This is a genomic window from Escherichia sp. R1, assembly GCF_003000935.1.
GTDB classification, from domain to species: Bacteria; Pseudomonadota; Gammaproteobacteria; order Enterobacterales; family Enterobacteriaceae; genus Escherichia; species Escherichia coli.
The window spans coordinates 57,672-113,637 of sequence record NZ_PSRU01000019.1; the positions used below are offsets into that span (position 1 = coordinate 57,672).

Here is a 55,966-nt window from a genome sequence, read left to right on the forward strand (position 1 = left end):
TCGCCTTTCGGCATATGCAAAAAGCCGGTGATGGGCGCACCGCCGGGTACGGTAAACTCCATCTGTCGCATCGTGCCCGGCAGACGCTGAGCGGCCTCTTCATAGGCGCGGTTTGACAAAGCCTGCGCTTGCTCGGCCAGGTCATCTCCTTTCAGATGAGGATAGGCAGCAATGTTGTACAACGTAGCCGCATGCAGCCAGTGTCGACCGCTGAGTTGCGGATCTTCTTCCGCACAGGCTTTTTGTTGCCACACCATCGCCTGGGTAGCCCACTCATAAATCCAGTTGCCGCCGCGGTAGCCAATCACCGTATCGTATAAATCATCGTCGGTACGTTCGGCATCGCTCATCACAATACGCGCCTGGACATCGAGGATTTCACGGGGGTCAATGCCGCGCCAGATCCACATCAGACGGTTAATCATGCGATACCAGTGAGGGATGGTTTTACCATCAAGGGCCGACTGCACAGGCGGTTGTGCGCCGTGACTAAAGCGGCGGACTAGCGTCGAGGTTTCAGGATGTTTAAAGCGGGGTTTGAACAGGGTTTCGCTCAGGTTTGCCTGTGTCATGGATGCAGCCTCCAGAATACTTACTGGAAACTATTGTAACCCGCCTGAAGTTAAAAAGAACAACGCCCGGCAGTGCCAGGCGTTGAAAAGATTAGCGACCGGAGATTGGCGGGACGAATACGACGCCCATATCCCACGGCTGTTCGATCCAGGTATTTTGCGGGATATCAACAACATAATCATCAACCAGCGGACGACCGGCCGGTTTTGCGAAGATGGTGACAAAGTGCGCTTTTGGATACATTTCACGAATCGCAACCGCAGTACCACCGGTATCTACCAGGTCATCAATAACGATGAAGCCTTCGCCATCGCCTTCTGCGCGTTTCAGCACTTTAAGCTCGCGCTGGTTGTCGTGATCGTAGCTGGAAATACAAACGGTATCGACATGACGAATACCCAGTTCACGCGCCAGTAACGCACCCGGTACCAGACCGCCACGGCTTACGGCAATAATGCCTTTCCATTGTTCAGAAGGCATCAGTCGGCTTGCGAGTTTACGTGCATGGATCTGCAACATGTCCCAGGTGACGATGTATTTTTCGCTCATGTGAAGTGTCCCAGCCTGTTTATCTACGGCTTAAAAAGTGTTCGAGGGGAAAATAGGTTGCGCGAGATTATAGAGATCTGGCGCACTAAAAACCAGTATTTCACATGAGTCCGCGTCTTTTTACGCACTGCCTCTCCCTGACGCGGGATAAAGTGGTATTCTCAAACATATCTCGCAAGCCTGTCTTGTGTTGACAACATTTTCTGCTAACCCTGTGACCTGCAATACTGTTTTGCGGGTGATCGACAAGGAGACTTAACGTGTCTGAACTGTCTCAATTATCTCCACAGCCGCTGTGGGATATTTTTGCCAAAATCTGTTCTATTCCTCACCCGTCCTATCATGAAGAGCAACTCGCTGAATACATTGTTGGTTGGGCAAAAGAGAAAGGTTTCCATGTCGAACGCGATCAGGTAGGTAATATCCTGATTCGTAAACCTGCTACCGCAGGTATGGAAAATCGTAAACCGGTCGTCTTGCAGGCCCACCTCGATATGGTGCCGCAAAAAAACAACGACACCGTGCATGACTTCACTAAAGATCCTATCCAGCCTTATATTGATGGCGAATGGGTTAAAGCACGCGGCACCACGCTGGGTGCGGATAACGGCATTGGTATGGCCTCTGCACTGGCGGTTCTGGCTGACGAAAACGTGGTTCACGGCCCGCTGGAAGTGCTGCTGACCATGACCGAAGAAGCCGGTATGGACGGTGCTTTTGGCTTACAGAGCAACTGGTTGCAGGCTGATATTCTGATTAACACCGACTCCGAAGAAGAAGGTGAAATCTACATGGGTTGTGCGGGAGGTATCGACTTCACCTCCAACCTGCATTTAGATCGTGAAGCGGTTCCAGCTGGTTTTGAAACCTTCAAGTTAACCTTAAAAGGTCTGAAAGGCGGTCACTCCGGCGGTGAAATCCACGTTGGCCTGGGTAATGCCAACAAACTGTTGGTGCGCTTCCTGGCGGGTCATGCAGAAGAACTGGACCTGCGTCTTATTGATTTCAACGGCGGCACACTGCGTAACGCCATCCCGCGTGAAGCCTTTGCGACCATTGCTGTCGCAGCTGATAAAGTCGACGCCCTGAAATCTCTGGTGGATACCTATCAGGAGATCCTGAAAAACGAACTGGCAGAGAAAGAGAAAAATCTGGCATTGCTGCTGGACTCTGTTGCGAACGATAAAGCTGCCCTGATTGCGAAATCTCGCGATACCTTTATTCGTCTGCTGAACGCCACCCCGAACGGTGTGATCCGCAACTCCGACGTGGCAAAAGGTGTGGTCGAAACCTCCCTGAACGTCGGTGTGGTGACCATGACCGACAATAACGTAGAAATTCACTGCCTGATCCGTTCTCTGATCGACAGCGGTAAAGACTACGTAGTGAGCATGCTGGATTCACTGGGTAAACTGGCAGGTGCGAAAACAGAAGCAAAAGGCGCATATCCTGGCTGGCAGCCGGACGCTAACTCTCCGGTAATGCATCTGGTACGTGAAACCTATCAGCGTCTGTTCAACAAAACGCCGAACATCCAGATTATCCACGCGGGCCTGGAATGTGGTCTGTTCAAAAAACCGTATCCGGAAATGGACATGGTGTCTATCGGGCCAACCATCACCGGTCCACACTCTCCGGATGAGCAAGTTCATATCGAAAGCGTTGGCCATTACTGGACACTGCTGACTGAACTGCTGAAAGAAATTCCGGCGAAGTAATTATTTGATTTGCTGCCGGATGGCGTTTAATCGCCTTCCGGCAGTTTCATCCTTCATTATCCTTCGATAAAAGCCATCCCTGTGAACGTTCGTCGCGGGTTGCCACGTTCAATCTGGTGATGGAACATTCGCCGCTGCGATTTCAGCGCCGCGCTATTTTCCTGTTGCTGTTGTTCCAGCTTCCAGGCAATCAGTAATCGCGCCAGCCGTTTGTTAGCATGCTGACTGCGCTCTGACTGAACCTTCACGCTAATACCGGATGACAGATGCGTGGCGCGTACCGCCGAGTCGGTTTTATTGACATGTTGACCGCCCGGCCCTGACGAACGCAGCGTCTCATAACGGATTGCATCCGATTGTTCCTGCTCATCAGCGGTAAAACGCCCAATGCCCAGAAACCAGTTTTTGCGCCCATGATGAGGCCGATACGGACTCGGACAAATCCACTGAATAGTGCCGCACCAGCTTTCGCTTAAAGCCCATGCGTTATCGCCATCCAGAGAAATCAGCGCCGAACGCAGTGTGTCAGAGTAGCGACCCGTTTCTGTTTCCAGCACCGTTACCGCGACGTCCTGTCGGGTAGCTTCTTTAATCAGCCTGTCCAGTGCTTTTTTCACTGCGAGACAACATTCTTCCGGCCCCTGAGCAGAGGAGAGTTGTAGCAAGATCATCCTTTTTTCCCTCCACTGTTTTTGAGCGTCAGCACCGGGCGCAGTCGCGCGACAGGAATAATTAACCCAGCCAGCACCAGACATTGCACCACGCTTTCAGCCGATTTATAGGCTTGTGGCGCTTCTTCAAAGATGAGTTGTTTATCGCGACAAATTACCCGACTGCCAAGTTCAGTCCGCGAGAGTTGCGTCGCCGTGTATTTCGCTGCCAGACGCCCTTTACACTCGGTGCGCCCCCATTTACGCCCCGCCCCATGCGCCAGCGAGTGGAGCGTTTTTTCGTTCGCAACAGGTTTAACCAGCCAGGAGTAATCGCCGCGTGAACCGGGAATAATCACCAGACCGTTGTCATCCGGCGTGGCGCCTTTACGATGCAACCAGCCCTGTTGATCGCCGATTTGGCACGCGCTAACAAAGTTATGCGCCACATCCAGAACCGGACTTCCGGTGGCCTTAACTTGTTGCATTATGCGCAAAGCGATCAGCTGGCGATTAATACGCGCAAACGCCAGCGCATCGTCATGTTCCGCAATATACCGTAGCGCGTCGTCACTGCCTTCAGGCAAACCATGATGCGAAAACGAGGCAATATGCCGCTGTAAAATAGACTGCCCCAATCCCCTCGAGCCGCTATGAACCAGCAGTTGCAGATGCTGCGCATCCAGACCAGCCAGTGCAAACAGTTCCGCGTCGATAATTTGATCAATCTGTTGCAGTTCTGCGAAGTGGTTACCGCCACCGATGGAGCCAAGCGAGTTGCGCCACGGATGCTGTGCAAATGCTGACGGCAGGTTTTCCTCCAGCCAGCTTTCTTCAGCAACGTCATCCAGATCTGATAATCGCTTTTCAAACTTATCGGCGTTGTATTTGCGAGCGAGAATATCTGTTTGCCATAGCGCCATGCCGCAGCCGATATCATTGCCGACCAGTGCCGGGTAAAAACGACCAACAGAGAAGAACGCTGCGCCAATCGGGTAGCCGCGTCCGGGATGTAAATCTGGCATCCCCACAACGCGCTGCATGTTGGGTAAATTTGCCGTGGTGTGTAATTGTTGGATCGCTAAACTCTCGATCCACAGGTCATCAGATGCGATGGTAAATACCGCATCGGATAAGGGACGAATATATTTGCCCATGTACCATTCCATTTATGAATAAAAATCAGGAAATGGCAGACGAATCCAGGGCAAGAAAAAAGAATTAATCCTGGAAAGGTCTGCAAAGAGTCATTGATAAAGGATTTGTCATGATTTACCTCCTTGCAGTTTGTGGAATAAGAAAACGCGCACATACTAGACGGGCGTTATTTTCATTGCAAGCTGGATTTAATGTTGCGGTTTATATCGCATATAAAAATTAGTAAACCACGTTCCCCGGCATTCAACGCGCTGCTGCTTAACTGTCTGAAAACCATAACGTTCAAAAAAGGGTTTTGCGGTTATGCTGGCGTCCACCGTAAGTTCGGATTCAGACTTAATCAATGGTTTTAACAAAGCGCTGGCAACCCCGCGTCGGGTGTATTCCGGTTCAACAAATAACATATCGATATAATGTCCAATGCAGGTAATAAAACCAACCGGTTGTGCATTAATAACTGCAACCCGCACTTGTGATTTCGCGAGTTTCTCCTTCCAGCGAGATTCGTCAATCTGCGCCCAGGCGGCAATTTGCTGTGGAGAATAGTGCTGACTCGCCGTCATCGTAACAGCTCGAAGGAAAATAGCGCATAGTTGCTGAAAATCACCAGGCTGATAGTTTCTTATTTGTATGTTATTCATAATATAAATTCAAAAACGCATGCGAAACGCTTCTGCCATTTTCCCAATTTTATGCATTTGGTTGTTATCTCGAGCCAGTTTATGAGGTTCAGGTTTCAGAATGGCAATGAGCAACCATGCTTGCTCATCAAACGCGCCCTGACAATATACCAAATGCGCTGCGTCATTCGTTCTGCTGAATTGGCGCAACTGTGGCGGAAATGGATTATTCACATTTGCCAGATGAATATGAGCAACTCGCTCAAATTTGATTAATGGCCAGGTAAACGAGTCGTCGTAGAGTGCATCACGACCAAATATATCTGGCAAAACACCGTCACGCTTATAGGAAATAAAATCCGCCGTTAACGCTTCAAGTTCCTCTGCTGTAAGTTGCAGGCGAATAAGTTTTGTTTTGAATACCCGCATCCTTATTCCTTAAAGTCATTGAAATCATCATCCGTCATATCATTAAGATATTGTTCAGCGCGGCGTGTAATTTCCTCTAATCTTGCAGCACTCGGACGGAAGCGCGCCTTTATGGGCTTTTTCTCCTCTTGTTCTGCAAGCATGTCCATTAATGCTTCAAATGCGCTGGCACTTAAGAGATATCCTGCGGGGCGATTATTAGAAAGAACCGCAACAGGTTGATCAATAAAGTATTTAGCTGGGTTTTTACGTAACTCAGTGATATTGACCGATTTTTCAGCGAGAATTCGATGCATACAGTGATCTCCTCATAATAATGCACACCAGAATATACAAAATAGTATACATCATAATCCCAGCACCAGTTGTCTTTCCATTTGCGGGTCAAGCAACGTCACATGCAGCCCCACCAGTCGCACACCGCGCCCGCCGCGGCGTTCATCCCAGGTTTTACGCGCGGTGGCGATTAGATCAGATTTATTCAGCCGCGGCCAGACGTGTTCCTGGGTGGTTTGCTGAAAATCGTCGAACTTTAATTTCACCCCCTGGCGGGCAATCAGCAAATCAGGTTTTACCTTTGCCAAACGACGCTCCAGTTCAGGGTAAAGCCGCTCGATGATCGCTTCACATTCAGACCAGTGATGAATATCTTCCGCCATCGTACGTTCTACACCGACGGATTTTCGCAACCTTTCGCTGTTAACGTCGCGCTCGTCAATGCCCTGACTACGCTCCCACAAAATGCGGCCAAATTTGCCAAAACGTTTGAGCAGAGTCACCAGATCACACTTTTGCACATCACCGCAGGTTCGTAGCCCCATCGCTTCCAGTTTAGCCGCTGAGACTTTGCCGACGCCGGGAATTTTTGCCAGCGGTAAGGTTTGCAGAAATGCCGGAACCTCAGCCGGAGTAATCACAAACTGACCGTTGGGTTTATTCATGTCGGAGGCGATTTTGGCGAGAAACTTGACCGGCGCAACGCCCGCAGACGCCGTCAGTTGCAGCTCGTTGAAGATCGTCTGGCGGATTTCCTGGGCGATGAGGGTCGCAGAACCGTGGCAATGGACGCTATCGGTGACATCGAGATAGGCTTCATCCAGTGATAACGGTTCAATGCGCGAGGTATAGCGCGAGAAAATTTCGCGGATATGATTTGAGGCTTCTTTGTAGGCGTCAAAGCGCCCTGGAAGCAAGGTGAGATGCGGGCATAATTTGAGCGCCATCCCTGTCGGCATAGCGCTACGTACGCCAAATTTACGCGCGGGATAATTGGCGGTGCTGATTACCCCCCGTCGTTCGCGGCTGCCGCCAATAGCAATAGGGATATCGCGCAGGGCGGGATTGTCGCGCATCTCCACCGCTGCGAAAAAGCAGTCCATATCCACATGAATGATTTTACGCATTGCTCACCTCTCAACACTGGTAAAGTATACAGTGATTTCAGGGTTTGAGAAATGCGTAAAGATTCAGCATTTAACGCGCTCGCTGCGAAAGCACCTGCTGCTTATCCAGCTTTTGCACCAGCGGCTGCACCACTTTATCCCCATGCTGACCAAAGTATTGATACAGCGTATCGGACGCACTTTTGGTCAGCACCATAATCTCAATGCGCCGGTTGCCCGCGCTTTGCGGATTTTTGGCATCCAGCAGCATCTGGTCCGCCATTGCGCTTACCTGCATCACTTTATTTTCCGGCATTCCGGCCTCTTCCAGCACCCGACGAGCCGAAAGCGCGCGATCGCCCGAAAGGTTCCAGTTGTTGTAGATATTGTTTTTGTAGGCCATCGCATCGGTATGCCCGGTAATAATAATTTTGTTATCGAGCGAGTCGAACACTGGCGCAAGCTCCACCAGCAAAGTTTTAAAGAACGGCATAATCTTCGCGCTGCCGCGTTCAAACATATTGCGGTTCTGGTCGTCTTTAATCAGCACGCGTAATCCCTGGGGAACAATCTCCATCTCCAGATTCGCTTCCATATGCGCATCACGGGCGATGGTATTGATACTGGTCGCCAGCTCGCCAAGCTCGGTGGCGGATTTCTTCTTCAACAGCGCCGTTTTCTCGTTGACGTCGCGCGCTTTTTTCTCCGTCTCTTCCGGCACCGCCACGGTGGCAGGTTTTGGCAGATGAGACGGGCTGATTTTATTTAACGGCGACAACCCACCACCGTTAAAAATCGACTGCCCGTGCAGCGCGGCGATAATGCTTTCACGCTCGGATTTACTGACGCTGTTGACAATCCACAGCGTCATAAACAGCGCCATCATTGCCAAAGTAAAGTCGGCGAACGCCACCTTCCACGCCCCGCCGTGGTGCCCGGCATGATTCTTTTTGATCTGCCGCCGGACGATGGTGGTTTTTGCCCCACGCTCGCGGCGGTTGCCCGTCTTTCTCATGCTTATTCTTGCTCCAGCATCGCATTCACCCACGCGTCGAGGTTGGCGAACGTCGGTTTGGACGCCAGATGCAGCAACTTACGCCCGGCGTCCACCGCCAACAGCGTCGGTTTGCCGCCCGCCTGGGCCACCAGCACGGTACGCACACACTCCAGCAGCGAATGTTCCGCCCGCGCCTGCTGTTCCATGGCGTTGGCGAGCGGGTCCATCAGGCAGTAGCAGATAAAGACGCCTAAAAACGTTCCCACCAGCGCTGCCGCCACTTTCAGGCCAATCAGGGCGATAGAGCCGTCAATCGACTGCATGGTGATGATGATGCCGAGCACTGCTGCACAAATACCAAATCCCGGCATCGCTTCGGCAGTACGTTGCAGCGAGCGCGACGGCGTTAACAGGGACTCTTCCGCGGTGTCCAGTTCCTGATCGAGAATGCCTTCCAGCTCATGGGCGTCGATTTTACCCATCGCCATCAGGCGAAAGTTATCAGCAATAAAGGTCACCAGCCGCTTCTGGGTTAACACCAGCGGGTATTTCTGGAAAATGGTGCTCTCTTCCGGCTGCTCAATATGCTGATCCAACATCCGCAGACCGCCGTTTTGCACCATTTCGAGCAACTCATACAGGCACATTAATAGCTGACGCTGAAACTCCGGCCCGAGCTGTTTTTTACTGATCACGCCTTTAATTTGATGGGCAATCTCTTTCAGCACATGTTTCGGATTCCCAATAATCATCGCCCCGAAACCAGCACCCAAAATAATGATCATTTCCGCCGGTTGCCAGATAGCCACTAATTGCCCGCCCGCTTCAAAATAACCGCCAAATACGCAGCCGAGCACCACCAGTAAACCTAATATTTTTTGCATGATTTCTTCACTTTAATTCGGATAGACAAAATCACGAATTTTCTGCGCGATCTGTTTATTCAGTTGACAAATTCGGGCCTCGGTTAGCCCTAATACCAGCGCAATCTCTTTGAGATTCATCTCATGCTGGTAATACATGGAGAGGATCAGTTGCTCTTTTTCGCTTAATTGTGAAAGCGCGTGTTGCAACATTTGCTGGGTGACAAACTGATCTTCCAGTTCCCGGCCAGCAAGCGGAATGCCTGGCCCTTCGCCGTTCAGCAGTTCGTCCAGGCTGGCGAGCGTTTCCGCCCCTTCCAGTTGCTGATATTCGAGATAATCTTCATGCGAGATCCCTTCCTCAGCCAGCTCCTGCCACTCCGGTTCGTGCCCCAGTTTTTTACGCGTTTCGCGAATCAGGTCTTTCATCTGATGATATTTCTGTCGCAGCTGGCGCGGTCGCCAGTCGAGAGCGCGCAGCTCATCCAGGATCGCACCGCGAATACGGTGCACGGCATAGCCCGCAAAACCTTCGTCCGGCAGCCCATAGCGACGAATGGCGTTCAACAGCCCCATTAACGCCGTTTGTTCCATATCCTGACGGTCAATAATGCAATTACACTGCGGGGCAAGTTGCCGCACCACTTTACGCACCAACGGTAAATAGGCCTGCAAGTAGTGGCTCTCCTGCTGCGGAGTTAATACCAGCGTGGCAGCAAATTCTTCTGACTCGAATACATCCTGTAGCATGTTTATATCCGCCTGGTGATTACTGGAAGACCACTTTTTTCACCAGCAAATCCTTATACGGTGCGGTCATTTTGCGACGCTGAAGATCTTTCTTTAATGCGTCAGAAATCAGTTTGCGGATGGCGGATATTTTCATGCCACGCAAATCTTCAAATTTCATTTCCGTCAGGCATTCAACCGCAATACTTTGATACAGCGGTTCCTGATGCTTTATTTTTTCCGCCTCTTTGTCACTGGCAACCACCATCACTAATTCCGCCGACAAATAATGATCCGCGCCGTTGTTGTCATGCAGCGTGACAATGGTTTCCGGCAGCGTCACAAACACGCTTTTGCTTTCATCCAGGGTTTCCACCGCTTCCGTCCGCGCAACGGCAGTCGGTTTTCCTTTTCCGGCATAATGATGCCAGACACCCCATCCAGCTCCGGCCCCCACCACCAACGCCAGAACGGCGCTGACCACGCCCGCCACCACGATTTTCTTCATATTGCCTTTACACTTTGATCAAAACGGATTCGTTCTGTTGAAATTGAGGCGCATCATCAAGCTGTAAGGCGGCACTCACCTCTTCCTGCTGATGGCCCGACTGTTGTTGCTGCTGCGACTGCCCTTCGGAGGAAACCTGTACGTTCACCTCCATAAAATTTTGCGCCGTCAGATGCTGGCGGAGATCGTCGCTAAACTGCTGCAACGCGCGGCAGACTTCACTTTGGTTCGCGCCGATGTGCACCATCAGTTTGCCGTTGTCGAGTTGGACGGCGATCTCAAGCTTGCCAAGCGACGGGGGATCGAGACGAATGGTGGAGATCTGCTGTTGTTTGTTGAGCTGAAAGTGGATCTGATCTTTCAACAGCGTCGTCAGTTTTTCGCCCAGTTCGTCCATCGAAAGCGTGGCTGGTTTGGCGACAATCTCCTGATGATCGCTGACCAACTCTGGCGTCTTAACCTGCAACACCGCACGCGCAATAACCGGTTCGCTGTCCGGCACTTTTTCCGTTTTACGCTCGACCTGCGGGCGCGCGGTCACACGGGTTAGTTCAGGTTTCGGGCGAGCTGGCGGTGTTGAGACGCGCGGCTGCGTCGGCGCAATGGCATGTAAATCTTCACTGGCGTAAGTCGCCAGTCTGGCCTGCTGTTCGGGTTTCGCCTGCGGCAACTGACCGATCAGCTCCTGCAACTGCGGCGGCAACGGCGTGAGTTCCTGCTGCTGCGTCGGGCGTTGCGGCGCGTTTTGCACCACCGCTTTCGTCAATTGCTGGATAACCGGCGATGTTGCGACGTTTCGCGGCTCCGGCGTGTCCTGATGCGGCGCGGCAGGTTGCGGAAGTAACAGCGCCATTAGCGCCTGCATCGCCACCGGATCGTTCTCCTGCGGGCGCGTCGCCTGATGCTGACTGGTTTTAGCGCTATGAACGCGCTCCGCCACCGCCGCCACCGCCATTTTCGGCAGGGTAAACGCGGGCGCGTTTTCACCGCTCACCGGCGGTAAAATATCCGCTTTCAACGACGCGGTTTCCGCAAGTGTTCCGAGCGTGGCAAGCAATGCCGGATTCATGACTTCTCCGAAAGTAAATTAACAATTGAGTAGGCCAGCACGCCTTCCTGATGGCGCTGATGCTGTTCCATACGCGCCTTCAACACTTCTGCACGCTGCTCGCGTCGTTTAATCAGGGCGTTAAACGCGGCACACAGTTGCGCCTTCACCGCACACAACTGCGTCGCATCGGTTTCCGCCGTCGCATAATCGTGAAACTGGCGCATCACCTGCTGATGCAGGGCCGGAAGGCGTCGCCAGCGTTGCTTGTCGAGGGCTTCGTTCATCGCCTCAACCAGCGCGAAAAGTTGTCTGCATTTATCTTCCATTGCGTTAACCCAGCTTGCCCGAAAGCCCTTCCCAGCCTTCGCGCAGATTGCTTAAAATCAGCATCACTTCATCGATTTTCTCTGCCGACAGTTCGCCACTGGCTTCATACAAGCGATACACGCAGTGGTCATAGAGGCGAGAAAGATTCACCACCAGCTCGCCACCGGTTTCAAACTCCAGCGAACTGGTGAGCGCATTGAGAATGTCGATGCATTTATTGATGCTCTGGGCTTTCTTCTCGAAACGCCGCCCTTCAATGTGGCTTCTGGCGCGTTCCAGCTCGTCCATCAGGCCAGAAAACAGCACCAGCACCAGTTCAAGAGGCGATGCCGCAGCGGTACGCGCCGCGAGATCGATCTCTTTGTATTGCGAATAACCGTCCTGTACTTGGTACATCTTTAAGGATATTCCTTCTGAATTACGCGAATGCCGCCATACTGGCTTTCATGGTGTACACCTCAACCAACGTATTGGTGTACTCCTCAAGATAACGGTCGTAGTTAGCGTTATAGGTATCGGTAAGCTGATCGCCTTCGTCCTGAATTTTGCTCATCTGATCATCAATGTTCTGCTGGCGCAGGGTGATGATGCCGTTGCTGGAGTCCGTGTAGGTATTAATCAGGTCGTCCATCTGCGCCACCATGCTGTTGTCGCCAACGAAAATAGATGTCAGACCGTCAGGATTTTTCGCCATTTCGTCGCTGAACTGGTCGGAGTCAATCTGTAAGTGGCCGTGGGAATCGAGGGTGATGCCATAGTCAACAATCGACACGCCGTTGTAGCTGGCATGGGCGATATCATCGAGCTGGTTTGCCAGTGAGCTGAGTCCAGCATCCCCCGCAAAGACCCCGGCGCTACTGCTGTCATCACCGTGAGTGGTTAGCGAATCAACCGTATCAATCAAGGTGTTATAGGCATCGACAAAAGTCTGTACTTTCTCCTGGCTGGCGCTGGAATCTTCGCTGATGTTAAAAGTGGTGAGATCGCTGTCAGAATCGCTGACTTCGGTAAAAGTCATGGTGACGCCGGGGATCACATCATCAAACGTGTTGCTGCTGTTGGTGATAGCCGGTCCGCTGGCGCTACCGAGATGAATAATCGCGTCCTGAGCGGAGGAAACATCCGTGGCAACGGGCGCACTGGTGCTATCGTTGCTGGCATCATGCCCCGTTACGCTCACCGAAAACGCGCCCTGCGCCCCGGTGCTATCGGAGGTGAGCATAATCGTGGTGGTGCCGTCGGTTTTTACCAGTGCCGCCGACACGCCCGGATTGTCATCGGAGTCGTTAATCGCATTCACCAGTTCGCTGGCGTCGATAAAACCGTCGCCGTCACCGTTCTGATCCGCCGCCGACAGATCGATATCCATAGTGCTGTCGCCCATCGTCAGTTCAAAAGTACCGGTAGCGGAAAAGGCGTCGTCGCCCATACTGAACGTGGTTTGCTGCCCCTGCGCCAGTTGCTCAACGAAAAACGAGTAGCTTCCCGCCTGCGCCTGGGAATTGGCGGAAACGGTCGCCGAGTCATTATTGCTGCTGGCGGCAAAAGTCACCGGGCCGTCGGTATCGCTGTTCAGCGCGTCAACGGCGCTCTGGAAATCGCTCAACGCCGAGCTGAGCGAGTCCAGGCCGCTGCTTTCAGCATCCAGCTCCGTTTGCTTTTCCTGCAAGTTTGCCGCCTGGGTGGCAACATCCGCATACGCGATTTCTTGCGCAATGGTTCTTGGGTTGATCATTGATGACTCCGGATAACAATGTCAGGTTATTGGCAAAAGGCGTGCCAATATTTTTTATGTGAATAATCAATAGATTGAAAAACAGGCGGAAATGACGTTTCCGGTCTGGCGGAAAAAAGCCTGCCGCAGAAAGCACAACACCGCCCGCAGGCGGTGTTGTTCGTGGCCGGATAAGGCGTTTACGCCGCATCCGGCTATCGGTGCACAGTGCCTGATGCAACGCTGACGCGTCTTATCAGGCCTACGGGTCCGCGCCTGTTTTTATGCGTGTGCCCATTTGTAGGCCGGATAAGGCGTTCACGCCGCATCCGGCAATCGGTGCACAACGCCTGATGCGACGCTGACGCGTCTTATCAGGCCTACGGGTCCACGCCTGTTTTTATGCGTGTGCCCATTTGTAGGCCGGATAAGGCGTTTACGCCGCATCCGGCTATCGGTGCACAGTGCCTGATGCAACGCTGACGCGTCTTATCAGGCCTACGGGTCCATGCCTGTTTTTATGCGTGTGCCCGTTTGTAGGCCGGATAAGGCGTTCACGCCGCATCCGGCAATCGGTGCACAACGCCTGATGCGACGCTGACGCGTCTTATCAGGCCTACGAGTCCGCACATATTTTTATGCTTGTGCCCGTTTGTCGGCCCGAACTTACTGCAGCAGGCTGGAAACCATGCTGGACATGCTGTTGGACTGTTTCAGCATGGTGATACCGGTCTGCATCAGCACCTGTTGTTTGGTCATATTGGACGCTTCCGTCGCGTAATCGGTATCCATGATGTTGCCGATAGCCACTTCGGTATTGTCCTGCATGCTGGTCAGGTTGTTGGCGGTATCATTCAGACGGTTGATAGACGCACCCAGTTTGGACTGGATCTGCGAAACGTCATCCATCGCGGTAGAAATGCTGGTGATCATCTGGTTAGCCGAGCCAGACGCAGTCAGTTCAGTACCGCCAGAAACGCCTGCGGTGCCAGTGGTGTCTGCCTGATCCGCACTAAAGGAGTTGCTGATAGCAGAAAGGTCAGTCACCAGCGTGTTCAGTTGGCTTGAAATATTCACGGTCATGGTGTCGGAAGATTCCGCGCCCACCTGGAAAGTTACTGCGCTCTGGAACAGACCGTCAGTACCGGTGTTGCTGGTGCCGGAAACACCGAACAGGTTGGTGCCGCCGTAAGTAGTGTTTTGCAGCATGTCAGACATCTGCTGGCCCAGTTCGTCGTATTCGTCCTGCATCGCCTGCAGGTCATCGTCGCTGTAGGTGCCGTTCGCTGCCTGAGTTGACAGGTCTTTCATACGACCCAGCACGTCAGACATTTCGTCAAACATGCTGTCGGCGGTTTGCAGCATCGCGGTGGCATCATTGATGTTGCTCAGCGCCACGCCCATACCGCTGGACTGTGCCGTCAGACGGTTAGCAATTTGTTTGCCTGCGGCGTCATCGGCAGAAGAGTTAATCCGGTTACCTGTCGCCAGGCGTTCCATAGAAGTAGACAGAGAAGAGCTGCTTTTGCTGATTGCATTAACGGCGGCCATTGAGGCGTTATTGGTGTTAATAGATAACATGATACTGCTCCTTGGGATTAATCGTTTTCGTTTCGATACCCTGTAAAAACGACACCTCGGGAGCAAACTTAAAACCGCCGTTAAAAAAATTTCACTGCGGTTTATCTGATGCCACTTTTAGCTAAAAAAAGCAGAGTTTAAATTCAGATAAAAAGATTATTAGCAATATCTGCCACATGGCCAGGTATCAAAATATGTCTTTAACAAATGCTTGATATAGTTAAGATTGTCCTCAATTAACGCGTTTTCTCATCAATGTACTGATGCCAAAATTTACATTGCGTTGCAAATAGTACCCATTTGGCTATTGTACCTGTCCTGTCATTTCGTTACATTTCCACGCCATATAGTGATTAAGAATAATCCTATTACCATAAAATATTAATTATCACGCAGAAAAATCATCTTCTCAGGGACGTATAAGACTGTGCTTTATGCAAAGCACTATCAGGAAACATTTATCCCTTGCTAAGGTAAACTCAACTATGAGTATTATTATCAACAACTGGCGGATGGACCCGTCGCTTAATGCCTTAATACATTGCGAAACGGGTGAAACACGTCGTCTCGGCGAATACCATTTTATTTTGCTGGAAACATTAGCAAAAAATGCCGATGTGGTTTTATCGCGATCTTATTTATGTGCCGAAGTATGGAAGAACCGTATTGTCGGCGGTAACAGCCTGCCGACGGCGATCCATGCGTTGCGCGTTGCTATCGATGATGATGGCAAACAACAGAACATTATTAAAACAATTCCGAAGAAAGGGTACCTGTGCAATAAAGAGTATGTGTCTTTTCCGGAGTCATCGCCTGCAGAAGCGCAGATTATTACCGACCAGATACAGAAAACAACGCCAGAAGAGATATCTTCGACAACACCGCCTGTACCTGTTAGAAAAAAACATAAAGGACTGATGGGGCTGGCGTTGGCCGCGGCTGTTATATTGGTTGGCTCAACCGTGGGGTATTCACACTTGAAAAGTACACCTGACGCCCCGCAACTGGTAAAAGAGTCAATTAACAGTCCAAGAATAAAAATATTTCATCTTAGTTCTGGAAAGGAAAATAATTCCGTACCGTTACTGTCACAAATCCTCGCACCAGGAAAAGACAAACTCGATAATTTATTGTCAGCGCATAATATGACAATGACAACCTATTATAAATATGTTCGTAACCGACTGGAAAGCGATATTGTTCTGCGTAACCAGTGCAACGGCAGCTGGCAATTAACCTTTAATGTGGAAGGTTGGCAGAACAGCGATATTAATAGCGCGATGTATCAGAATTTAGAGAAGTTGTTAAATACTGTGCAGAAATGCTGACAAGTGCCAATATATGCCGGATGCGACGCTAAACGCGTCTTATCCGGCCAACCGATAATTACCCCAATAAATTCCTCACCGTCTGGCTGGAAATTCGCGCCTGACCGTTCACCGCCTGCAATAAAACCTGATAGTTATGATTGGCGCTATCCAGCACGCCGCCGAGATTTTCCGACGCCTGCACGGCGCTTTCCGTTTGCGGGAAGCGGGACATGCCGTCGATCAACTGCCGCGCCTTTTCCTGCTGCACCGCCATTTGCGCGCGCTGCTGATTAATGTTTTCTAGCATTTGAGAAATTCCCGCCCCGCCTTGTTGCAGGCTTTGCGCTAAGCGGTCCGCCTGTGACGGTTCAGCAAAGGTTTTCAGCGGCATAAACGCCGACTTATCGCCATCGGTGCGCACGCTTAAGGTGCGCTCGATGTCTGGCCACTGTTTTTCGGTGGTGGAGAAGCTGATGCCATCCGCTTGCTGATGCAGTTGCACACCCACGCGGCGCAGAGCGTTGGTCAGCCGCGTCTGATACTGCGCGGCGCTGTCATCCTCATACAGCATCACCGCCGAAAGCTGGGTCTGCCGCCCGTCAGTGACACTGAACATGCGCGTTCCCGGCGTGGGATTGTGTACCAGATTCGCCAGATCCAGCGAGTGGAAGGTCACCCGCGCTTCGCCCTGCAACACTGGTTGTAACTGGCGGTCCACCGCGCCGCCGGAAAGCGCGGCGCGTTTGTCCAGCATCTGCATCAGCGCCGTACTCTGTGCCTGCCCGCCCTTACGCTGGCTATGACGATAATCGAGCAACTGCTGTTCCAGTTGCCCGAGATAGTGATCCGCCTGCTGCAACGTGGTGAGCTGGTCGTTAAGCTGTACGCTGTAACGCTGCGGGCGAGTGGTAATCAGCGGCGAGGCCGGATATTCACTCGCCGTCGCCGGGAGTTTTTGCCGCACCGCCTGAGTGGGCGCAACGGTTGACGACGATACCGCAGCGCTAAGTGCGCCGCCGGTGGCGAGTGATGAAGATGTAAGTCCGACCTGCATACTGTTCCTGAAAGAGTTAGAGAACGCTGAACAAATTCAACTCACTCACTTTCGAGTAAGTCTTGAGGGTAGCTTCCATTGCCACTTCCAGTCCGGTAAAGGTGATCGACGCTGGGCCGTAATCGAGATCCTGCAATGAACCAATCAATTCATCATTAGATGTCGAGATATCGGTCTGTGCATCGCTCAACATCGACATGGTGTTTTGTGTCTCGCCGAGCGACGCAATCGAGGCGTTGAGGTCGTCCGAGGCGGTGTCTACCACATCGACGGCGTTCTGAATATCGCTCTGCACCTGCGGATCTGCCGGATCGACGTCCGGGTTTTGCAGTTCCTGCGACAAGGAATTAAGCGTGTTAAGCACGTCTAAATTACTGTCGAAGAAATCGCTCGCCGCCACGTTGGTATCCACTTCCACGCCGTTCGACACCGTAGTCTGGCGATGGTCGCTGTTGCCCTGATAGCTATAGCTGTCGGTGACGCCATCGCCATCATCGTCTACCGCCACAATCGGCGGCTGATCGTTGATGGTGCCGCCAAAGACGTAATGCCCGTCTTCATCCTGATAGTTCAGCGCCGCGACCATTGATTCGGTGAGCGACTCAATATCCTGGCCGAGGCTTGCCAGAGAATCGGCGGTATTGGTGCCATTCGCCGCTTCAAGCAGGTCGTCGCGTACCGCCAGCAGGCTGTTGTTGACGCCATCAAGAATAGACTCCTGCTGGCTTAAGCCCGCCGACGCGGAGTCGATATTGCTCTGATACTGTTCAATCGCCGACTGCTGGCGGTTTAACTGGGTGATGCGCGTGGCGGCGATCGGGTCATCCGACGGCTGCAAAATTTCCTTGCCGGTTGCCATCTGCTCGACCACATGCGCCAGAGAGCCGGAGAGATTATTAAAACTTTGCGTCATCGAGACGTAGGTTTGTTGGGTGGTTACTCGCATTTTCGCGCTCCCGCTTAGCTGCACATTTCCAGCACCGAATCGAAAATCTCGGCCCCGGCGGAAATGACTTTCAGATTAGCTTCATAAATTTGTTGATAGGTGATCAGGTTCACCGCCTCTTCGTCCATGCTGACGCCGCTGACGCTGCTCTGCTGGTTTTGCGCTGCGGAATAGACATTGGACGCGGCATCGACTTCCGTCTGGTTTTGCTGACTGTAAATGCCGATATTGCTGATGATTGACGAGCACGCCTGCCCTACCGTCACGCTGCCGAGGTTGGCTATTTCCAGCGGTTCGGTGGAGATATTGATCAGCGCCTGCAGGTTGTCGCTGTTGCCGCTTTCATCCGGTGAACTGGAAAACGCCAGCTCATCGGCAGTGATATCCGGGTTAACGGTCAGTGGGCCGTCGGCATTGCTGGCGTCATAAATAAACAGTGGCTCGCCGGGGTTACCGTTGAGATCGTAGCCCTGCGCCAGCTGGTTGTTGACCGCATCGGCGAACTGCGACGCCATGCTGTTGATGGTGTCGGTCAGCGGCGTCAGCACATCGTTTTGATAATCAAACAGTGCGCCTAATGAACCGCCAGTGTCGGTGGTCATCGTCGAGATGGTTCCGGCGAAGGTCAGCGTCATACTTGCTGTACCATCGGCGTTGGTTTCCAGCGCGATGGTCGAGCTTTGCTGCCCGCTCACCAGCGGCTGACCGTTTTTCAGGGTGACGTTGTAGTTGCCCTGGTCGTCAATATTGACCTGCACGTCCATCATTCCGCTCAGTTCTTCCACCATCTGATCGCGGGCGTCGTACAGCGCGGAGGCGTTATCGCCGTTGGCTTCGGCCTGAGCGATTTGCTGGTTATAGCTGGCGATGCCGCTGGTCAGCGTATTGATTTGCGATACCATCGCCTGCTGCTGACTGATGATTTCCGTGCTTTGCGAGTCGATGTAATCCAGCGTGTTGTCGATGCGCAAGGACAGCGCCCCGGCTTCGCTGATCACCTGCTCGCGCAGGGCGGAATCATCGGGGCTGGTGGTCGCTTCGTTAAGGGCAGCGAAAAAGTTATCGAAGCCGCCGCTCAGACTGCTGTTATCGTCGCTCAGTACCGCTTCCAGTTGTGTGAGATACCCTTGTTGAGTGCTGTAATAGCCGTAATCGCTGGCGGCATACCATACCTGATTAACCTGATACTGGTTGGAGACGCGGCGAATACTGTCGACCTGCACGCCGTTACCGGCGCTGTTCGGCGAACCACCGCTGGCACCGATGGTGCTGATCTCCGCCACCTGGCGGGTGTAGCCCGTGGTCATGGCGTTAGCGGTGTTTTGCGCCGTGACGTTCAGCTCCACCTGCGCCGTTGATGCGCCGCTGTAGCCGATGTTAATCATGTCCATGTTGGGTCCTTACCGGTAAATCGTGCCGGTTAAAAGCGGCGTGAAGTTGGGGGTTCTTAAGTTCCGTAAACCGGGTGCCAAATGCCGGATGCGGCGTAAACGCCTTATCCGGCCTACATACGGGCGACTCGTAGGCCTGATAAGACGCGACAGCGTCGCATCAGGCATCGTGCACCGAACGCCGAAGCCTCATTTATGCCTGGGCGACAACTGCTTCACAATCATCGCCGCGATCCCAATCCCGTGCTGCTGCGCCAGGGTGTTACACAACTCATCGTCATAAAACCCCTGCATCATGCGCACCGAATCGCTGTTAAACGGGTTATCTTTCGAATCAAACAACTCGTTGGTTTTACGCATCTCTTTCAGCATGTTGCGTAAAAAAATCGCCTCAAACTGCTCCGCGGCCTGCTTAATATCATTGGCCTGAACCTTCGGCCCCATTAACGCATCGCTGCCGTCAATCCCGCCGCTGCCGTTGATTTTCATCAGATCACCTCCAGGTCGGCATCCAGCGCGCCCGCCTCATGCAGCGCCTGTAAAATCGACATAATGTCGTCCGGCGTTGCGCCTAAACTGTTCAGCGCATTGACCAGCGTTTTCAGGCTGCTCGACTCCGGCAAACTCACCACGCCAGGGCGCGCATGATTCACCGCGATATTGCTCTGCGGCGTTACCGCCGTGCGTCCGCCTGCAAAGGCATTTGGCTGGCTGACGTTGCTGGTTTCGTTAATCGAGACGGTCAAACTGCCGTGCGATACCGCCGCCGCGTGCAGCGTAACGCCATCACCCATCACCACCGTGCCGGTGCGCGAGTTGAACACCACGCGGGCGCGGATTTTCTCCGCCTGCACCTGCACATCATCCAGTTGCGACATAAACGCCACCCGCGCGCCGGGACTGGTAGGCGCACGCACGGTAACGTTGGTGGAACTCTGCGCGGTGGCAATGCCGCCAAACGAGGCGTTGATCGCCGCCGCAATGTTGTTGGCGTCTTTAAACGATGGGCGCTTCAGGTTGAGGGTGATGGTGTCGCCCATCTGAAAATCGCTGGGGATCTCGCGCTCTACCGTTGCGCCGTTAGGAATTAACCCGGCGGTTGGCGTATTAACCGTTACGCTCGAACCGCTGGCCCCGGTGGCATTCATCCCGCCCACCACCACGCTGCCCTGCGCCAGCGCATAAACTTCGCCATCCGCGCCGTGCAACTGGGTCAGCAACAAAGTGCCGCCACGAATACTTTTGGCATCGCCAATCGACGAAACAGTGACATCAATGGTCTGCCCGCGCGAGTACATCGGCGGCAATGTGGCGCTCACCGCCACCGCGGCGACGTTTTTCACCTTCGGGTCGATTTTATTCGGCAACTGCACGCCAAACTGGCGCAGCATATTGGTGATGGTCTGGTTGGTGAATTTGACCTGGTTTTTATCACCGGTACCGTCGAGGCCGACCACCAGGCTGTAGCCGACCAGTTGGTTTTCACGCACACCCTGTACGTTGACCAGCGACTCCAGCGATTGCGCCAGCGCCACGCCAGGCAGCGCCAAGCTCACGGCGATAACTGCGGCCTTTATCCAGTTTTGCATTGCACTCTCCGGCATTAAATCGGGAACAGAGGATGGTTAAACAACCGCGTCAGCCAGCCTGCGGCGTTGGCGTCGCTTAACGCGCCGCGTCCGGCATAGGAGATGCGGGCATCGGCGATCCGCTGGGAGGAAACCGAGTTGTCGTTCTGGATGTCGTCGGCGCGCACAAGGCCGCTTAAACGGATGTACTCATCGCCCTGGTTGAGGGTCAGCCATTTTTCGCCGCGAATTTCCAGGATGCCGTTGGGCTGCACCGCATGGACGGAAACGGTGATCTCCCCGCGCAGGCTGTTCTGCTGCTGGGAAGTGGCGCTGCCGTCAAAGTCGCGGTTGGCGTCGATAGAGCCGGAAAGCTTATCTTTGGTGTGTCCAAAAATCGTTGGCGCGCCGATATCGACGGTGTTGCTTTTGCCGAAGTTGGTTTTCGCCTGTTTGCTCGACTGGGTGGATTCTTCGAGGATCACCGTCAGGATATCGCCCACGCGGTAAGCCCGCCGGTCGGCGGTTAGCGACCAGTTGTAGCCGGTTTCAAACACGCCCCCGGCACGCCCGTCTGCCGGAGGCGGCGCTTCGGTGGTTGGTGGCGCAAAGTATGCGTCGTCTTTTTTGACCAGAATGGCCTGCGATTCACACCCGCTAAGGAGTGGAAGCAGCGCCACCAGCCAGATATAATTTTTCACGTTCTGCCTGTTTAAATACAGTGAGTTATGTGCTCTTGTAGGTCGGATAGTCGCATCCGACATTTCGGCCTTACAGCGTCTGGCTGATGTACTGCAACATATCGTCCGCTGCTGACACCATTTTGGCGTTCATCTCGTACGCGCGTTGCACCGTAATCATCGCCACCATTTCGTTGACGATATCCACGTTCGAGCCTTCCAGCGCGTTATCCTGCAAGGTGCCAAGCCCATCTTCGCCCGGTACGCCTTCGGTCGGCTGTCCGCTGGCGGCGGTTTCCAGATAGAGGTTGTCGCCCTCGGCAGAAAGCCCGGCCGGGTTGGCGAAGTTCACCAGCGTCAGTTGCCCTAACTCAGTCACGTCGCTGTCGCCGGGTAAGATCGCCGTCACCGTGCCATCCTCACCAAACGCGACGTTGGTCGCCCCTGCCGGAACGTCGATTTCCGGCTGCAACGGCAAGCCCTGCGAGTTGGTCAGTACGCCGTCAGCGTTCACCTGCAAGTTGCCGTCGCGGGTATAAGCGATATCGCCGTTGGCCTTTTGCACCTGCAAAAATCCCTGCCCCATAATGGCGACATTCATCGCGTTGTCGGTGGTTTCGACGTTGCCTTCGGTGAAGGTTTTCTGAGTGCCGACAATGCGTACGCCGCTACCGAATTGCAGCCCGGTCGGCATAATGTTGTTCTGATCGAGCATCGCGCCCGGCGCTTCCTGGGTCTGGTAAAACAGATCCTGAAACATCACCCGGTCGCGCTTAAAGCCTGTGGTGTTAACGTTGGCGATGTTGTTGGCAATCGCGCTCATTTCAGCATCCTGCGCTGAGAGGCCGGTTTTGCTGATCCATAGTGCTGCGTTCATGGTGGTAAATTCCGTGTTATTTTTTGGCCGCGGTTGCCGGATGCGGCGTGAACGCCTTATCCGACCTACGATGTGCGGTTACGAGCCGCGCAATAAGCGGTTGCCCGCGTCGCTGATATCTTCGGCGGTTTTCATCATCTTGATCTGCGCTTCGAACTGGCGGTTCATGGCGATGGACGACATCATCTCACTCACCGCCGAGACGTTGCTGCCCTCGAGAAAACCGCCGCTGACTTTGATGTTTTCATCGCGCTGGGCCGGAACGCCGTCGGCAGTCACCAGCATCCCTTCAGGATTTTTCGCCAGGTTCGCGACCGGGATATCCACCAGCTTCAGGCGGTCGATATCCATCGTCGCGGTCACGTCACCGTCATCGGGCGTCACGGAGAGCGTGCCGTCGCTGCCAAACGAAGCAATGGCGTTGGGCGGCAGAATGATCGGCCCGTTATCTCCCAGCACCAGATTGCCGTCGATAGTCAGTTGCCCCTGGTCATCCTGCTGAATGTTGCCGTTGCGGGTATACACTTCGTTGCCGTTTTTATCCTGCACCGCAATGTAACCCGCGCCCTGAATCGCCACGTCCAGTGGGCGTTCGGTTTTCTCCGCAACACCAGTACTGTCGTTCACGCCGCTGACCCCTTCCTGCGCCATATAGCGCGTGTCGAAGCCGCCGCCTTTCACCTTGTCATTGGTCGCCATTGCCATATCGGCGCGAAAACCGTTGGTGTTGACGTTTGCCAGGTTGTTGGCGCTGATCTGCTGCTCGTACAGGGTCTGAGAAGCCCCGCTCAGGGCGGTATAAATCAAGCGGTCCATTACATAGCCTGGAACAGCGCGTCATCGAGCTGCGTGCTGGTGGCGATAACTTTGGTGTTGGCCTGATAGTTACGCTGGGCGGTCATCAGGTTGACTAACTCGCTGGTGATATCGACGTTAGAGCTTTCGAGCACGCCCGACGACAGCGTGCCGCAGGTGCCGGAACCGGGAACGCCAATCAACGGGGTGCCGGATTCGCCGGTTTGTACCCACGCGGTGCCGCTCACTGCCTCCAGGCCGTTTTCATTCGGGAAGGTCGCCAGCACCACCTGCCCCTGCAACATGCGCTCGCCATTGCTGTAGGTAGCGTAAACTTTGCCATCGTCATCAACCTGCACACCGTTCTGAGTGGCAGAGGCGTAGCCGTTGGCGGCGTTGGTGGTGACAGAAAATTCAGAGCCATATTGCGTACAGGAGGAGTAATCGACGGTTAAATCGATGGGTGCGGCGGCGTCGGTCTGAAACTCAATGGTCTGCGGCGTGTTTGGCGAGGTCAGTTTCCCGGTGTTCGGGTCGAAGGTTAACGTCGTCGCCGGAACGCCGGTCTGCTGCTGACCGTCGAAGGTGTACTGCACTTCCCAGGTGTTATCGCTGGTTTTGGTGAAGTACTGGCATACCGAATGTTCGTTGCCTAATGAGTCGTATACCGTGGTGGTGTAGCTGTCGGTGTACGAGCTGCTGTTGGTCGCGTCGAACGGTACGGTTGTGCGGTCGATAGCGTCGTCGCTGGCATCGAAGTTGGCGGTAAAGGTCAGGCTGCTGCTGGCCTGCGCCGGAATATTACCGGTTTTGATCTGGATATCGGTGACTGTACCGGTTTGCAGGGTGCCCGTGTCATCGACCGGATAGCCCTGCAAATAAGCACCCGAGGCGTTGACGATATAGCCGTTTTTGTCGGTTTCAAACGATCCGGCGCGGGTATAAGAAATGTTGCCCGCGCTGTCGCAGGTAACAAAAAAGCCGTCGTCGTTAATCGCCAGATCCAGCGCGTTACCGGTGGATACCAGCGAACCGCCGCGCGAAATACTTTGCGCGGTGCCTGCCACGCTGACGCCCATCGCCTGACTTCCGGCATACATGGCTGAAAACTGGGTGGTCATCGACTTATAGCCTACCGTTCCGGCGTTGGCGATGTTGTTACTGATCCCGTCCAGCTGTTCGTTAACGGCATTCAGCCCCGTTGCAGCAATTTCATAACTCATTGTTTCGTCCTGTTAATTCAAATTTTTGGCAGCGTGCCCGTTGTTTTGCCGGATTCGGCGTGAACGCCTTATCCGGCCTACGAACGGGTGCAAACATAAAAATATGCGCGAACTCGTAGGCCTGATAAGACGCGTTAAGCTTCGCATCAGGCATCTTGCACCGAACGCCGGATGCGGCGTGAACGCCTTATCCGGCCTACAAAACCATGCAGTTTCATGTAGGCCTGATAAGCGAAGCGCATCAGGCAATTTGGCACCGGACATCACGCCACATCACTGTCGGCATCGGGTACGCCAAACTGGCTAATCATGGTGAACGGTACTTCGCCCACGCCTGCAACGTTAAGCACCGGGGAGCTGCCGTCGAGTGGGATGCGCACATCTTCCACTTCGCCGGAGACTTCAATCGGCACCTCTTCTTCCCCGGTGTTGGTCACCACCGAGACGTCGTAATCGCCCGGCGGGATGCCGTAATCCGCCGGATTAATTGAGAAATCGACCTGGCCGGGTCCAACGGACGAACTGCCTTCCGGGATCAGCGACACCGTATAGTCATCGCCTGCGGCATCGGTAAAGTGGAGATCGGCGGTGGTACAGGCGTCGTCCAGCGTGGCGCGACCGTTAATGGTCTGGTCACTCACCTGCAAGGCGGTGGTCTGCACCATAATGTCGTCGCCCACCAGGTTGCCGAGCGCCATCACCTGAATGTTGCTCATCAGCACCGCGTTGGTATTCGCCTGCACGCTCATCTCTTCCATCATCGCCACCTGCGCCATTGACGAAAGCTGGTCGATATATTCGGTGGCGTCGGTCGGGTCGGTCGGGTCCTGGTTTTGGATCTCAGCGACAAACAGCGTCAGGAAAGTATCAACGGGCGAGCTATCGCTGCTGCTTGTCGTGTCGCTGGCCGCCACGTTGTTGCTTTCCGCCGTGGCGGTCGGCTGCGGTGATTGCGCATTCAGCGCCAGGGTATTCATCAGGCTTCTCCCAGTTTCAGCAAACTTTGCTGCATACTTTTCACGTTGTTGAGCACATCGACATTGGTTTCGAAATCGCGCGAAGCCGACATCATGTCCGCCATCTGTTCCACCACGTTGACGTCGGGATACCAGACATCCCCGTTAGCATCGGCGAGCGGCGAATGTGGTTCATAGCGTTTCACAGCCCCGCCGGTTTGCAGCACGTCCTGCACCTGCACACTGGCACCGTCAATGGCATGATGATGTGTACCCGCCAGCAAACTGTGGTGATACACCGCCGCAAACACCGGGCTGCGCGCTTTATATGCCTGCGCCTCGCTGCTGGCGGGCGCATTGGCATTCGCCAGGTTACTGGCAACGGTATTCAGACGTAGCGTTTGCGCCGTCATCGCCGAGCCGGAAATCTGATAGATATCAGTAAATGACATGCTTATTTCCCTTCAATGGCCTCTCTGATGCCGCTGATTTGCAGATTCAGAAAGGTCAGACTGCTTTGATAATCCATACTATTTTGTGAAAACCGCGCCTGTTCGCTGTTCAGTTCCACGGTGTTGCCATCTTCCGACGGCTGCATCGGCACACGGTACTGGACATCCACCGCCGCGTTATTTGCCCGTTGCATCTCCCTGGCAAAATCAATATCTTTAGCCTTGAAATTTGGCGTATCGACGTTCGCCAGATTCGCAGTCAGTAGCTCGGTCCTCTCAAGACGTAACTTCACTGCCTGCGGATGTACTCCCAATGCCTGCTGAAAACTGATCCCCATTTCCTGCGTCACTCCTGCTTCAATCCGCATACGCTAAGCAATCGCCGTGCCATTTTTTAAGTGACTGAAGAGAAAGGGTTTATGAGTTTTCAATTTTGCAGGCGGAAGTTTTATTTCCTCCTGGCGCTGGCCTTACCGGGCTACGCCGCCGTCCATCCCGTGCAGCACAGCGCGCGGGAACAAGTCAACGCCCAGGTACTGAATGCCGCCAGCCAAAAAATTGAATCGCTGGCGCAACAGCGGCGCTGGCATGACTATCGCTACACCTTTAAGGTCTACATTCCCTCGCAGATTGCGACCGCCGCGCCCTGTACTAAAACACCCGGCGTCACGCTGACTTCGCCTGGGGACATCGCCCTCAACCGGATGAACTTCACCGTCAGTTGCCCACAAAGCTGGCAGATGAACGTAGCGGTGCGCCCGGATGTACTGGTGCCAGTAGTAATGGCGAAGTCACTGGTTGCCCGCGATACGCCGCTCACCGCGAATGATGTGGAACTGAGACCCTACAACGTCAGTGCCCAGCGCCGGGAGGTGTTGATGGAACCCAATGACGCGATTGGTTTCAGCAGTAAACACGCGCTGCAACCGGGCAGGCCAATCACCAAAGAAGAACTGATATCTCCGGTGCTGGTCGGGCGCGATCAACCGGTGATGATTGTTTACCAGAGCGCGGGGATCACCGCCTCAATGCCCGGCGTAGCGCTGAAAAATGGTCGCAAAGGGGAAATGGTGAAGGTGCGTAACACCAGCAGCCAGCGGGTCATTAGCGCGATGGTGGCGGAAAGCGGCGTGGTGACAACGGTAAGCGCGGAGTAATTTGCGCTGGCGATTAAAGTTTTGCCGCCTGTTAACCGCTTTACCGGAGTAACCCACCCAAATACCGAGACGAGGTTGCGATGAAAATCACCCCGACTATGCCAGGCAATCACCCGACAGCCACAATGGCAGGCTCCAGTCAGCCGCGCAAAAGCACGGCGACCACCGCCACGACGCTGAGCGCTGACGACATTACCCAGGCCGGATTGCAGTCTGCTCAGCAAACGCTGAACGACCAGCAAGAGAGCGATATCGACAGCGATAAAGTGGCACAAATGCAGGCGATGCTAGCCTCCGGCAGCCTGCAAGTGGACACCGAACAGTTAGCCAGCGACATGCTGAGTTTTTTCCAGAACTAAGAGGCCGATGAAGTGAGTATCCGGTTACAACAGGTGAAGGCGTTGTTGCAGGGAATTCGTGACGACGACGCACTGTACGATTCCCTGCGTGAACTTCTCCAGCGTCAGCGGATCTGCATGATTCGCCGCGCCAGCGAGGATCTGCTGGCGGTAAACGACGAGATAACGCAGCACTATGAGCAGTTGCATGGGCATAGCTATCAGCGGCATAGCCTGCTGAAAATGCTCGGTGTTAGCGTAAATCGTGACGGTCTGGCGCAGGTGTTTGCCTGGCTTCCGGCGGTACAAAAAGCGGCAGCACAACAGTTGTGGCAACGCCTTGAGCAAAAAGCAGAACGCTGCAAAGCCTATAACGATAAAAACGGCGAGCTGTTAATTCGCCAGTATGAATTTATTCAGGCTTTTTTAGGCAGCGAAGCGGATTTTCTCTATCAGGGATAACGACAATTCCTTCCCCCATCGCGGAAACGGATTTTCCGCCTGATTCTCAATCCCTTGTTTTTGATTACAAAAATTCCCGGCACGCTTATTGCATATTCCGCAAAGTAATAAAGACTGGAAGCCACCTATGAGTTTTATTGAATGTTACGAACCGGAATACGTGCGCAATTTTATGACGCAATATCCCGATTCGCATTTGTACGTCCGCAAGGTGTGGAAAAACGAGATTCGCCAGAGCCTGGCATTGACCGATATTGAAAGTTGCAAAGCGGTGCTCAACGATGCCAGGGCCTTTGATTTACAGCTCACCTACCGCCCTGTGGAAGACAATGCCGCCGAGCTATCCGCGCGCGATGCGATAGTAAACCAGGCCATTTTGAGCACCCTTACGCTCCCCGATTTAACCCCGGAGCTTTCCCTGTATGCCGTCGGAATTGTGCTCTCCCGCGCCAGTAAAATGCCGGGCAGAGACGGAGATATTCTTGCCCGCTTGACGACGCTGCCACAGGCGCTGGCCGATCATTCACAAAAAGGCACACTACAGGCACAGTTCGCCCAGCTGCCGCCCGTGCCACAGCTGGCGCGCCAGTTGATGACGCTGCTCGGGAGTTTTACGTTTGACTGGTCGATTCTACCGGAAAGCCCACGCAAGGCCTCGCTGCCGTTGCAGGTTACCTTGCTGACGCTACATGACGCCAACAGCAAAGCCCTGTTACAACAGCAGCTTAAGGTGCAGTGGCAAACCACCTGGCAACAGCATTTTGCCACCGCGCCGTGGATGATGCGTAACTGGCTGATTTACCGCGTTTACCATGAGGTGATTGGACAGACAGACGGCGCAGATTATTGCCCGCTGGTGTGCGATTTTTATCTTATCCGCACGTTAATCAGTTTATGGACGCTGGATGGTTCTCCGCTGCGACAGGAGGATATTTTCGCCCTCTTCGCCATGTTTGAACGCTGGCGAGCCAGTGAAAATGCCGTGCTGATTCGCCAACAAATTCAGGCTGAATGTTCCGCAGATCCCCTGCTTTATGCGTTTTCACTGCTGTCTTGCTAACGCTTTCTGGCCGGTTTTCCCGGCCTTATCGACTTCGTAAACTATCATGCAAACCCTCATCAAAACACTCGCCATCGGGCGCGTAAAACCGTTTGTCAGCGTCGTCACGCCAACCTGGAACCGCGGCACATTCCTGCCGTACCTGCTTTATATGTACCGCTATCAGGATTACCCGGCAGACCGCCGCGAACTCATCATCCTCGACGACTCCCCGCAAAGCCATCAACACATCATCGACCGCCTGACCAATGGCACGCCGGGATCCTTCAACATCCGCTACATCCATCACCCGGAAAAACTGCCGCTGGGCAAAAAACGCAATATGCTCAACGAACTGGCGCGCGGCGAATACATCCTCTGCATGGACGATGACGACTACTACTCGCCAGATAAAATCTCTTACTCCATCGCCATGATGCAAAAACACCGGGCGCTCATCTCCGGTTCCGACCAGATCCCCATCTGGTACAGCCACATCAACCGCATTTTCAAAAGCCGCAGCTTTGGCCCACATAACATCCTCAATGGCACCTTTTGCTATCACCGTAACTACCTGAAAAAGCACCGTTACGACGACGATTGTAATTTAGGCGAGGAGAAAAGTTTCACCAACAATTTCAGCGTTAACCCGCTGCAACTGCCCGGCGAGCGCACGATTCTGTGTATCTCGCACAGCCACAACACCTTTGATAAAGACTTTATCCTCGGGGCCAGCACGCCTGTAAACGCGGCGCTTACGGATATCGTCAGCGATCCGCTGCTACGCAACGCTTATCTGGGTCTGCATAACGCCACTCATTATCAGGCGATCCAGCATCAGGCGATCGATCAGATCGTTCTGCTGAATCTGGATAAACGCCCGGATCGCTTACAGCAGATCCGTGAAGAACTGACATTGCTGCATATTCCGCCTGAGAAGATCACCCGCCTTGCCGCCAGTGAAAATGAAAACGGTCAACGGGGCCGCCAGCAATCACACTTGCAGGCGCTGCATCTGGCGCAACAGCACGGCTGGCAAAACTATCTGCTGCTGGAAGATGACGCGGTTATTCTCAAACAGGAGAAACATATTCAGGTGCTGAACGCGCTGCTGGCGAGCCTGGCGAAAATTCCCTGGCAGGTGATGATCCTCGGCGGCGAAATTTCGCAGGGAACGATGCTAAAAAGTTTGCCTGGGCTGGTGCACGCGCGGGACTGCCGCAAAGTGTGCGCTTATCTGGTGAACAGCCGCTACTACCCGCAGCTGGCGCAGCAGATGAACAACGATGAGCATTCGCTGGAAGACGGCTGGCAGCCGCTGCTGCGCACCGACAAATGGCTGGCCTGTTACCCGAGCCTTTGTTATCAGCGACCGGGCTTTAGTGATATCGAGAAAAAAGCGACTGATAACATTAACCACTACTTCAATAAGTTACCCGTAGCCACCAAGCCATCTACATTACCTATCGCCGATACCATCGGCTTTTTTATGGAAACCTCATTCCACTACGCGCTCTACCGCCCAATCATCACTGCCCTACAGGCGCAAGGACAAAGCTGCACGCTGGTGATCAACGACCGCGTGTTTAAACCGTTTCTGGATGAAATGCTGAATACGTTAAAAAGCATCGACGATCCACAGCTCAAAGGTATGCGCTTATCTGAAATGCAGGCACACGGTCAGCGAGTAAAATGCCTGGTCAGCCCCTATTACACGCCTGCGCTCAGTGGCCTTTCCCCCCTGAACATTCGCGCCATGTACGGCTTAGCCAAAGAAACGTGGAACCACGCCGACTGGAACCGTTTTTATCAGCGCATTTTGTGTTACAGCCACTACAGTCAGCGGGCGCTGGCACATTTCGGCAGCGCAAAAGTGGTCGGCAATCCGCGCTTCGACGCCTGGCATAACGGCACGTTTGACCGCGCTCTGCCGGAAAACATCCAACCCGATTCCCGTAAACCTACGGTGCTCTACGCCCCCACGTTTGGCGCATTAAGCTCCCTGCCCCACTGGGCAGAAAAATTGGGCCGCTTAAGCGGCGATGTGAACCTGATGTGCAAACTGCACCACGGCACCTGCTCGCGCCCGGAAGAAGCCGCATCGCTGGCACTGGCGCGCAGGCATTTAAAACAGCGCACCGACTCTGCCCGCCACACGCTGGCGCTACTGGCAAAGGCCGATTACGTGCTGACCGATAACAGCGGCTTTATTTTCGATGCTATCCACGTTGATAAACGGGTGATCCTGCTCGACTTTCCGGGCATGACAACGTTGCTCGACGGTGAGAAAAGTTATTCCACGCCCGAAAGTGCCGACCAGCAAATTCGCGAAATATTGCCGGTGGCTCATGATGTTGCGGAACTGCGCTACTTATTGTCAGAGGCGTTTGACTGGGGTGCGGTGCATGCGAGGCTTACTGAGATTCGCCATCACTATTGCGATGCGTTTATGGATGGCAAAGCGGGAGAACGAGCGGCGTTGGTGATTGTGGAGGCACTAGGGTAAAACGCGCAAGTGCCTGATGCGCTTCGCTTATCAGGCCTACGCGACCTTGCAATAGTTTAAATTTGTGAGGATTTGCAGGTCGGATAAGGCGCTTACGCCGCATCCGGCACGAACAACGCACTTAACTACCCTCTGATTTCAAACTCATCGCTTTATGACTGGTGAATCGGTAAAAGTCGTAGATTGTGGGGGAGCGATCTTTATGAATTCTGAAAAAACCTGAATCTTGCTAAACATATTGCTTATCATAAATATAGGTTACACACTATAACAATTATTGCGTAATTTAACATTTTGTTAAAATTGATAGAGCATAAACGATAACATGACTTATGATAAAAAAGTAACTTCCGGTACAACAAGCCAGAAACAAAACAACATTGTCACTCAAAAAATATCTCGCCCAAAGGAATTATTTCTATTATTTTGGGTTGATGAGTCCGGTGATAGCCGACGTTCTATTTTTGAAGAAGCATGTCTGACGCGTTATTTCAACATCCTTTACTCCCCCGAGTATAAAAAAGAAACACAGATAGTTTACCATTTATCAATTAACACATTTAATCAAATCAAAGAAATATTAGAAATCTTTATAAACAAGAATGGAGGTATAACCAAAGCAAAAGTTAAAGAAGTCAGTTTATTCTCACATGGGGGGCCAATTCATGGTCCTACAACCTCAGACTCTGTAAATACACCTTCCGTGCCTAAATACCCACAACAAATGGACATAATCGGAGGATGGGATTCAATTGATTTTAACTGGTCAAATAACGCTATGTTTGTTATGTATGGTTGTCGCACTAGTTATGCAAGTGATGATTCAGGACAAGGTTTTGCCAGTAAATTATCCCTATTAGATAATTTTAAGGACGTTAATGTCTGGGGACAAACAGAAAGTACTTATCCATCTTATTTCCCAGATATTAGGACAACTTCGATAATGAGGTCAATAAATATAGGTTGGTCTTTTTCACCAACATACATGGTTGCCAGTTCTGAAGGTCAAGGATGGGATGCCTTATTTCCGGATGATAAAAATCCACTAAAGTCTCTCCCTATGCAGTGTTATAATAATGGGAAATTGATTTTAACCTGCGATCAAAGCAGTTTTAATGATCACCGGAAGAATAAATCAAATGATTAGTATTATATTGAGAAGCTTGATTCTATTATTCATGATAATAGTGTATCCAGATTATAATAAAAACCTACCTGCCTTTGAAGTATATGGGGAAAATGACATACTTAAGGATATGGTTATTAATATGAAAACTTATAGTAACCATAGTAAGAAAAACTCTTCCCCAACAACTATAGTGCAAACCATCCTTTTTAAAGGGAATATACAGCAAGTTTTTGAAAGCAACGATATGGGTGCAGCGAGCTTCTTTTTTTCTTATAATAACAAGGTTGAAACGCTGGTAACAGACGCTTTCTTTTTGAATAGAAAATTAGACAAACTGCATGATGCAAATATTTTTGAAGTTATAAAGCATGGGGAAAATATCGTTATTAGATATTACAAATGCAAAATTGAATATATGAAAAAAGAAAAATCTATCGAAATAGAGATATCAACAAACAAAAACAGTTATTTTAGCAAAAATGGAATAAAACAAAAAGACACAAATAAATATAACACATATTTCTTCAATTACTTTGAGGCTCAAAAATAAATTTTATTTTGTCATGCTTTCCCCCTAATCACCTCAATGATCCCCGTCGTCGATACCGACGGCGTACGGGGAAAATAGACCACCTCACAGATACACGAGAAATCGTCAAACTTCCCTGCCCAGTCATCACCCATCACCAAAATATCCGCACTGTACCCCCACAGATATTCCGCTTTCTGCGCCAGCGACTCCTCCAGAAATACGCCATCCACGCACGCCAGCCCGGCGATGATCGACATGCGGTCATCCTGATGGTAAACCGGTGCTCTGCCCTTTTTGGCGATATTTAAGGCGTCGGACGATACGCCGACCAGCAGCCGTTCGCCCAGCGTGCGGGCGCGTTGTAAAAGGCGCAGATGACCGACATGAAACACATCGAAGGTGCCGAAGGTGATGACCGTTTTCATGGCTACTCCGCTAATTTGTGCCGTAGCCAGCACTGAACGGCGATATCATCCACCGCTTTTTGCGCTTTCGCCGTGGCACTTTCATGCTGCTCGCGGCGTTTGTCATCCAGCGTCAGGGCCACCACTTTCTCTTCGCACGCCGCCGCCGTCAGGTTTTTCTGCATTCGCGTAGCCTTGATGTTAGCCAGCGTTTTTTCCTGCTCCTGCCAGGCGATCACCTTGCGTAAGGTGCCTTTGTAGCCGCTGACGTTTTTCAGCGATTCCACCGACGCCGCCGCGTCCGCAGACGTTTTCTCCACCAGGTAGCCTAACGCTTTGATATTGTTGTCATAGCCCGCGCAGATCTGTTTTTGCTTTGCCAGTTCGACGGTTTTGTCTTTGACCGATTTATCCCGCAGGCGCTGCAACTGCGCCAGAGTGTCGATGATTTGTCGCATGGTTATTGCCCTTCTGCCTTTTTGCCGTTGGGAAAGAGGATTTGCAGGCGGCTTTGCACCAGTTCGAGGGAAGCGGGTTCGTGCATCTCCTGGCGCAAAAATCGCTCGATAGCCGGGAACATTTTCACCGCTTTGTCGACGCTGGCGTCGGCACCTGCCACGTAGCCCCCGAGCGGGATCAGCGGTTTGATCTCCATATAGGCGGCGTAGTGTTGTTTCATCGCACGGGCGGATTGCTGATGTTCCGGACTGGTGACCTGGTTCATGCAGCGGCTGATCGACTGGCCGATATCAATGGCCGGATAGTGCCCCGCTTCCGCCAGTTTGCGGGTTAATACGATATGTCCGTCCAGCACTGCGCGGGCGCAGTCGACTATTGGATCTTGCTGGTCGTCGCCTTCCGCCAGCACGGTGTAGATGGCGGTCATCGATCCTGAGCTTTCGCTGTTGCCTGCGCTCTCGACCAGTTTGGGGATCATGCCGAATGCCGACGGCGGATAGCCTTTGGTGGCGGGCGGTTCACCGAGTGAGAGGGCGATTTCCCGCTGCGCCATCGCGTAGCGGGTCAGGGAATCCACCAGCAGTAAAACGTGATGCCCGCGGTCGCGAAACCAGGCGGCGATGGAGTGGCACAGTTCGGTGGCTTTCAGGCGCATCAGCGGCGATTCATCGGCAGGCGCGACAACAACGATAGACTTTGCCAGCCCGTCCGCGCCCAGCGAATGGTCAATAAACTCTTTCACTTCGCGCCCGCGTTCGCCAATCAACCCGACCACCACAATGTCGGCTTTGGTCTGGCGGGTGATCATCCCCAGCAGCACGCTTTTCCCGACGCCGCTGCCCGCCATCAGCCCGACACGCTGGCCTTTGCCGATGGTCAGCAGGCCGTTAATCGCTTTCACGCCCACGTCCAGCGGTTCGTCCACTGAACGGCGGGTTAAGGGATTGACCGAGGGTGGCAGCGGCGGCAGAAGGTCGTTGCCGTTCAGGCGGCCTTTGCCATCCAGCGGTTCGCCGAGACCGTTAACCACGCGGCCTAACCAGCTTTCGCCAATCAGGATGTCGTGGGCTTTTTCTTCCGGGAAGACGCGTGCGCCTGCCATCAGGCCGACCGGCTGTTTAAACGGCATTAAGTAGGTGATGTCGCGATTAAAGCCCACGGCCTGCGCGTCGATCAGCGTGTGATTGGCGCTTTCGATGCGGCACAGTTGCCCGGTCATTAGCGGGCAGCCGACGCTCTCCAGCAGAATGCCGTTCAGGCGCACCAGCCGCCCGGCGACGCGGGCCAGCGGGATCGACTCCAGCGAGCGCAGGGCGTTATCGAAAGCAGAAAAATCACTCACCCTGCGACTCCGGCGTTAGCGTCTCTTGCAGCGCGGTCATGCACTGTTCAAGGCGATGCTCACAGCCGATATCCAGTTCAGATTTGTCGGTAATCACTCGGCATTCGCCTGGCGGCAGATCCGGCGAAGGCGTCAGCCCCCATTCGCTGACTTTTTCCGGCACCGCGTCGCGCAGGCGGTTAAACTCTTCTGTACTCAGCATCACTTGCAGGGTCTCCGGCATCGCCGGGAAGGCCGCCAGCGCCTCTTCCACCAGCGCCAGTAACTGCGTCGGTTGCAGCGCCAGTTCGCAGCGGATCACCTGACGGGTGACTTTCTCCACCAGTTGCAGCAAATCTTCCCGCTGTTTACGTTCAATATGCGCGAGGAAGTCGTTCACTTTACCGGTGATGGCTTCCAGCGGCTGCGCCGCCTCAACAAACTGTTTGCATCCTTCCTGCTGCCCGGCGAGGCTGCCTTCGGTGTAGCCCTGACGTCGCCCCTCGGCAAAACCTTGTTGATGACCTTCGCTAAAGCCCTGCTCCTGACCTTCGGTCATTCCCTGAGCAAACCCTTTTTGCAGCCCTTCCTGAAAACCGTCCATCAACTGACGCTGGTAATCGGCGGCGCTGATACTGGCAGTAAGCGGTTCTCCGGTCACCGCACGCTGGCGCGGCGGGAAGCGGTGCAGGCGATAGCGCCCGCGCAGTGTTTCAATGGTCATGAATTACTCCGCCGTCCGTTCCGCAAAGAGCTGTAGCTGAATTTCGCCCGCTTCTTCCAGCTCACGGGCGATGCCCATGATTTCGCGGCGGATCTGTTCGATACGGCTGACCGGCACCGGACCCAGACGCGCGGTGATCGCTTCCAGTTGCTGCGCCTGACGTTTTGGCATTACCGCGTAAATCGAGCGGCGCAGCAGGGCTTCGGTGCCTTTCAGCGCCACCGCCCAGTCTTCCATCGGCACTTCGTCAAGCAGACGCCGACGCACTTCTTCGTTCTGGCGGCTGAGGATAAAGAAGTCGTACATCTCATCCTGGATCTGCCCCAACACCTCTTCGTCACGTTCGCGCATCTGGTCGAGGATCACCTGCTGATTGCCCTGGAAGCGGTTGACGATATCCGCCGCCTGTTTGATGCCCTTCACCTTCGAGCCGTGCTCCGAAAGCACCGACAGGCCACGTTCAATCAGGCGGTCCAGCTCATCCACCACGTCGCGGTTGACGTCGTTGAGTTTCGCCACCCGGTAGAGAATTTCGTTTTGCACCGATTCGTTGAGATAAGAGAGCACCGCTGCCGAGATTTCCGGCGTCAGAAACGCGAGGAACACCGCCTGCAATTGCAGATGTTCTTCGGAAATCAGCATCGCCAACTGGCGTGGTTCCACCCATTGCAGGCGCGCCATCCGCGAGCGGATCTCATCGCCATAGATGCCGTTGATCACGCTACTGGCGATCTCGGTGCCCAGCGCTTTGTTAAGAATGCCCTGCAACATGGAGCGTGATGCGCCGTTGATCCCGCTCTGTTCGCGGAACTCATCAAAGAAGTTATTGATCACCTTGCGCGCCATGCTGGTTTTGACGCCGGAAAGCCGCGCCATGTTTTCGCTCAGGCGCACCACTTCTTCGCGGCTGAGTTTTTGCATCACCGTCGCCGCCGCCTCTTCGCCCAGACACAGCAACAGGATCGCCGCCTGTTCCAGGTAGCTGTTGCTCTTATTTGTTGTCAATTCGCTCATTGCTGGTGATCCATTGTCTGAGAACTTCGGCTACGCGATCGGTGTCGCTCATGGCCAGTTTTTGCAGGAACTCGAGTTTCACTTCGAGGCCAGAACTTTGTGACGGCAGGCTGTCATCGCCGGGTAGCGACGGCAGGTCGACGTTTTTTGCGCTCCTCTTCCGGCATGGCAATCCACGGTTCACTGACGGCTTCCGGTTCTGGTGTGATAACCGGCGCACGTACCGCCGTCAGCCGTTTCATCAACGGACGCACCACGAAAAACAGCAGCAACAGCGCCAGCAGGCCGCAGCCAATCAGCCGCACCCAGGCCAGTACGCTGTCATCTTTCCACAGTGGAATAACCGGTTCGACAGGCACCGCCTGCGGTACAAAGTTGAGTAACGATAAGGAGAGATTGTCACCACGCTGGGCGTCGATCCCGGCGGCATTGTTCAGCAACGCGGTCAGTTGCGTGGTTTGCTCCGGCTTCCAGTTTTTCAGCGCCGGAGCGTTTTGATTGAGTACCACCGCCACGTTGAGGCGTTTCACCGCGAAGCCGGGATGCTGAATATGCTGGACGCTGCGGTCGTAAGAGTAGTCGCGCTTACTTTCGCTGTGTTTGGAAAGCGCTTCCGGCGAGCGGTTTTCTTCCGTACCGTTGCTCATCTGATTCGCTGCAATCGGCGGACGGTTACTGAGCGAACCAGGCACGCCCATCGCCACCTGATTGGTGTCGCTGTCCAGCACGCTCTCTTCGCGGTTGATTTTCGGCGCGTCACCGTAGTGTTCCTGGGTTTCGTCGATGGTGCTGAGGTCGAGATCCGGCATCACACTGACGCGGTAATTCCCCGTGCCAACCAGCGAATCCAGCACGTTCGCCACGCTGGCACGGGTTTTGTCCTGAATATCTTTGAGGATCTGATCGCGTTTACGGGTCGCGGCAGAAACCGCCTCGCCTGCGCCAATGCCGTCGGTCAGCAGATTTCCCGCCTGATCGACCACGCTAACTTTGCTGGCCTGTAGCCCCGGAATACTGCCGGACACCAGATGCACAATGGCGGTCACCTGGTCCATATTCAGCTTCGCGCCGTAATGCAAGCGCACCACCACCGAGGCGCTGTTTTGCGGCTCATCGCTGACCACAAACGAGCTTTCTTCGTTGAGCGCCAGATGCACCCGCGCGCTTTCCACCGCGTCCAGCGACATGATGCTCTGCGCCAGCTCCCCTTCGAGACTGCGTTTATAGCGCACGTTCTGCACGAACTGACTGCTGCCGAGCACTTCGTCTTTGTCCATCAGCTCGTAGCCGCTGGGCAATATCGCCTGCACGCCTTTCGCGGCAAGGGTCATTCGCGTTTTCGACAGTGCATCTTCCGGCACCAGAATCTGCCCGCTCTGCGGGTCGATGCGGTAGGTGAGCTTTTCGCCGTCCAGCACCGTGACAATCTGCGACACGGGCAGATTTTCCTGGCGTCCGTAGAGCGAAACGTAGCCGCGATTACCGGTCCACAGCACGCTGACGATAATCGCCGTCGCCGCCACGGCAAGCCCCACTCCCGCCATCAACGCCCAGCGTTTGTTATCTGCAAGACGCAGTCGAAACGCCGGAAACGCCTGGGTTAACTTCTTTATTTGTGCATTCATAGGGTTAGATCGACATACTCATCAGGTCGTTAAACCCGGTGGCGATTTTATTGCGCACCTGCACCAGCGCGGAGAAAGAGAGCGACGCCTGCTGGCTGGCGATCATCGCACCTGCCAGGTCATCACTTTTGCCCGTGTCGACAGCCGTTTGCTGCTGCTCCGCCACCTGCTGGAACTGATCAACGTGACCAAGCACGCCGTACATAATGCGGTTAAACGACACGTCCGGGTCTGTGGAACTGAAGGTCATGGCGGGTAGCACCGGCGCCTGGGCGTTGGCCTGCATCCGCTGCACGTCCTGCATGATTTGCGCCTGCATGGTGCTGTTGATTGTGGTAATGCTCATTTTTAACTTCCGGGTCAGGAGAAAACTTCGATACCTTGCTTGCGCATGGAGGCCAGCCGATAGCGCAGTGCGCGCGGGGTAATGCCTAACAGGTCGGCAATTTTGCTGCGGTTGCCCTGATATTTACGCATCAGGTCGGCGATATATTGATACTGGGCGCTACGTCCGGCCTGGCCTAAATCGCTGGTTTCCGCAACAGATACGGAGGGCTGAACAGGCCATTGCAGTTCACTGTGATCGGCAACGTCTATTTCCGGCAGGCCTAAGGCATCCGGGAAAATCACGCCGTCGCGGTTTAAGATCATTCCTCGCTGAATGGCGTTTTCCAGTTGGCGAACATTTCCGGGCCAGCGGTAATTAAGTAGCGCCCGGCGGGTAGATTCTGAAAGGGTGATATTTTTCACCAGCACCGTGGCATATTTTTTAATAAACGACTCTGCCAGCGGAATAATATCGTTCAGACGTTCACGCAGTGGCGGCATGGTTATAGGAATAACCGCCAGACGATAATAAAGATCTTCACGAAAACGTCCAGCAGTCACATCCTGTTCCAGATTTTTATTGGTGCAGGCAATCAGGCGAAAATTGAGTTTGATTTGTCGGTTGCTGCCTAATCGCTCAACCTGCTGTTCCTGCAATACGCGTAATATTTTGGCCTGTAATGCCAGCGGCATATCGCCAATTTCATCGAGCAATAAGGTGCCGTTATTAGCCAGTTCCATTTTTCCCGGCACGCTGGCAATTGCGCCGGTAAATGCACCTTTGTCGTAGCCAAATAAGGTCGATTCCAGCATATTTTCCGGGATCGCCGCACAGTTCACGCCGATATAGGGCGCGTTATCATTTTCACCAAAGGCTACGGTGTGAATATATTTCGCCACGCACTCTTTCCCCGCGCCGGTTTCGCCCTGAATGAGCACCGGTACGTTAAAGGCGGCGACACGCTTTGCCAGAGTAAAAGCGTTAATGCTGGAAGCGGCAGTTGCAATAAGTTCAGACATAGGGTGAACGATATAAGTAGCGACAATAATCAGGATGTTCTGAAGCGTATCACCGGTGGGATTAACAAGTTCGAATTAAACGATAATAAAAATATTATTTGTTTATAAACAACTAGTTAGCAATGTATACCGGATAAGGCGTTTACGCCGCATCCGGCAATTGCGTGCCGATGCCTGATGCGACGCTGCGCGTCTTATCAGGCCTACAGTTTGTGCAATGTTTTATGACGATGCCCGATATCTCGCCCGTTAATAATTTAATTATTTTTTCACCCTATTAATAATTTGCCCCTTTCACTCCTCCTCTATTTAATACCTCACCTTGTGTCACCGCCGGATTTGCGTGCACAAAATCGCCCATACCATTACAGCAGAGAAAGTAAGCCATGCTGAAGTACAGTAAAACGCCAGGCATCTTTAAATTAGAAGGTAATCGGCTCGGACGCCCCTACCATCGCCTGCCGACCCTGTTTACGGGGAATTTTGACGTGATTGATTCGCATCTTGGCAGCTACTTTCTCAAAAAGCATCGCAGCAATATCACCCTAAAAAAGATTGGCTGCGAAATGGATATTATTAATAAAAACGCTGAACTGATGGTTTCCCAGGTCGGGCATCTGGCGTTTGATATTGATCGCTCCTTATTGTTAATGCTGCTGGGCAATTTTTATGGTCTGGAGTCGTCTCTCGAAGAGGCTAAAGCCCATAACGGGTTGCCGACCAAAACCGAAACACGATTAAAGAACCGTCTGGCGCTGGATATCTGCACGCTGATATTTAATCTGCAAACCTCCGGTATTGCGCTGAAATTAAAACTGGACAGCAGCACGGTAATTACCCACTGGGCGTATCAATTAACCTTTACCCTTGCGGGCGATGAGGAGAGCAGTTTTCGTATTTTGCTCGACGACGCCCACACCGATTTTATTTTGAATCTGATCCGCCACAGCGAGCACAGTAAACCGCAGCAGGTGGCGAAATCCGTTAATAAACCGGCCCTGATTAAAGAAATCATCCGCTCTATGCCGCTGACCCTGAACGTCAAAATCGCCGAGCTGTCGCTGAATGTCGCGGATCTGGCGCAGATAAAAGCGGGGGATATTTTACCCATCTCGCTGGGAGAAACGTTCCCGGTGGCGATTGGGCAATCTGAATTATTTAGCGCCCTGATTGTGGAAGACAAAGACAAACTGTTTTTGTCGGAGCTGGCGGGAAAAAATGAGAACAACCATGAGTAAGCAAGAAGATATTTTAGCCGGGGATTTTGGCCTCACCGATGAAGTTGCGCCTGTCGCCAAATCCGCCGACGCCGAAACGCTGGTCACCCGCCTGGAAGACCGATTTTCCGACTCGATGACGCTACTGAAACGCATTCCGGTGACCTTAACGCTGGAAGTGTCGTCGGTGGAAATCATGTTAGCCGACCTGCTTAACATCGACGACGACACGGTGATTGAACTGGATAAACTCGCCGGGGAGCCGCTGGATATTAAAGTGAACAATATCCTGCTGGGCAAAGCGGAAGTGGTGGTGGTCAACGAGAAGTACGGCCTGCGCGTGCTGGAATTTAACACCCGCGATATCAACGACCTGGCACCATGAAACGCCGTACTCAACTGACGCTGGGCCTGGCGCTGCTGGCGCTCGCCCCGCTGGCGCTGGCCCAGGGTGGCGATATTGCGCTGCTTAACGTGGTGACCCACGGCAACACTCAGGAGTACAGCGTCAAAATTCAGGTACTGATTCTGATGACCCTCGTCGGTTTGCTGCCGACGATGGTGCTGATGATGACCTGCTTTACGCGCTTTATTATCGTGCTGTCGCTGCTGCGCCAGGCGCTGGGGCTGCAACAAACGCCGCCGAACCGCATTCTGATAGGTATTGCGCTCTCACTCACCCTGCTGGTAATGCGCCCCATCTGGCTCAATATTTACGACCACGCGGTAGTGCCGTTTGAAAACGATCAGATTACCCTGACCGATGCGTTAAGCACCGCCGCGACGCCGCTGAAACGCTTTATGCTGGCGCAGACCGACAAAAAAGCGATGGCGCAAATCATGACCATCGGCGGCGCGAAGGGCAATGCCGCCGACCAGGATCTCTCCATCGTGGTGCCCGCCTATGTACTGAGCGAGCTGAAAACCGCCTTCCAGATTGGCTTTATGATTTACATCCCGTTTCTGGTTATCGACCTGATTGTCGCCAGCGTATTGATGGCGATGGGGATGATGATGCTGTCGCCGCTGATTGTTTCGCTACCCTTTAAACTGATGCTGTTTGTGCTGATTGACGGCTGGTCGCTGACCATCGGCACGCTCACCACCAGCATTCGCGGGCTGGGGCTGGGCTGATTATGTTGACCGTAGACGTAGCCGCCGACATTGTCGCCAGCGGTATTAAAGTAGTGATTTTGCTGGTTTCGGTACTGGTGGTGCCAAGCCTGCTGGTCGGCCTGCTGGTGAGCGTGTTCCAGGCGGTGACGCAGATTAATGAACAGACCCTGAGCTTTTTGCCAAGGCTGATTGTCACGCTGGTGGTGCTGGGCGTGTGCGGAAAATGGATGATTGTCCAGTTGCATGACCTGTGCATTCACCTGTTTACCCAGGCCGCCCTGCTGGTTCATTAAGATGCGCACAAGCGACGTTACGCAACTGATGGATCTGGCGCTGGGGCTGTGGTTTCCCTTCGTGCGCATTATGGCGTTTCTGCGCTATATGCCGGTGCTGGATAACAGCGCCCTGACCGCGCGCGTGCGGATTATTTTGTCGCTGGCGCTGGCGATCATCATCACGCCGTTGATCCCCCATCCCATTCCCCACGACCTGCTTTCGCTCAATAGCCTGATCCTGACGGTAGAGCAAATTTTATGGGGCATGTTATTCGGGCTGATGTTTCAGTTTCTGTTTCTGGCGCTACAACTGGCCGGGCAAATTCTCTCGTTCAATATGGGGATGAGCATGGCGGTGATGAACGACCCGAGCAGCGGCGCATCGACCACCGTGCTGGCGGAGCTAATTAACGTCTACGCGATCCTGCTGTTTTTTGCCATGGACGGGCATCTGCTGCTGGTAAGCGTGCTGTATAAGGGTTTCACCTACTGGCCGATCGGCAACGCGCTGCATCCGCAAACCCTGCGTACCATCGCACTGGCCTTTAGCTGGGTGCTGGCGTCGGCATCGCTGCTGGCGCTGCCGACCACTTTTATCATGCTGATTGTGCAGGGCTGCTTTGGCTTGCTCAACCGTATTGCGCCGCCGTTGAACCTTTTTTCTCTTGGCTTTCCCATCAACATGCTGGCGGGGCTGGTCTGCTTCGCCACCCTGCTCTACAACCTGCCAGATCACTATCTGCATCTGGCGAATTTTGTGTTGCAGCAACTCGACGCGCTGAAAGGTCACTATGGCGGATAGCAGCAGCGAAGAAAAAACAGAGAAACCCTCGGCGCAAAAGCTGCGTAAAGCGCGTGAAGAGGGGCAGCTACCGCGCTCGAAGGATATGGGGCTGGCAGCGAGCCTGTTTGCGGCGTTTGTGGTGATCTCCAGCAGTTTCCCGTGGTATGCCGATTTTGTGCGCGAGAGTTTTATCAGCGTGCATCAGTACGCGCAGCAGATTAATAACCCGCAGGTGATCGGCCAGTTTCTGCGCCATCACCTGTTAATTCTCGGCAAGTTTATCCTTACGTTGCTGCCGATGCCCGCCGCCGCACTGCTCTCCTCACTGGTGCCCGGCGGCTGGCTGTTTTTGCCGAAAAAAATCCTCCCGGATTTCAGCAAAATCAGCCCGTTAAAAGGCATTGGGCGACTGTTTTCCAACGAACATCTGGCGGAAACGGGGAAGATGACAGTGAAGTCGGTGGTGGTGCTGGTAATGCTGTGGGTAAGCCTGCGCAATAACTTTGCCGCCTTTCTCGGCCTGCAGGCGCTGCCGTTCAAACTGGCGATGAATGAGGGGTTATCGCTCTACGCCAGCGTGATGCGCAACTTTGTCATCCTGTTTATCTTCTTTGCGCTTCTCGACGTGCCGCTGGCGAAAGCCCTGTTCACCAAAGGGCTGAAGATGACCAAACAGGAGCTGAAAGAAGAGTACAAAAATCAGGAAGGCAAGCCGGAAGTGAAGGCGCGCGTGCGGCGGCTGCAACGGCAACTGGCGATGGGGCAAATTCGCAAAGTGGTGCCGAAAGCCAACGTGGTGATCACCAACCCGACCCACTACGCCGTGGCGTTACAGTATGACTCATCACGTGCCGCCGCGCCGTTTGTGGTGGCGAAAGGCACCGATGAAATCGCCCTCTATATCCGCCAGGTCGCCACTGAAAATCAGGTGGAAGTGGTCGAGTTCCCGCGACTGGCGCGCTCGGTTTACTACACCACGCAGGTGAACCAGCAAATTCCGTTTCAGCTTTACCGGGCCATCGCCCACGTTCTGACCTACGTCCTGCAAATGAAACACTGGCGCGAGGGCGCACAGCCGCGCCCGGCCCTGAACAGACATATTTCCATTCCCAAAGAGGTACTTAAACTGGATGGCGAAAACAACTAAATCGTTCCTCGCGCCGCTGCGCGGCGGCAATCTCGGCGTGCCGTTGGTGATCCTGTGTATTCTGGCGATGGTTATTCTGCCGCTGCCGCCTGCGCTGCTGGATATTCTGTTCACCTTCAACATTGTGCTGGCGGTGATGGTGCTGCTGGTGGCGGTGTCAGCGAAAAGGCCGCTGGAATTCAGCCTGTTCCCGACCATTTTGCTTATCACCACCTTAATGCGCCTGACGCTCAACGTCGCCTCCACGCGCGTGGTGCTGCTACATGGCCATCTCGGCGTGGGCGCGGCGGGTAAGGTGATTGAGTCGTTTGGTCAGGTGGTGATTGGCGGCAACTTTGTCGTCGGTTTCGTGGTGTTTATCATCCTGATGATCATCAACTTTATTGTCGTCACCAAAGGGGCCGAGCGTATCTCCGAGGTTTCTGCCCGCTTTACCCTGGACGCGATGCCCGGTAAACAGATGGCGATTGACGCCGATCTTAACGCCGGATTGATCAACCAGGCGCAGGCACAAACCCGGCGTAAAGATGTTGCCAGCGAGGCCGATTTCTACGGCGCAATGGACGGGGCATCGAAGTTTGTGCGCGGGGACGCCATCGCCGGGATGATGATTCTGGCGATCAACCTGATCGGCGGCGTCTGTATCGGCATCTTCAAATACAACCTGAGCGCCGACGCCGCCTTCCAGCAATATGTGCTGATGACTATCGGCGATGGGCTGGTGGCGCAAATCCCTTCCCTGCTGCTCTCCACCGCGGCGGCGATTATCGTCACCCGCGTCAGCGATAACGGTGATATCGCCCATGACGTGCGTAATCAGTTGCTGGCAAGCCCGTCGGTTCTCTACACCGCCACCGGGATCATGTTTGTGCTGGCGGTGGTGCCGGGGATGCCGCACCTGCCGTTTTTGCTGTTCACCGCCCTGCTTGGTTTTACCGGCTGGCGGATGAGCAAGCGCCCACAGGCAGCGGAGGCGGAAGAGAAAAGCCTCGAAACGCTAACCCGTACGATGACAGAAACCAGCGAGCAACAGGTCAGTTGGGAAACTATTCCGCTGATCGAACCTATCAGTTTAAGCCTCGGCTACAAACTGGTGGCGCTGGTGGATAAAGCGCAGGGCAACCCGCTCACCCAGCGTATTCGCGGCGTACGGCAGGTGATTTCCGACGGCAACGGCGTGCTGCTGCCGGAGATCCGCATTCGGGAAAATTTCCGCCTCAAGCCCAGCCAGTACGCCATTTTCATCAACGGCATTAAGGCTGATGAAGCGGATATTCCGGCAGATAAACTGATGGCCCTGCCCTCCAGCGAAACCTACGGCGAGATTGACGGCGTACTGGGGAATGACCCGGCGTACGGGATGCCGGTCACCTGGATTCAGCCCGCGCAGAAAGCGAAGGCGCTGAATATGGGGTATCAGGTGATCGACAGCGCCAGCGTAATTGCCACCCATGTGAATAAGATTGTGCGCAGCTATATTCCTGATTTGTTTAACTATGACGATATTACTCAGCTGCATAACCGTTTGTCGTCGATGGCACCGCGACTGGCGGAAGATTTGAGCGCAGCGCTCAATTACAGCCAGTTGCTGAAAGTGTACCGGGCGCTACTAACTGAAGGCGTTTCCCTGCGCGATATCGTCACCATCGCCACCGTGTTGGTCGCCAGTAGTGCGGTGACTAAAGATCATATTCTGCTGGCGGCCGATGTGCGCCTGGCGCTGCGGCGCAGCATAACCCATCCGTTCGTTCGCAAGCAGGAGCTGACGGTGTATACGCTGAATAATGAGCTGGAAAATCTGCTGACCAACGTGGTGAATCAGGCGCAGCAGGGCGGGAAAGTGATGCTTGATAGCGTGCCAGTGGATCCGAATATGCTCAACCAGTTCCAGAGCACGATGCCTCAGGTGAAGGAGCAGATGAAAGCGGCGGGGAAAGATCCGGTGCTGCTGGTGCCGCCGCAGCTGCGCCCCTTGCTGGCGCGCTACGCAAGGTTGTTTGCGCCGGGGCTGCATGTGCTGTCGTATAACGAAGTGCCGGATGAGCTGGAGTTGAAGATAATGGGGGCGTTGATGTAGGCATCCGGCATCGGTGCATATTGCCGGATGCGGCGTGAACGCCTTATCCGGCCTACGGGTGAGCACGGTTTTGTCGGCATGATAAGACGCGTAGCGGCGCATCTGGCACCGGTGCACAACTGCCGGATGCGGCGTGAACGCCTTATCCGGCCTACGGGTGAGCGCGGTTTTGTCGGCATGATAAGACGCGTAGCGGCGCATCTGGCACCGATGCACAACCGCCGGATGCGGCGTGAACGCCTTATCCGGCCTACGGATGAGCGCGGTTTTGTCGGCATGATAAGACGCGTAGCGTCGCATCTGGCATCGGCGTACAACTGCCGGATGCGGCGTACATGCCTTATCCGGCCTACGGGTGAGCGCGGTTTTGTAGGCATGATAAGACGCGTCTGCGTCGCATCAGGCATCGGCGCACAGCTATAAAATGATACGCTCCCCAGCACTAAAATCCGTTACGTCTCCCGCCCAATCGATGGGATATAACCCTTTCGCAACATCGCGGTGAAACGTTGAGAATGGCCAATCACTCACTTGTTTTACCCAACCATGTTTTACTGGATTTATATAAATATAATCAACATGATGGCGATAGTCTTTGGTATTGCGGATAGCATGTTCCCAAAAACGTGGTTGCCAGATATTTTTCAATCCACAAGCATGGGTAAATTGCTTTTTAATTTCCCGCCAGCGCGAGGAAAAATCATCATCGCCTTCAGGTAATGTCCATATGCAATGCATATGCTCCGGCAAAACTACCCAAGCGTTAATTTCAAAAGGTCTGTCTCGCTTAACTTTAATAATAACGTTACGGAGCGTCTGAAACTGGGTGGTCAAAAGTTGGTTTCGACGATTCTGTAAATTTACCGTGAAAAACCAGGTTCCCCCCTTGATGTAATAACGACGATATTCAGACATAACGACTCCTTTTTCTCAACGGTAAGAAGAAAAGGAAAAGTCGGCAATGATGTTGTGTTAAATCGGGAAAGCGGCTCGCAAAAAATGCACAGATTTGTAGGCATGATAAGACGCGTAGCGTCGCATCAGACACCGGCGCACAACCGCCGGATGCGGCGTGAACGCCTTATCCGGCCTACAAAATCGTCTCTTCCGTCAAAATCCGCCGCGCGCCTAAAAAGTGATCCTGCCAGAAAGGTTCGGCTAACCGACTTACCCGAATGGTTTCCCCGGTGCGCGGTGACTCGATAAACTGACCGTCTCCAAGATATACGCCCATATGGTCGGCTATCTCACGACTGTGGATATGGAAAAACAGCAAATCTCCCCGGCGCAGGTCGTTATTCGCCACAATCGTTGCCCGACGGTAGTGGTACATCTCATTGGCCGTGCGCGGGAGCTTAGCCTCAAGGATCTTGTTGTAGGCATAAAAAACCAACCCGCTACAGTCGAAGCCTTTATCAGGCCGCGTGCCCCCCCAGATATAAGGCTTACCTAGCTGCTGCTCCAGGCGGTGAATCGCCACTTCGGTGATGTTATGTAGATGGTCGCTGCTTAAGAAATGATTATTCTCCACCAACGCCTGCCAGCGTCTGTCACTCGCCTTGAGCGGCGCAGGAAACCATTCTGGATGCTGTTTTATCTGCTCCCGATTATGCTGGCGCAGCGCCCTTCTGCTTTTGGCATTGCCTTCCACAATATAGCTGGCCTGCTTTTTCAGATGGGTTTGGTACTGTTTTAATAAACGCGCACGGTTTTGCATCCGCTGGCGGGCGGCGTAGCTAAAAGAGATATGTGATGTGGTGGCGCTGGCGAGTAAAGGGAGCAAAACGCATAACGAAAACACGCCTGGATGCAGAAATCTGCCGTGCAAGAACGAAGACATGAAGGACATAAACCAGCTGAATGAAGGTGAGAATTTTAAAAGACCGGAGGAGTAAACGGGATTATTAATTGCTTATTTGCATATTACTATTGCGGTTTCATAATCTTAGGAAATAAGAAATAAATCTACAATCCATGCGCTTTTCGGACTCTTGAAAACTGCCCCTGTGCTAAATTTGTAAACCCTGCGCCGACAGGCTTGCGTAAAACTCTTTTGGTGATAATGTGAGCCTTCCAAATCCAGACTATTCCGATTTGGGATTCATTTTGCCGTCCTGGCGTGTGTAACCGTTTTATCAAGGAATAAGCAGTATGCGTAAAATCGCATTAATTCTTGCGATGTTGTTGATCCCGTGCGTTTCGTTTGCCGGTTTGCTGGGCAGCAGTAGCTCGACCACGCCAGTGAGCAAAGAGTATAAGCAGCAGTTGATGGGATCCCCTGTCTACATCCAGATCTTCAAGGAAGAACGTACGCTCGATCTCTACGTCAAAATGGGCGAGCAATATCAACTGCTCGACAGCTATAAAATCTGTAAATATTCCGGCGGCTTGGGGCCAAAACAGCGTCAGGGCGATTTCAAAAGCCCGGAAGGGTTTTATAGCGTCCAGCGTAATCAGTTAAAACCAGACAGCCGTTACTACAAGGCGATTAATATCGGTTTCCCCAATGCCTATGACCGTGCGCATGGTTATGAAGGGAAATACCTGATGATCCACGGCGATTGTGTTTCCATCGGCTGCTACGCGATGACCAATCAGGGTATTGATGAGATCTTCCAGTTCGTTACTGGTGCGCTGGTTTTTGGTCAGCCGAGCGTGCAAGTGAGTATTTACCCGTTCCGCATGACCGACGCCAATATGAAGCGCCATAAATATTCCAACTTTAAGGACTTCTGGGAGCAGCTGAAGCCAGGTTACGACTACTTTGAGCAAACCCGTAAGCCACCGACCGTTTCTGTGGTCAATGGCCGTTACGTGGTCAGCAAGCCGTTAAGCCACGAAGTTGTGCAGCCACAACTGGCATCAAACTACACACTCCCCGAGGCAAAATAAGCGCCATTCACCTGGCATAATCTTTTGCCAGGCTTCATTGCCCGTCAGCGGCTGTGTCGCAATCACCGTGACCACATCATTCGGTGTGGTCTGCGAGCTGAAGTCGATTTCCACATCCTGATCCAGCAACGTTGCCACGCCAAACGGCGCGCGGCGGGTGATCCAGTGTAAATTAGTCGAGCAATACGCCATTACATAGCGCCCGTCAGAAAGCAGCATGTTGAAAACGCCCTTCTGCCGCAGTTCATCCGCCAGTGAGGCGATATATTTAAATACTGCCGCCATGTTGCCCGGTGTGCGCGGGTAACGCTGCGTTAATTTATGCAGGAGCCAGCAAAAGGCTTTTTCGCTATCGGTTTCACCGACCGGGCGGAAGTTGCCGGTTTCCAGTGATTTGTAGCCCGTCAGTTGTCCATTATGGGCATAAGTCCAGTTACGCCCCCATAACTCGCGGGTAAACGGGTGAGTATTTTCCAGCGCCACCTCGCCCCGATTAGCCTGGCGAATATGAGCCACCACCGAACAGGATTTTATCGGGTAGTCCTGGACAAGTTTGGCGATGGGGGAATTAAAGCTGGGTTGCGGATCTTTAAATGTGCGACAGCCTTTACCTTCGTAAAAGGTAATGCCCCAGCCATCTTTATGTGGCCCGGTTCCACCACCACGCTGTACAAGTCCGGTGAAACTAAAGCAGATATCGGTAGGGACGTTGGCACTCATCCCGAGCAATTCGCACATGGGTAACCTCCACAACAGCGGGAGCGCATGGCCCCCGGCGAAGATTGATTTAAGAATTTTCAGGTCGGATGTGGCGTGAACGCATTATTCGGCCTACGGTTCGGGTGCAGATTGTAGGCATGATAAGACGCGTCAGCGTCGCATCAGGCATCAGAGCACAAATGCCGGATGCGGCGTAAACGCCTTATCCGGCCTACGCCAGACTTACTTAACCATCTCTTTTTCAATTAACTGGATCAGGATATGGATCACTTTAATGTGGATCTCCTGAATGCGGTCGGCATAACCAAAGTGCGGAACGCGAATTTCAATATCCGCCGTGCCAGCCATTTTGCCGCCGTCTTTACCCGTCAGGGTGATCACTTTCATCCCCTTCTCACGCGCCGCTGCGATCGCTTTGATCACGTTTGCAGAGTTACCGGAGGTGGAGATCCCCAGCAGTACATCGCCTTCGCGACCTACCGCTTCAACGTAACGGGAGAAAATATCATTGAAACCAAAATCGTTACCGACGCAGGAAATATGACTAACGTCAGAAATGGCAATCGCCGGGTAGCCCGGACGGTTTTCACGGTAGCGACCGGTCAACTCTTCGGCAAAGTGCATGGCGTCGCAATGGGAGCCGCCGTTGCCACAGGAAAGCACTTTGCCACCGGCTTTAAAGCTGTCTGCTAACAGGACCGCCGCGCGCTGAATGGCGTGAATATTGGCGTCATCTTTTAAAAAGTTAGCCAGCGTTTCCGCCGCTTCGTTCAGTTCATTACGAATAAGATCCTGGTACATGAGGATATCCTTCAGCATAAATGTAATAGACAAAATGCAGTGTACCGGATACCGCCAAAAGCGAGAAGTACGGGCAGGTGCTATGACCAGGACTTTTTGACCTGAAGTGCGGATAAAAACAGCAACAATGTGAGCTTTGTTGTAATTATATTGTAAACACATTGCTAAATGTTTTTACATCCACTACAACCATATCATCACAAGTGGTCAGACCTCCTACAAGTAAGGGGCTTTTCGTTATGATGATTTTGAGTATTCTCGCTACGGTTGTCCTGCTCGGCGCATTGTTCTATCACCGCGTGAGCTTATTTATCAGCAGTCTGATTTTGCTCGCCTGGACAGCCGTCCTCGGCGTTGCTGGTCTGTGGTCGGCGTGGGTACTAGTGCCTCTGGCCATTATCCTCGTGCCATTTAACTTTGCGCCTATGCGTAAGTCGATGATTTCCGCACCGGTATTTCGCGGTTTCCGTAAGGTGATGCCGCCGATGTCGCGCACTGAGAAAGAAGCGATTGATGCGGGCACCACCTGGTGGGAGGGCGACTTGTTCCAGGGCAAGCCGGACTGGAAAAAGCTGCATAACTATCCGCAGCCGCGCCTGACCGCTGAAGAGCAAGCGTTTCTCGACGGTCCGGTAGAAGAAGCCTGCCGGATGGCGAATGATTTCCAGATTACTCATGAGCTGGCGGACCTGCCGCCGGAGTTATGGGCGTACCTTAAAGAGCATCGTTTCTTCGCGATGATCATCAAAAAAGAGTACGGCGGGCTGGAGTTCTCGGCTTATGCCCAGTCTCGCGTGCTGCAAAAACTCTCCGGCGTGAGCGGGATCCTGGCGATTACCGTCGGCGTGCCGAACTCATTAGGCCCGGGCGAGCTGCTGCAACATTACGGCACTGACGAGCAGAAAAATCACTATCTGCCGCGTCTGGCGCGTGGTCAGGAGATCCCTTGCTTTGCACTGACCAGCCCCGAAGCGGGTTCCGATGCGGGCGCGATTCCGGATACCGGGATTGTCTGCATGGGCGAATGGCAGGGCCAGCAGGTGCTGGGAATGCGTCTGACCTGGAACAAACGCTACATTACGCTGGCACCGATTGCGACCGTGCTTGGTCTGGCGTTTAAACTCTCCGACCCGGAGAAATTACTCGGCGGTGCAGAAGATTTAGGTATTACCTGTGCGCTGATCCCGACCACCACGCCGGGCGTGGAAATTGGTCGTCGCCACTTCCCGCTGAACGTACCGTTCCAGAACGGACCGACGCGCGGTAAAGATGTGTTCGTGCCGATCGATTACATCATCGGCGGGCCGAAAATGGCCGGGCAAGGCTGGCGGATGCTGGTGGAGTGCCTCTCGGTAGGCCGCGGCATCACCCTGCCTTCCAACTCAACCGGCGGCGTGAAATCGGTAGCACTGGCAACGGGTGCGTATGCGCACATTCGCCGTCAGTTCAAAATTTCTATTGGTAAGATGGAAGGGATTGAAGAGCCGCTGGCGCGTATTGCCGGTAATGCCTATGTAATGGATGCTGCGGCATCGCTGATTACCTACGGCATTATGCTCGGTGAAAAACCCGCCGTGCTGTCGGCTATCGTTAAGTATCACTGTACCCACCGCGGGCAGCAGTCGATTATTGATGCGATGGATATCACTGGTGGCAAAGGCATTATGCTCGGGCAAAGCAACTTCCTGGCCCGTGCTTACCAGGGGGCACCGATTGCCATCACCGTTGAAGGGGCAAATATTCTGACCCGTAGCATGATGATTTTCGGTCAGGGGGCGATTCGTTGCCATCCGTACGTGCTGGAAGAGATGGAAGCGGCGAAGAACAATGACGTCAACGCGTTCGATAAACTCCTGTTTAAACATATCGGTCACGTCGGTAGCAACAAAGTTCGCAGCTTCTGGCTGGGCCTGACGCGCGGTTTAACCAGCAGCACGCCAACCGGCGATGCCACTAAACGCTACTATCAGCACCTGAACCGCCTGAGCGCCAACCTCGCCCTGCTTTCTGATGTCTCGATGGCTGTGCTGGGCGGCAGCCTGAAACGTCGCGAGCGTATCTCGGCACGTCTGGGGGATATTTTAAGCCAGCTTTACCTCGCCTCTGCCGTTCTGAAGCGTTATGACGACGAAGGCCGTAATGAAGCCGATCTGCCGCTGGTGCACTGGGGCGTACAGGATGCGCTGTATCAGGCAGAACAGGCGATGGACGATTTACTGCAAAACTTCCCGAACCGCGTGGTTGCCGGGCTGCTGAATGTGGTGATCTTCCCGACCGGACGTCATTATCTGGCACCTTCTGACAAGCTGGATCATAAGGTGGCGAAGATTTTACAAGTGCCGAACGCCACCCGTTCCCGCATTGGTCGCGGTCAGTACCTGACGCCGAGCGAGCATAACCCGGTTGGTTTACTGGAAGAGGCGCTAGTGGATGTGATTGCCGCCGACCCGATTCATCAGCGGATCTGTAAAGAGCTGGGTAAAAACCTGCCGTTTACCCGTCTGGATGAACTGGCGCACAACGCGCTGGCGAAGGGGCTGATTGATAAAGATGAAGCCGCTATTCTGGTGAAAGCTGAAGAAAGCCGTCTGCGCAGTATTAACGTTGATGACTTTGATCCGGAAGAGCTGGCGACGAAGCCGGTAAAGTTGCCGGAGAAAGTGCGGAAAGTTGAAGCCGCGTAATTGAATAACGGAGCCGAAAGGCTCCGTTTCTTTATCCGCTAATTATTTAAAATTAAAGCCATCCGGATGGTTTTCCAGGCTGCCGGTCAACGCCGCGAACAGCACCGTTTTACCATCAATCGAAAGCGCATCGTTCACATTCAACCAGGTGAGTTTCTCTTGCGACGTTTTCTCATCAATAGTCGAGAACAGCCCCGTCATCTGATTAGATTTCTCGGACCACATCACAGCGATACGTTGCGAGCCACAGTCATGCGGTTTGCACGCGCTCATCACCTGATACGTCTCATCTCCCAATGTCACGGTTTGTGCGGGAGTATAAGTACCGCCTTTCATCACCCAGGCAGGCAGCTTATGCCCTTGCACCATCTGATTAAACGCCGCTTTGGTGGTTTCGCCCTTTGCAAGACTGCTAATGGTTAAATCATCCTGCGCCATTGCACTGGTGGCGATGACCAGAGCGGCGACTGTCGTTATTGCCTTAAACATCATTCCTCCCGGGCTTATCCTGCCCATGTGATTAACTCCCTAAAGCCTGGCGATAACACGATAATTTGCAAATCAGATATTTCCAATATCAGCATTTGTTATCAATTTATTCTGCGCTAAGGCAACTGCCTGATAAGGTGTTAGAGTTATAAAACCCTTCGCATAAAGGAGTTGTACACCGTGCCTGGTTTGAAGATTACGCTTTTGCAGCAACCACTGGTGTGGATGGATGGTCCTGCCAACCTGCGCCATTTTGATCGTCAACTGGAAGGTATTACCGGGCGCGATGTGATCGTTCTACCGGAGATGTTTACCAGCGGCTTTGCCATGGAAGCGGCAGCTTCGTCGCTAGCACAAGATGACGTAGTGAGCTGGATGACCGCTAAAGCGCAGCAGTGCAATGCGCTGATTGCAGGCAGTGTTGCATTACAAACGGAGTCTGATTCGGTTAACCGCTTTTTGCTGGTTGAGCCGGGCGGCACGGTACATTTTTATGATAAGCGTCATCTGTTCCGCATGGCAGATGAGCATCTGCATTATAAAGCGGGCAATGAGCGAGTGATTGTGGAATGGCGCGGCTGGCGTATTTTGCCGCTGGTGTGCTACGACTTACGTTTTCCGGTGTGGTCGCGCAATCTCAACGATTATGACCTCGCCATCTACGTTGCCAACTGGCCTGCACCGCGTTCTCTGCACTGGCAGGCATTGCTGACAGCCCGCGCGATTGAGAATCAGGCGTATGTAGCGGGATGTAATCGCGTCGGCAGCGATGGCAACGGCTGCCATTATCGCGGTGACAGCCGGGTGATTAATCCACAAGGCGAGATTATCGCTACTGCCGACGCGCATCAGGCAACGCGCATTGATGCGGAGCTATCGATGATGGCATTGCGGGAATATAGAGAAAAGTTTCCGGCATGGCAGGATGCGGATGAGTTTAGGTTGTGGTGAGTGGGGGTTGTGTTTAGGGCCGGGGAGAGTCGGGGAAGACTACGAAAGCCCGCTCTCCTGCGACGACTTTTATCACAGGAGTGTGGAAGTGCTTTTCCATCAATCGCAATGACGTCTATGTCGTCTGAAGAATGACATTCACGCATCCGGTTAATAAAGCATTCGTGAAATTTTACTGAACGGATACAGGACATAACTCTGATTATGGTGTCGTGAACAGGATTACCATTTTCAAAATCACCATATTATTAGCAGTAATTATGTTATTAATCATTGTGATATTTCCATCTCTGTGATTAATACCGGATAAGCATTTAATTGCAGAGCTTGCACAAAATTATCGCAGATAACTGGCAATAACAATAACCCATCAGCCCGCTGCTGTAATACCTCCATTCGTTCTACTGATTCAACATTAACAACCAAACCAAGGGCATTTAGCGATTTAAGGATCTCCAGATGTTCACTCATCCAGCGCAGAGAAAAAGGATCATCACCAATTATAAAAACAGGCCCCCAGCCGGTTAATAACTGACGTTTCATTACGGAGCCAGGATGAAGTCGAGTACATATTACAGGAAATACCCCCTGTTGCGATGGTTCCGATGATGTGGATAATTCAGAAATATTTTCCATTGTTAGTGAAGGATTAACA

General features: G+C 53.3%; 62 protein-coding genes and 2 pseudogenes (2 of these 64 only partly in view). 20 read left to right on the top strand and 44 right to left on the bottom strand.

Annotation, left to right across the window (positions count from 1 at the left end; translation table 11 throughout):
- Nucleotides 1-572 carry the beginning of an esterase FrsA gene (gene frsA, locus C4F37_RS20915; protein ID WP_000189578.1) on the bottom strand. Its footprint begins 673 nt before the window's first position, so only the first 572 of its 1,245 coding nucleotides appear in the window; its start codon is at nt 570-572; its stop codon lies off the left edge, out of view.
- Between the two features lie 91 nt (nt 573-663).
- A complete protein-coding gene (gene gpt, locus C4F37_RS20920; protein ID WP_001291991.1) occupies nt 664-1,122 on the bottom strand; it encodes a xanthine phosphoribosyltransferase in 459 nt (152 codons plus the stop codon).
- Between the two features lie 260 nt (nt 1,123-1,382).
- Between gpt and pepD the strand changes: the two genes are divergently transcribed.
- A complete protein-coding gene (pepD, locus tag C4F37_RS20925; protein WP_001292999.1) occupies nt 1,383-2,840 on the top strand; it encodes a cytosol nonspecific dipeptidase in 1,458 nt (485 codons plus the stop codon).
- 56 nt (nt 2,841-2,896) lie between these two features.
- Here the strand turns inward: pepD and prfH are convergent, their stop codons facing one another.
- The 15 genes from prfH to lafA all read right to left on the bottom strand — a co-directional run bounded on the left by prfH (nt 2,897) and on the right by lafA (nt 14,849).
- Entirely contained in the window at nt 2,897-3,511 is a 615-nt protein-coding gene (prfH, locus tag C4F37_RS20930; RefSeq protein ID WP_000602124.1) for a peptide chain release factor H, read from the bottom strand.
- Nucleotides 3,508-4,647, bottom strand: a complete 1,140-nt coding sequence (locus C4F37_RS20935) for an RNA ligase RtcB family protein (protein WP_000521561.1) — start codon at nt 4,645-4,647, stop codon at nt 3,508-3,510. The genes prfH and C4F37_RS20935 overlap by 4 nt, the downstream gene beginning before the upstream one ends.
- 189 nt (nt 4,648-4,836) lie before the next feature.
- A complete protein-coding gene (locus C4F37_RS20940) occupies nt 4,837-5,289 on the bottom strand; it encodes a GNAT family N-acetyltransferase (protein WP_001059895.1) in 453 nt (150 codons plus the stop codon).
- Between the two features lie 9 nt (nt 5,290-5,298).
- Nucleotides 5,299-5,697: a type II toxin-antitoxin system mRNA interferase toxin YafO gene (gene yafO, locus C4F37_RS20945; protein WP_001263500.1), complete on the bottom strand. Its 399-nt coding sequence runs from the start codon at nt 5,695-5,697 to the stop codon at nt 5,299-5,301.
- 2 nt (nt 5,698-5,699) lie between these two features.
- Nucleotides 5,700-5,993 (bottom strand): type I toxin-antitoxin system antitoxin YafN, encoded by a 294-nt coding sequence (gene yafN, locus C4F37_RS20950; protein WP_000554758.1) that lies wholly within the window; start codon nt 5,991-5,993, stop codon nt 5,700-5,702.
- Between the two features lie 51 nt (nt 5,994-6,044).
- A complete protein-coding gene (gene dinB, locus C4F37_RS20955; protein WP_001226168.1) occupies nt 6,045-7,100 on the bottom strand; it encodes a DNA polymerase IV in 1,056 nt (351 codons plus the stop codon).
- Between the two features lie 70 nt (nt 7,101-7,170).
- On the bottom strand, nt 7,171-8,094 hold the full coding sequence (gene lafU, locus C4F37_RS20960; RefSeq protein ID WP_001532973.1) for a putative lateral flagellar export/assembly protein LafU: 924 nt from the start codon (nt 8,092-8,094) through the stop codon (nt 7,171-7,173).
- A 2-nt stretch (nt 8,095-8,096) separates the two neighbouring features.
- The gene (gene motA, locus C4F37_RS20965; RefSeq protein ID WP_001169518.1) at nt 8,097-8,960 is read right to left on the bottom strand and encodes a flagellar motor stator protein MotA; all 864 of its coding nucleotides are present in this window, start codon (nt 8,958-8,960) and stop codon (nt 8,097-8,099) included.
- 12 nt (nt 8,961-8,972) lie between these two features.
- On the bottom strand, nt 8,973-9,689 hold the full coding sequence (locus tag C4F37_RS20970) for a FliA/WhiG family RNA polymerase sigma factor (protein ID WP_000938731.1): 717 nt from the start codon (nt 9,687-9,689) through the stop codon (nt 8,973-8,975).
- Between the two features lie 19 nt (nt 9,690-9,708).
- Nucleotides 9,709-10,176 (bottom strand): flagellar basal body-associated FliL family protein, encoded by a 468-nt coding sequence (locus C4F37_RS20975; protein WP_000725261.1) that lies wholly within the window; start codon nt 10,174-10,176, stop codon nt 9,709-9,711.
- 7 nt (nt 10,177-10,183) lie between these two features.
- On the bottom strand, nt 10,184-11,245 hold the full coding sequence (locus C4F37_RS20980; RefSeq protein WP_001538332.1) for a flagellar hook-length control protein FliK: 1,062 nt from the start codon (nt 11,243-11,245) through the stop codon (nt 10,184-10,186).
- Nucleotides 11,242-11,553, bottom strand: a complete 312-nt coding sequence (locus C4F37_RS20985) for a hypothetical protein (protein ID WP_001538331.1) — start codon at nt 11,551-11,553, stop codon at nt 11,242-11,244. Before C4F37_RS20985 ends, C4F37_RS20980 begins: the two co-directional genes overlap by 4 nt.
- A gap of 4 nt (nt 11,554-11,557) precedes the next feature.
- On the bottom strand, nt 11,558-11,950 hold the full coding sequence (gene fliS / locus C4F37_RS20990) for a flagellar export chaperone FliS (RefSeq protein ID WP_000285321.1): 393 nt from the start codon (nt 11,948-11,950) through the stop codon (nt 11,558-11,560).
- A gap of 22 nt (nt 11,951-11,972) precedes the next feature.
- The gene (gene fliD / locus C4F37_RS20995; RefSeq protein WP_001538330.1) at nt 11,973-13,289 is read right to left on the bottom strand and encodes a flagellar filament capping protein FliD; all 1,317 of its coding nucleotides are present in this window, start codon (nt 13,287-13,289) and stop codon (nt 11,973-11,975) included.
- A 645-nt stretch (nt 13,290-13,934) separates the two neighbouring features.
- Nucleotides 13,935-14,849: a lateral flagellin LafA gene (gene lafA / locus C4F37_RS21005; RefSeq protein WP_000949083.1), complete on the bottom strand. Its 915-nt coding sequence runs from the start codon at nt 14,847-14,849 to the stop codon at nt 13,935-13,937.
- Between the two features lie 485 nt (nt 14,850-15,334).
- Here lafA and C4F37_RS21010 point away from each other — a divergent pair, with 485 nt between their 5' ends.
- Nucleotides 15,335-16,177: a transcriptional regulator gene (locus C4F37_RS21010; protein ID WP_001538329.1), complete on the top strand. Its 843-nt coding sequence runs from the start codon at nt 15,335-15,337 to the stop codon at nt 16,175-16,177.
- Between the two features lie 58 nt (nt 16,178-16,235).
- Here the strand turns inward: C4F37_RS21010 and C4F37_RS21015 are convergent, their stop codons facing one another.
- The 12 genes from C4F37_RS21015 to C4F37_RS21070 form a co-directional block, all read right to left on the bottom strand.
- Nucleotides 16,236-17,213, bottom strand: coding sequence for a hypothetical protein (locus C4F37_RS21015; RefSeq protein ID WP_001538327.1), 978 nt, complete (start codon nt 17,211-17,213; stop codon nt 16,236-16,238).
- A gap of 16 nt (nt 17,214-17,229) precedes the next feature.
- Nucleotides 17,230-18,159, bottom strand: coding sequence for a flagellar hook-associated protein FlgL (gene flgL, locus C4F37_RS21020; protein WP_001538326.1), 930 nt, complete (start codon nt 18,157-18,159; stop codon nt 17,230-17,232).
- Nucleotides 18,160-18,173: 14 nt separating this feature from the next.
- A complete protein-coding gene (gene flgK / locus C4F37_RS21025; RefSeq protein ID WP_000367234.1) occupies nt 18,174-19,550 on the bottom strand; it encodes a flagellar hook-associated protein FlgK in 1,377 nt (458 codons plus the stop codon).
- 189 nt (nt 19,551-19,739) lie between these two features.
- Nucleotides 19,740-20,039 carry a rod-binding protein gene (locus C4F37_RS21030; RefSeq protein WP_001538324.1) on the bottom strand — a complete coding sequence of 100 codons (300 nt, stop codon included), beginning with the start codon at nt 20,037-20,039 and terminating at the stop codon, nt 19,740-19,742.
- Nucleotides 20,039-21,139, bottom strand: a complete 1,101-nt coding sequence (locus C4F37_RS21035) for a flagellar basal body P-ring protein FlgI (protein ID WP_001538322.1) — start codon at nt 21,137-21,139, stop codon at nt 20,039-20,041. Before C4F37_RS21035 ends, C4F37_RS21030 begins: the two co-directional genes overlap by 1 nt.
- 14 nt (nt 21,140-21,153) lie before the next feature.
- On the bottom strand, nt 21,154-21,819 hold the full coding sequence (flgH, locus tag C4F37_RS21040) for a flagellar basal body L-ring protein FlgH (RefSeq protein ID WP_024186799.1): 666 nt from the start codon (nt 21,817-21,819) through the stop codon (nt 21,154-21,156).
- Between the two features lie 70 nt (nt 21,820-21,889).
- The gene (gene flgG, locus C4F37_RS21045) at nt 21,890-22,675 is read right to left on the bottom strand and encodes a flagellar basal-body rod protein FlgG (RefSeq protein WP_000990540.1); all 786 of its coding nucleotides are present in this window, start codon (nt 22,673-22,675) and stop codon (nt 21,890-21,892) included.
- 78 nt (nt 22,676-22,753) lie between these two features.
- Nucleotides 22,754-23,491, bottom strand: coding sequence for a flagellar basal body rod protein FlgF (locus C4F37_RS21050; protein ID WP_000375464.1), 738 nt, complete (start codon nt 23,489-23,491; stop codon nt 22,754-22,756).
- A complete protein-coding gene (gene flgE, locus C4F37_RS21055; RefSeq protein WP_001556833.1) occupies nt 23,491-24,693 on the bottom strand; it encodes a flagellar hook protein FlgE in 1,203 nt (400 codons plus the stop codon). The genes C4F37_RS21050 and flgE overlap by 1 nt, the downstream gene beginning before the upstream one ends.
- Before the next feature lie 263 nt (nt 24,694-24,956).
- Nucleotides 24,957-25,670 (bottom strand): flagellar hook capping FlgD N-terminal domain-containing protein, encoded by a 714-nt coding sequence (locus C4F37_RS21060; protein ID WP_001093677.1) that lies wholly within the window; start codon nt 25,668-25,670, stop codon nt 24,957-24,959.
- A complete protein-coding gene (flgC, locus tag C4F37_RS21065) occupies nt 25,670-26,101 on the bottom strand; it encodes a flagellar basal body rod protein FlgC (RefSeq protein ID WP_001773847.1) in 432 nt (143 codons plus the stop codon). Before flgC ends, C4F37_RS21060 begins: the two co-directional genes overlap by 1 nt.
- A 2-nt stretch (nt 26,102-26,103) precedes the next feature.
- Nucleotides 26,104-26,439: a flagellar basal body protein gene (locus tag C4F37_RS21070; RefSeq protein WP_000512950.1), complete on the bottom strand. Its 336-nt coding sequence runs from the start codon at nt 26,437-26,439 to the stop codon at nt 26,104-26,106.
- 81 nt (nt 26,440-26,520) lie between these two features.
- Here C4F37_RS21070 and flgA point away from each other — a divergent pair, with 81 nt between their 5' ends.
- The 7 genes from flgA (at nt 26,521) to C4F37_RS21105 (ending at nt 33,282) form a co-directional block, all read left to right on the top strand.
- Nucleotides 26,521-27,258 (top strand): flagellar basal body P-ring formation chaperone FlgA, encoded by a 738-nt coding sequence (gene flgA / locus C4F37_RS21075; RefSeq protein WP_001538319.1) that lies wholly within the window; start codon nt 26,521-26,523, stop codon nt 27,256-27,258.
- An 80-nt stretch (nt 27,259-27,338) separates the two neighbouring features.
- Nucleotides 27,339-27,617 (top strand): flagellar biosynthesis anti-sigma factor FlgM, encoded by a 279-nt coding sequence (gene flgM, locus C4F37_RS21080; protein ID WP_000705392.1) that lies wholly within the window; start codon nt 27,339-27,341, stop codon nt 27,615-27,617.
- A 12-nt stretch (nt 27,618-27,629) separates the two neighbouring features.
- Nucleotides 27,630-28,058 (top strand): flagellar protein FlgN, encoded by a 429-nt coding sequence (gene flgN, locus C4F37_RS21085; protein ID WP_000027803.1) that lies wholly within the window; start codon nt 27,630-27,632, stop codon nt 28,056-28,058.
- A gap of 127 nt (nt 28,059-28,185) precedes the next feature.
- On the top strand, nt 28,186-29,118 hold the full coding sequence (locus C4F37_RS21090) for a hypothetical protein (protein WP_001538318.1): 933 nt from the start codon (nt 28,186-28,188) through the stop codon (nt 29,116-29,118).
- 46 nt (nt 29,119-29,164) lie between these two features.
- Complete coding sequence (locus C4F37_RS21095; protein WP_001773846.1) at nt 29,165-31,603, top strand: glycosyltransferase; 2,439 nt, start codon at nt 29,165-29,167, stop codon at nt 31,601-31,603.
- 325 nt (nt 31,604-31,928) lie between these two features.
- Complete coding sequence (locus tag C4F37_RS21100) at nt 31,929-32,750, top strand: hypothetical protein (protein ID WP_000220508.1); 822 nt, start codon at nt 31,929-31,931, stop codon at nt 32,748-32,750.
- Entirely contained in the window at nt 32,743-33,282 is a 540-nt protein-coding gene (locus C4F37_RS21105; RefSeq protein WP_000623467.1) for a hypothetical protein, read from the top strand. Before C4F37_RS21100 ends, C4F37_RS21105 begins: the two co-directional genes overlap by 8 nt.
- Before the next feature lie 11 nt (nt 33,283-33,293).
- Here C4F37_RS21105 and C4F37_RS21110 read toward each other — a convergent pair whose 3' ends face one another.
- The 8 genes and pseudogenes from C4F37_RS21110 to C4F37_RS21145 form a co-directional block, all read right to left on the bottom strand.
- Nucleotides 33,294-33,689, bottom strand: a complete 396-nt coding sequence (locus C4F37_RS21110) for an adenylyltransferase/cytidyltransferase family protein (protein ID WP_001538316.1) — start codon at nt 33,687-33,689, stop codon at nt 33,294-33,296.
- A 2-nt stretch (nt 33,690-33,691) separates the two neighbouring features.
- Nucleotides 33,692-34,126 (bottom strand): flagellar export protein FliJ, encoded by a 435-nt coding sequence (fliJ, locus tag C4F37_RS21115; RefSeq protein WP_001538315.1) that lies wholly within the window; start codon nt 34,124-34,126, stop codon nt 33,692-33,694.
- A gap of 2 nt (nt 34,127-34,128) precedes the next feature.
- A complete protein-coding gene (gene fliI, locus C4F37_RS21120) occupies nt 34,129-35,469 on the bottom strand; it encodes a flagellar protein export ATPase FliI (RefSeq protein WP_001279408.1) in 1,341 nt (446 codons plus the stop codon).
- On the bottom strand, nt 35,462-36,172 hold the full coding sequence (gene fliH, locus C4F37_RS21125; RefSeq protein WP_000151511.1) for a flagellar assembly protein FliH: 711 nt from the start codon (nt 36,170-36,172) through the stop codon (nt 35,462-35,464). Before fliH ends, fliI begins: the two co-directional genes overlap by 8 nt.
- Nucleotides 36,173-36,175: 3 nt before the next feature.
- Nucleotides 36,176-37,186, bottom strand: a complete 1,011-nt coding sequence (locus C4F37_RS21130; protein ID WP_001293174.1) for a flagellar motor switch protein FliG — start codon at nt 37,184-37,186, stop codon at nt 36,176-36,178.
- Nucleotides 37,164-38,811, bottom strand: a pseudogene (gene fliF, locus C4F37_RS21135) (flagellar basal-body MS-ring/collar protein FliF). The gene C4F37_RS21130 and the pseudogene fliF overlap by 23 nt, the downstream one beginning before the upstream one ends.
- A 4-nt stretch (nt 38,812-38,815) precedes the next feature.
- Entirely contained in the window at nt 38,816-39,157 is a 342-nt protein-coding gene (locus C4F37_RS21140; protein ID WP_001538312.1) for a flagellar hook-basal body complex protein FliE, read from the bottom strand.
- Nucleotides 39,158-39,171: 14 nt separating this feature from the next.
- Nucleotides 39,172-40,158, bottom strand: a complete 987-nt coding sequence (locus tag C4F37_RS21145; protein ID WP_001538311.1) for a sigma-54 interaction domain-containing protein — start codon at nt 40,156-40,158, stop codon at nt 39,172-39,174.
- 386 nt (nt 40,159-40,544) lie between these two features.
- Between C4F37_RS21145 and C4F37_RS21150 the strand changes: the two genes are divergently transcribed.
- The 8 genes from C4F37_RS21150 (at nt 40,545) to C4F37_RS27415 (ending at nt 47,197) form a co-directional block, all read left to right on the top strand.
- Nucleotides 40,545-41,396 (top strand): FliM/FliN family flagellar motor switch protein, encoded by an 852-nt coding sequence (locus C4F37_RS21150; RefSeq protein WP_001538310.1) that lies wholly within the window; start codon nt 40,545-40,547, stop codon nt 41,394-41,396.
- Nucleotides 41,389-41,760, top strand: a complete 372-nt coding sequence (locus tag C4F37_RS21155) for a FliM/FliN family flagellar motor switch protein (RefSeq protein ID WP_000043127.1) — start codon at nt 41,389-41,391, stop codon at nt 41,758-41,760. Before C4F37_RS21150 ends, C4F37_RS21155 begins: the two co-directional genes overlap by 8 nt.
- A complete protein-coding gene (fliP, locus tag C4F37_RS21160; protein WP_000830267.1) occupies nt 41,757-42,509 on the top strand; it encodes a flagellar type III secretion system pore protein FliP in 753 nt (250 codons plus the stop codon). The genes C4F37_RS21155 and fliP overlap by 4 nt, the downstream gene beginning before the upstream one ends.
- Before the next feature lie 2 nt (nt 42,510-42,511).
- Entirely contained in the window at nt 42,512-42,784 is a 273-nt protein-coding gene (locus C4F37_RS21165) for a flagellar biosynthetic protein FliQ (RefSeq protein WP_000958543.1), read from the top strand.
- A 1-nt stretch (nt 42,785) separates the two neighbouring features.
- The gene (fliR, locus tag C4F37_RS21170) at nt 42,786-43,568 is read left to right on the top strand and encodes a flagellar biosynthetic protein FliR (protein ID WP_001260496.1); all 783 of its coding nucleotides are present in this window, start codon (nt 42,786-42,788) and stop codon (nt 43,566-43,568) included.
- Entirely contained in the window at nt 43,558-44,697 is a 1,140-nt protein-coding gene (gene flhB, locus C4F37_RS21175; RefSeq protein ID WP_001538305.1) for a flagellar type III secretion system protein FlhB, read from the top strand. The genes fliR and flhB overlap by 11 nt, the downstream gene beginning before the upstream one ends.
- Nucleotides 44,681-46,774 carry a flagellar biosynthesis protein FlhA gene (flhA, locus tag C4F37_RS21180; RefSeq protein ID WP_001538304.1) on the top strand — a complete coding sequence of 698 codons (2,094 nt, stop codon included), beginning with the start codon at nt 44,681-44,683 and terminating at the stop codon, nt 46,772-46,774. Before flhB ends, flhA begins: the two co-directional genes overlap by 17 nt.
- Before the next feature lie 78 nt (nt 46,775-46,852).
- Nucleotides 46,853-47,197, top strand: coding sequence for a hypothetical protein (locus C4F37_RS27415; RefSeq protein WP_124072110.1), 345 nt, complete (start codon nt 46,853-46,855; stop codon nt 47,195-47,197).
- Here C4F37_RS27415 and rayT read toward each other — a convergent pair.
- Nucleotides 47,192-47,689, bottom strand: coding sequence for an REP-associated tyrosine transposase RayT (gene rayT, locus C4F37_RS21185; protein ID WP_000006241.1), 498 nt, complete (start codon nt 47,687-47,689; stop codon nt 47,192-47,194). The genes C4F37_RS27415 and rayT overlap by 6 nt on opposite strands.
- A 175-nt stretch (nt 47,690-47,864) precedes the next feature.
- Nucleotides 47,865-48,614 (bottom strand): C40 family peptidase, encoded by a 750-nt coding sequence (locus C4F37_RS21190; RefSeq protein ID WP_000093934.1) that lies wholly within the window; start codon nt 48,612-48,614, stop codon nt 47,865-47,867.
- 311 nt (nt 48,615-48,925) lie between these two features.
- Between C4F37_RS21190 and dpaA the strand changes: the two genes are divergently transcribed.
- Nucleotides 48,926-49,666, top strand: a complete 741-nt coding sequence (gene dpaA, locus C4F37_RS21195; protein ID WP_001225679.1) for a peptidoglycan meso-diaminopimelic acid protein amidase — start codon at nt 48,926-48,928, stop codon at nt 49,664-49,666.
- On the opposite strand, the gene C4F37_RS21200 is transcribed toward dpaA, so the two are convergent.
- Together C4F37_RS21200 and lpcA are read right to left on the bottom strand one after the other, a co-directional pair.
- Entirely contained in the window at nt 49,637-50,404 is a 768-nt protein-coding gene (locus tag C4F37_RS21200) for a class II glutamine amidotransferase (protein ID WP_001538302.1), read from the bottom strand. The genes dpaA and C4F37_RS21200 overlap by 30 nt on opposite strands.
- 204 nt (nt 50,405-50,608) lie before the next feature.
- Nucleotides 50,609-51,187 carry a D-sedoheptulose 7-phosphate isomerase gene (gene lpcA, locus C4F37_RS21205; RefSeq protein WP_000284050.1) on the bottom strand — a complete coding sequence of 193 codons (579 nt, stop codon included), beginning with the start codon at nt 51,185-51,187 and terminating at the stop codon, nt 50,609-50,611.
- A gap of 239 nt (nt 51,188-51,426) precedes the next feature.
- On the opposite strand from lpcA, the gene fadE reads away from it, so the two are divergent.
- On the top strand, nt 51,427-53,871 hold the full coding sequence (gene fadE, locus C4F37_RS21210) for an acyl-CoA dehydrogenase FadE (RefSeq protein ID WP_000973130.1): 2,445 nt from the start codon (nt 51,427-51,429) through the stop codon (nt 53,869-53,871).
- 42 nt (nt 53,872-53,913) lie between these two features.
- On the opposite strand, the gene ivy is transcribed toward fadE, so the two are convergent.
- A complete protein-coding gene (gene ivy / locus C4F37_RS21215) occupies nt 53,914-54,360 on the bottom strand; it encodes an Ivy family C-type lysozyme inhibitor (protein WP_001308392.1) in 447 nt (148 codons plus the stop codon).
- Nucleotides 54,361-54,540: 180 nt separating this feature from the next.
- On the opposite strand from ivy, the gene yafV reads away from it, so the two are divergent.
- Complete coding sequence (gene yafV / locus C4F37_RS21220; protein ID WP_001118054.1) at nt 54,541-55,311, top strand: 2-oxoglutaramate amidase; 771 nt, start codon at nt 54,541-54,543, stop codon at nt 55,309-55,311.
- A gap of 50 nt (nt 55,312-55,361) precedes the next feature.
- Here the strand turns inward: yafV and C4F37_RS21225 are convergent.
- A pseudogene (locus tag C4F37_RS21225) lies at nt 55,362-55,556 on the bottom strand (ISAs1 family transposase); the annotation flags it as partial.
- Nucleotides 55,557-55,581: 25 nt separating this feature from the next.
- A protein-coding gene (locus C4F37_RS21230; RefSeq protein ID WP_001298174.1) for an integrating conjugative element protein crosses the window boundary here: on the bottom strand, nt 55,582-55,966 show its 3' portion. It continues 104 nt past the right edge of the window; 385 of the gene's 489 nt are visible here — the last part of the coding sequence; its start codon lies off the right edge, out of view; the stop codon is at nt 55,582-55,584.

Bases quoted from the DNA above. Each gene is read 5' to 3' on its own strand.
- gpt (WP_001291991.1), bottom strand. From the start codon at position 1,122: ATGAGCGAAAAATACATCGTCACCTGGGACATGTTGCAGATCCATGCA.
- prfH (WP_000602124.1), bottom strand. From the start codon at position 3,511: ATGATCTTGCTACAACTCTCCTCTGCTCAGGGGCCGGAAGAATGTTGT.
- C4F37_RS20935 (WP_000521561.1), bottom strand. From the start codon at position 4,647: ATGGGCAAATATATTCGTCCCTTATCCGATGCGGTATTTACCATCGCA.
- C4F37_RS20940 (WP_001059895.1), bottom strand. From the start codon at position 5,289: ATGAATAACATACAAATAAGAAACTATCAGCCTGGTGATTTTCAGCAA.
- yafO (WP_001263500.1), bottom strand. From the start codon at position 5,697: ATGCGGGTATTCAAAACAAAACTTATTCGCCTGCAACTTACAGCAGAG.
- yafN (WP_000554758.1), bottom strand. From the start codon at position 5,993: ATGCATCGAATTCTCGCTGAAAAATCGGTCAATATCACTGAGTTACGT.
- dinB (WP_001226168.1), bottom strand. From the start codon at position 7,100: ATGCGTAAAATCATTCATGTGGATATGGACTGCTTTTTCGCAGCGGTG.
- lafU (WP_001532973.1), bottom strand. From the start codon at position 8,094: ATGAGAAAGACGGGCAACCGCCGCGAGCGTGGGGCAAAAACCACCATC.
- motA (WP_001169518.1), bottom strand. From the start codon at position 8,960: ATGCAAAAAATATTAGGTTTACTGGTGGTGCTCGGCTGCGTATTTGGC.
- C4F37_RS20970 (WP_000938731.1), bottom strand. From the start codon at position 9,689: ATGCTACAGGATGTATTCGAGTCAGAAGAATTTGCTGCCACGCTGGTA.
- C4F37_RS20975 (WP_000725261.1), bottom strand. From the start codon at position 10,176: ATGAAGAAAATCGTGGTGGCGGGCGTGGTCAGCGCCGTTCTGGCGTTG.
- C4F37_RS20980 (WP_001538332.1), bottom strand. From the start codon at position 11,245: ATGAATCCGGCATTGCTTGCCACGCTCGGAACACTTGCGGAAACCGCG.
- C4F37_RS20985 (WP_001538331.1), bottom strand. From the start codon at position 11,553: ATGGAAGATAAATGCAGACAACTTTTCGCGCTGGTTGAGGCGATGAAC.
- fliS (WP_000285321.1), bottom strand. From the start codon at position 11,950: ATGTACCAAGTACAGGACGGTTATTCGCAATACAAAGAGATCGATCTC.
- fliD (WP_001538330.1), bottom strand. From the start codon at position 13,289: ATGATCAACCCAAGAACCATTGCGCAAGAAATCGCGTATGCGGATGTT.
- lafA (WP_000949083.1), bottom strand. From the start codon at position 14,849: ATGTTATCTATTAACACCAATAACGCCTCAATGGCCGCCGTTAATGCA.
- C4F37_RS21010 (WP_001538329.1), top strand. From the start codon at position 15,335: ATGAGTATTATTATCAACAACTGGCGGATGGACCCGTCGCTTAATGCC.
- C4F37_RS21015 (WP_001538327.1), bottom strand. From the start codon at position 17,213: ATGCAGGTCGGACTTACATCTTCATCACTCGCCACCGGCGGCGCACTT.
- flgL (WP_001538326.1), bottom strand. From the start codon at position 18,159: ATGCGAGTAACCACCCAACAAACCTACGTCTCGATGACGCAAAGTTTT.
- flgK (WP_000367234.1), bottom strand. From the start codon at position 19,550: ATGGACATGATTAACATCGGCTACAGCGGCGCATCAACGGCGCAGGTG.
- C4F37_RS21030 (WP_001538324.1), bottom strand. From the start codon at position 20,039: ATGAAAATCAACGGCAGCGGCGGGATTGACGGCAGCGATGCGTTAATG.
- C4F37_RS21035 (WP_001538322.1), bottom strand. From the start codon at position 21,139: ATGCAAAACTGGATAAAGGCCGCAGTTATCGCCGTGAGCTTGGCGCTG.
- flgG (WP_000990540.1), bottom strand. From the start codon at position 22,675: ATGAACGCAGCACTATGGATCAGCAAAACCGGCCTCTCAGCGCAGGAT.
- C4F37_RS21050 (WP_000375464.1), bottom strand. From the start codon at position 23,491: ATGGACCGCTTGATTTATACCGCCCTGAGCGGGGCTTCTCAGACCCTG.
- flgE (WP_001556833.1), bottom strand. From the start codon at position 24,693: ATGAGTTATGAAATTGCTGCAACGGGGCTGAATGCCGTTAACGAACAG.
- C4F37_RS21060 (WP_001093677.1), bottom strand. From the start codon at position 25,670: ATGAATACCCTGGCGCTGAATGCGCAATCACCGCAGCCGACCGCCACG.
- flgC (WP_001773847.1), bottom strand. From the start codon at position 26,101: ATGTCATTTACTGATATCTATCAGATTTCCGGCTCGGCGATGACGGCG.
- C4F37_RS21070 (WP_000512950.1), bottom strand. From the start codon at position 26,439: ATGGGGATCAGTTTTCAGCAGGCATTGGGAGTACATCCGCAGGCAGTG.
- flgA (WP_001538319.1), top strand. From the start codon at position 26,521: ATGAGTTTTCAATTTTGCAGGCGGAAGTTTTATTTCCTCCTGGCGCTG.
- flgM (WP_000705392.1), top strand. From the start codon at position 27,339: ATGAAAATCACCCCGACTATGCCAGGCAATCACCCGACAGCCACAATG.
- C4F37_RS21090 (WP_001538318.1), top strand. From the start codon at position 28,186: ATGAGTTTTATTGAATGTTACGAACCGGAATACGTGCGCAATTTTATG.
- C4F37_RS21095 (WP_001773846.1), top strand. From the start codon at position 29,165: ATGCAAACCCTCATCAAAACACTCGCCATCGGGCGCGTAAAACCGTTT.
- C4F37_RS21100 (WP_000220508.1), top strand. From the start codon at position 31,929: ATGACTTATGATAAAAAAGTAACTTCCGGTACAACAAGCCAGAAACAA.
- C4F37_RS21105 (WP_000623467.1), top strand. From the start codon at position 32,743: ATGATTAGTATTATATTGAGAAGCTTGATTCTATTATTCATGATAATA.
- C4F37_RS21110 (WP_001538316.1), bottom strand. From the start codon at position 33,689: ATGAAAACGGTCATCACCTTCGGCACCTTCGATGTGTTTCATGTCGGT.
- fliJ (WP_001538315.1), bottom strand. From the start codon at position 34,126: ATGCGACAAATCATCGACACTCTGGCGCAGTTGCAGCGCCTGCGGGAT.
- fliH (WP_000151511.1), bottom strand. From the start codon at position 36,172: ATGACCATTGAAACACTGCGCGGGCGCTATCGCCTGCACCGCTTCCCG.
- C4F37_RS21130 (WP_001293174.1), bottom strand. From the start codon at position 37,186: ATGAGCGAATTGACAACAAATAAGAGCAACAGCTACCTGGAACAGGCG.
- C4F37_RS21140 (WP_001538312.1), bottom strand. From the start codon at position 39,157: ATGAGCATTACCACAATCAACAGCACCATGCAGGCGCAAATCATGCAG.
- C4F37_RS21145 (WP_001538311.1), bottom strand. From the start codon at position 40,158: ATGTCTGAACTTATTGCAACTGCCGCTTCCAGCATTAACGCTTTTACT.
- C4F37_RS21150 (WP_001538310.1), top strand. From the start codon at position 40,545: ATGCTGAAGTACAGTAAAACGCCAGGCATCTTTAAATTAGAAGGTAAT.
- C4F37_RS21155 (WP_000043127.1), top strand. From the start codon at position 41,389: ATGAGTAAGCAAGAAGATATTTTAGCCGGGGATTTTGGCCTCACCGAT.
- fliP (WP_000830267.1), top strand. From the start codon at position 41,757: ATGAAACGCCGTACTCAACTGACGCTGGGCCTGGCGCTGCTGGCGCTC.
- C4F37_RS21165 (WP_000958543.1), top strand. From the start codon at position 42,512: ATGTTGACCGTAGACGTAGCCGCCGACATTGTCGCCAGCGGTATTAAA.
- fliR (WP_001260496.1), top strand. From the start codon at position 42,786: ATGCGCACAAGCGACGTTACGCAACTGATGGATCTGGCGCTGGGGCTG.
- flhB (WP_001538305.1), top strand. From the start codon at position 43,558: ATGGCGGATAGCAGCAGCGAAGAAAAAACAGAGAAACCCTCGGCGCAA.
- flhA (WP_001538304.1), top strand. From the start codon at position 44,681: ATGGCGAAAACAACTAAATCGTTCCTCGCGCCGCTGCGCGGCGGCAAT.
- C4F37_RS27415 (WP_124072110.1), top strand. From the start codon at position 46,853: ATGATAAGACGCGTAGCGGCGCATCTGGCACCGGTGCACAACTGCCGG.
- rayT (WP_000006241.1), bottom strand. From the start codon at position 47,689: ATGTCTGAATATCGTCGTTATTACATCAAGGGGGGAACCTGGTTTTTC.
- C4F37_RS21190 (WP_000093934.1), bottom strand. From the start codon at position 48,614: ATGTCTTCGTTCTTGCACGGCAGATTTCTGCATCCAGGCGTGTTTTCG.
- dpaA (WP_001225679.1), top strand. From the start codon at position 48,926: ATGCGTAAAATCGCATTAATTCTTGCGATGTTGTTGATCCCGTGCGTT.
- C4F37_RS21200 (WP_001538302.1), bottom strand. From the start codon at position 50,404: ATGTGCGAATTGCTCGGGATGAGTGCCAACGTCCCTACCGATATCTGC.
- lpcA (WP_000284050.1), bottom strand. From the start codon at position 51,187: ATGTACCAGGATCTTATTCGTAATGAACTGAACGAAGCGGCGGAAACG.
- fadE (WP_000973130.1), top strand. From the start codon at position 51,427: ATGATGATTTTGAGTATTCTCGCTACGGTTGTCCTGCTCGGCGCATTG.
- ivy (WP_001308392.1), bottom strand. From the start codon at position 54,360: ATGTTTAAGGCAATAACGACAGTCGCCGCTCTGGTCATCGCCACCAGT.